Annotated in this window: 52 protein-coding genes (2 of these 52 running past the window's edge); 17 read left to right on the top strand and 35 right to left on the bottom strand. The window is 72.0% G+C overall.

What is annotated here, in order from left to right:
* The 4 genes from ABT171_RS03765 to ABT171_RS03780 all read right to left on the bottom strand — a co-directional run.
* On the bottom strand, window positions 1-406 hold the 5' portion of the coding sequence (locus ABT171_RS03765) for a PIG-L deacetylase family protein (protein ID WP_351239438.1). 395 nt of this gene lie to the left of the window's left edge; 406 of the gene's 801 nt are visible here — the first part of the coding sequence; its start codon is at window positions 404-406; its stop codon lies beyond the left edge, outside the window.
* 80 nt (window positions 407-486) lie between these two features.
* A complete protein-coding gene (locus ABT171_RS03770; RefSeq protein WP_351239440.1) occupies window positions 487-969 on the bottom strand; it encodes a hypothetical protein in 483 nt (160 codons plus the stop codon).
* A 130-nt stretch (window positions 970-1,099) separates the two neighbouring features.
* The gene (locus ABT171_RS03775) at window positions 1,100-1,612 is read right to left on the bottom strand and encodes an EF-hand domain-containing protein (RefSeq protein WP_351239442.1); all 513 of its coding nucleotides are present in this window, start codon (window positions 1,610-1,612) and stop codon (window positions 1,100-1,102) included.
* Window positions 1,613-1,765: 153 nt separating this feature from the next.
* Window positions 1,766-2,146: an STAS domain-containing protein gene (locus ABT171_RS03780; protein ID WP_351239444.1), complete on the bottom strand. Its 381-nt coding sequence runs from the start codon at window positions 2,144-2,146 to the stop codon at window positions 1,766-1,768.
* Between the two features lie 325 nt (window positions 2,147-2,471).
* Between ABT171_RS03780 and ABT171_RS03785 the strand changes: the two genes are divergently transcribed.
* From ABT171_RS03785 to ABT171_RS03795, 3 genes are all read left to right on the top strand, one after another.
* Window positions 2,472-3,041, top strand: a complete 570-nt coding sequence (locus ABT171_RS03785) for a sigma-70 family RNA polymerase sigma factor (RefSeq protein ID WP_351239446.1) — start codon at window positions 2,472-2,474, stop codon at window positions 3,039-3,041.
* Complete coding sequence (locus ABT171_RS03790) at window positions 3,038-4,501, top strand: zf-HC2 domain-containing protein (RefSeq protein WP_351239448.1); 1,464 nt, start codon at window positions 3,038-3,040, stop codon at window positions 4,499-4,501. The genes ABT171_RS03785 and ABT171_RS03790 overlap by 4 nt, the downstream gene beginning before the upstream one ends.
* A 132-nt stretch (window positions 4,502-4,633) precedes the next feature.
* On the top strand, window positions 4,634-5,803 hold the full coding sequence (locus ABT171_RS03795) for a hypothetical protein (protein WP_351239450.1): 1,170 nt from the start codon (window positions 4,634-4,636) through the stop codon (window positions 5,801-5,803).
* A 51-nt stretch (window positions 5,804-5,854) separates the two neighbouring features.
* Here ABT171_RS03795 and purU read toward each other — a convergent pair whose 3' ends face one another.
* On the bottom strand, window positions 5,855-6,736 hold the full coding sequence (gene purU, locus ABT171_RS03800; protein WP_351239452.1) for a formyltetrahydrofolate deformylase: 882 nt from the start codon (window positions 6,734-6,736) through the stop codon (window positions 5,855-5,857).
* A 106-nt stretch (window positions 6,737-6,842) separates the two neighbouring features.
* The gene (locus ABT171_RS03805) at window positions 6,843-7,343 is read right to left on the bottom strand and encodes an SCO4402 family protein (RefSeq protein WP_351239454.1); all 501 of its coding nucleotides are present in this window, start codon (window positions 7,341-7,343) and stop codon (window positions 6,843-6,845) included.
* A 118-nt stretch (window positions 7,344-7,461) separates the two neighbouring features.
* Between ABT171_RS03805 and ABT171_RS03810 the strand changes: the two genes are divergently transcribed.
* Entirely contained in the window at window positions 7,462-8,787 is a 1,326-nt protein-coding gene (locus ABT171_RS03810) for an ABC transporter substrate-binding protein (protein ID WP_351239456.1), read from the top strand.
* Between the two features lie 81 nt (window positions 8,788-8,868).
* On the opposite strand, the gene ABT171_RS03815 is transcribed toward ABT171_RS03810, so the two are convergent.
* Both ABT171_RS03815 and ABT171_RS03820 read right to left on the bottom strand, forming a co-directional pair.
* The gene (locus ABT171_RS03815; protein ID WP_351239458.1) at window positions 8,869-10,503 is read right to left on the bottom strand and encodes a hypothetical protein; all 1,635 of its coding nucleotides are present in this window, start codon (window positions 10,501-10,503) and stop codon (window positions 8,869-8,871) included.
* A gap of 210 nt (window positions 10,504-10,713) precedes the next feature.
* A complete protein-coding gene (locus tag ABT171_RS03820) occupies window positions 10,714-12,099 on the bottom strand; it encodes an NsdA family TPR-like regulatory protein (RefSeq protein ID WP_351239460.1) in 1,386 nt (461 codons plus the stop codon).
* A 264-nt stretch (window positions 12,100-12,363) separates the two neighbouring features.
* Between ABT171_RS03820 and ABT171_RS03825 the strand changes: the two genes are divergently transcribed.
* Genes ABT171_RS03825 through ABT171_RS03835 form a run of 3 tightly spaced genes read left to right on the top strand, consistent with a single transcriptional unit; the run spans window position 12,364 to window position 15,441 of the window.
* Window positions 12,364-13,029, top strand: a complete 666-nt coding sequence (locus ABT171_RS03825; protein ID WP_351239462.1) for a bifunctional DNA primase/polymerase — start codon at window positions 12,364-12,366, stop codon at window positions 13,027-13,029.
* A 52-nt stretch (window positions 13,030-13,081) separates the two neighbouring features.
* On the top strand, window positions 13,082-13,858 hold the full coding sequence (locus tag ABT171_RS03830) for an ABC transporter ATP-binding protein (protein ID WP_351239464.1): 777 nt from the start codon (window positions 13,082-13,084) through the stop codon (window positions 13,856-13,858).
* Window positions 13,855-15,441 (top strand): transporter, encoded by a 1,587-nt coding sequence (locus tag ABT171_RS03835; RefSeq protein ID WP_351239466.1) that lies wholly within the window; start codon window positions 13,855-13,857, stop codon window positions 15,439-15,441. The genes ABT171_RS03830 and ABT171_RS03835 overlap by 4 nt, the downstream gene beginning before the upstream one ends.
* Window positions 15,442-15,581: 140 nt before the next feature.
* Here the strand turns inward: ABT171_RS03835 and ABT171_RS03840 are convergent, their stop codons facing one another.
* Both ABT171_RS03840 and ABT171_RS03845 read right to left on the bottom strand, forming a co-directional pair.
* Window positions 15,582-16,478, bottom strand: coding sequence for an alpha/beta fold hydrolase (locus ABT171_RS03840; RefSeq protein WP_351239468.1), 897 nt, complete (start codon window positions 16,476-16,478; stop codon window positions 15,582-15,584).
* Window positions 16,479-16,792: 314 nt separating this feature from the next.
* Entirely contained in the window at window positions 16,793-17,485 is a 693-nt protein-coding gene (locus ABT171_RS03845) for an iron-dependent transcriptional repressor DtxR (RefSeq protein ID WP_351239470.1), read from the bottom strand.
* Between the two features lie 316 nt (window positions 17,486-17,801).
* Here ABT171_RS03845 and ABT171_RS03850 point away from each other — a divergent pair, with 316 nt between their 5' ends.
* The gene (locus tag ABT171_RS03850) at window positions 17,802-18,557 is read left to right on the top strand and encodes an SIS domain-containing protein (RefSeq protein ID WP_351239472.1); all 756 of its coding nucleotides are present in this window, start codon (window positions 17,802-17,804) and stop codon (window positions 18,555-18,557) included.
* Window positions 18,558-18,948: 391 nt separating this feature from the next.
* Entirely contained in the window at window positions 18,949-20,349 is a 1,401-nt protein-coding gene (locus ABT171_RS03855; protein WP_351239474.1) for a PAS domain-containing protein, read from the top strand.
* 23 nt (window positions 20,350-20,372) lie between these two features.
* On the opposite strand, the gene pdxH is transcribed toward ABT171_RS03855, so the two are convergent.
* A complete protein-coding gene (gene pdxH / locus ABT171_RS03860) occupies window positions 20,373-21,059 on the bottom strand; it encodes a pyridoxamine 5'-phosphate oxidase (RefSeq protein ID WP_351239476.1) in 687 nt (228 codons plus the stop codon).
* Window positions 21,060-21,253: 194 nt separating this feature from the next.
* Between pdxH and ABT171_RS03865 the strand changes: the two genes are divergently transcribed.
* Entirely contained in the window at window positions 21,254-22,354 is a 1,101-nt protein-coding gene (locus ABT171_RS03865) for a citrate synthase 2 (RefSeq protein WP_351239478.1), read from the top strand.
* 97 nt (window positions 22,355-22,451) lie between these two features.
* Here ABT171_RS03865 and ABT171_RS03870 read toward each other — a convergent pair whose 3' ends face one another.
* From ABT171_RS03870 to ABT171_RS03945, 16 genes are all read right to left on the bottom strand, one after another.
* Complete coding sequence (locus tag ABT171_RS03870) at window positions 22,452-23,486, bottom strand: isopenicillin N synthase family dioxygenase (RefSeq protein WP_351239480.1); 1,035 nt, start codon at window positions 23,484-23,486, stop codon at window positions 22,452-22,454.
* A gap of 246 nt (window positions 23,487-23,732) precedes the next feature.
* Entirely contained in the window at window positions 23,733-24,332 is a 600-nt protein-coding gene (locus ABT171_RS03875; protein ID WP_351239484.1) for a TetR/AcrR family transcriptional regulator, read from the bottom strand.
* Between the two features lie 4 nt (window positions 24,333-24,336).
* The gene (locus ABT171_RS03880; protein WP_351239486.1) at window positions 24,337-25,074 is read right to left on the bottom strand and encodes an enoyl-CoA hydratase family protein; all 738 of its coding nucleotides are present in this window, start codon (window positions 25,072-25,074) and stop codon (window positions 24,337-24,339) included.
* On the bottom strand, window positions 25,071-26,639 hold the full coding sequence (locus tag ABT171_RS03885) for a 4-coumarate--CoA ligase family protein (protein ID WP_351239488.1): 1,569 nt from the start codon (window positions 26,637-26,639) through the stop codon (window positions 25,071-25,073). The genes ABT171_RS03880 and ABT171_RS03885 overlap by 4 nt, the downstream gene beginning before the upstream one ends.
* A gap of 23 nt (window positions 26,640-26,662) precedes the next feature.
* Window positions 26,663-27,823: an acyl-CoA dehydrogenase family protein gene (locus tag ABT171_RS03890; RefSeq protein WP_351239490.1), complete on the bottom strand. Its 1,161-nt coding sequence runs from the start codon at window positions 27,821-27,823 to the stop codon at window positions 26,663-26,665.
* A 7-nt stretch (window positions 27,824-27,830) separates the two neighbouring features.
* Window positions 27,831-29,675 (bottom strand): acetyl/propionyl/methylcrotonyl-CoA carboxylase subunit alpha, encoded by a 1,845-nt coding sequence (locus ABT171_RS03895; protein ID WP_351239492.1) that lies wholly within the window; start codon window positions 29,673-29,675, stop codon window positions 27,831-27,833.
* A gap of 8 nt (window positions 29,676-29,683) precedes the next feature.
* Window positions 29,684-31,282 (bottom strand): acyl-CoA carboxylase subunit beta, encoded by a 1,599-nt coding sequence (locus ABT171_RS03900; RefSeq protein ID WP_351239494.1) that lies wholly within the window; start codon window positions 31,280-31,282, stop codon window positions 29,684-29,686.
* On the bottom strand, window positions 31,279-32,955 hold the full coding sequence (locus ABT171_RS03905; protein ID WP_351239496.1) for an acyclic terpene utilization AtuA family protein: 1,677 nt from the start codon (window positions 32,953-32,955) through the stop codon (window positions 31,279-31,281). The genes ABT171_RS03900 and ABT171_RS03905 overlap by 4 nt, the downstream gene beginning before the upstream one ends.
* Window positions 32,952-33,746 (bottom strand): TIGR03084 family metal-binding protein, encoded by a 795-nt coding sequence (locus tag ABT171_RS03910; protein ID WP_351239498.1) that lies wholly within the window; start codon window positions 33,744-33,746, stop codon window positions 32,952-32,954. The genes ABT171_RS03905 and ABT171_RS03910 overlap by 4 nt, the downstream gene beginning before the upstream one ends.
* A gap of 84 nt (window positions 33,747-33,830) precedes the next feature.
* On the bottom strand, window positions 33,831-35,099 hold the full coding sequence (locus ABT171_RS03915; protein WP_503073360.1) for an eCIS core domain-containing protein: 1,269 nt from the start codon (window positions 35,097-35,099) through the stop codon (window positions 33,831-33,833).
* Window positions 35,100-35,429: 330 nt separating this feature from the next.
* Window positions 35,430-35,672 (bottom strand): hypothetical protein, encoded by a 243-nt coding sequence (locus tag ABT171_RS03920; protein ID WP_351239500.1) that lies wholly within the window; start codon window positions 35,670-35,672, stop codon window positions 35,430-35,432.
* A 101-nt stretch (window positions 35,673-35,773) separates the two neighbouring features.
* Window positions 35,774-36,112 carry a hypothetical protein gene (locus ABT171_RS03925; protein ID WP_351239502.1) on the bottom strand — a complete coding sequence of 113 codons (339 nt, stop codon included), beginning with the start codon at window positions 36,110-36,112 and terminating at the stop codon, window positions 35,774-35,776.
* Between the two features lie 37 nt (window positions 36,113-36,149).
* The gene (locus tag ABT171_RS03930) at window positions 36,150-37,082 is read right to left on the bottom strand and encodes an EamA family transporter (RefSeq protein ID WP_351239504.1); all 933 of its coding nucleotides are present in this window, start codon (window positions 37,080-37,082) and stop codon (window positions 36,150-36,152) included.
* Between the two features lie 203 nt (window positions 37,083-37,285).
* A complete protein-coding gene (locus ABT171_RS03935; RefSeq protein ID WP_351239506.1) occupies window positions 37,286-38,068 on the bottom strand; it encodes a metallophosphoesterase family protein in 783 nt (260 codons plus the stop codon).
* Between the two features lie 52 nt (window positions 38,069-38,120).
* Window positions 38,121-38,321, bottom strand: a complete 201-nt coding sequence (locus ABT171_RS03940; protein WP_351239508.1) for an SCO3870 family protein — start codon at window positions 38,319-38,321, stop codon at window positions 38,121-38,123.
* A gap of 70 nt (window positions 38,322-38,391) precedes the next feature.
* On the bottom strand, window positions 38,392-41,475 hold the full coding sequence (locus tag ABT171_RS03945; protein WP_351239510.1) for an FAD-binding and (Fe-S)-binding domain-containing protein: 3,084 nt from the start codon (window positions 41,473-41,475) through the stop codon (window positions 38,392-38,394).
* A gap of 157 nt (window positions 41,476-41,632) precedes the next feature.
* Between ABT171_RS03945 and serC the strand changes: the two genes are divergently transcribed.
* Window positions 41,633-42,751: a phosphoserine transaminase gene (serC, locus tag ABT171_RS03950; protein ID WP_351239512.1), complete on the top strand. Its 1,119-nt coding sequence runs from the start codon at window positions 41,633-41,635 to the stop codon at window positions 42,749-42,751.
* A gap of 71 nt (window positions 42,752-42,822) precedes the next feature.
* Here serC and ABT171_RS03955 read toward each other — a convergent pair whose 3' ends face one another.
* Both ABT171_RS03955 and ABT171_RS03960 read right to left on the bottom strand, forming a co-directional pair.
* Complete coding sequence (locus ABT171_RS03955) at window positions 42,823-43,791, bottom strand: alpha/beta fold hydrolase (RefSeq protein WP_351239514.1); 969 nt, start codon at window positions 43,789-43,791, stop codon at window positions 42,823-42,825.
* Window positions 43,792-43,854: 63 nt separating this feature from the next.
* Window positions 43,855-44,847, bottom strand: coding sequence for a WD40 repeat domain-containing protein (locus tag ABT171_RS03960; RefSeq protein ID WP_351239516.1), 993 nt, complete (start codon window positions 44,845-44,847; stop codon window positions 43,855-43,857).
* A gap of 113 nt (window positions 44,848-44,960) precedes the next feature.
* On the opposite strand from ABT171_RS03960, the gene ABT171_RS03965 reads away from it, so the two are divergent.
* From ABT171_RS03965 to ABT171_RS03975, 3 genes are all read left to right on the top strand, one after another.
* Window positions 44,961-45,644: an SGNH/GDSL hydrolase family protein gene (locus ABT171_RS03965; RefSeq protein ID WP_351239518.1), complete on the top strand. Its 684-nt coding sequence runs from the start codon at window positions 44,961-44,963 to the stop codon at window positions 45,642-45,644.
* Window positions 45,645-45,732: 88 nt separating this feature from the next.
* Entirely contained in the window at window positions 45,733-46,317 is a 585-nt protein-coding gene (locus tag ABT171_RS03970; RefSeq protein ID WP_351239520.1) for a Uma2 family endonuclease, read from the top strand.
* 52 nt (window positions 46,318-46,369) lie between these two features.
* Window positions 46,370-47,374, top strand: a complete 1,005-nt coding sequence (locus ABT171_RS03975; protein WP_351239522.1) for an aldo/keto reductase — start codon at window positions 46,370-46,372, stop codon at window positions 47,372-47,374.
* Between the two features lie 179 nt (window positions 47,375-47,553).
* On the opposite strand, the gene thpR is transcribed toward ABT171_RS03975, so the two are convergent.
* Genes thpR through ABT171_RS03990 form a run of 3 tightly spaced genes read right to left on the bottom strand, consistent with a single transcriptional unit; the run spans window position 47,554 to window position 49,993 of the window.
* Window positions 47,554-48,126 carry an RNA 2',3'-cyclic phosphodiesterase gene (gene thpR / locus ABT171_RS03980; RefSeq protein ID WP_351239524.1) on the bottom strand — a complete coding sequence of 191 codons (573 nt, stop codon included), beginning with the start codon at window positions 48,124-48,126 and terminating at the stop codon, window positions 47,554-47,556.
* A 58-nt stretch (window positions 48,127-48,184) separates the two neighbouring features.
* The gene (locus tag ABT171_RS03985) at window positions 48,185-49,528 is read right to left on the bottom strand and encodes an MFS transporter (RefSeq protein ID WP_503073377.1); all 1,344 of its coding nucleotides are present in this window, start codon (window positions 49,526-49,528) and stop codon (window positions 48,185-48,187) included.
* A gap of 27 nt (window positions 49,529-49,555) precedes the next feature.
* On the bottom strand, window positions 49,556-49,993 hold the full coding sequence (locus tag ABT171_RS03990; RefSeq protein ID WP_076087155.1) for a MarR family winged helix-turn-helix transcriptional regulator: 438 nt from the start codon (window positions 49,991-49,993) through the stop codon (window positions 49,556-49,558).
* A 154-nt stretch (window positions 49,994-50,147) separates the two neighbouring features.
* On the opposite strand from ABT171_RS03990, the gene ABT171_RS03995 reads away from it, so the two are divergent.
* Complete coding sequence (locus tag ABT171_RS03995; protein ID WP_351239526.1) at window positions 50,148-50,330, top strand: ribbon-helix-helix protein, CopG family; 183 nt, start codon at window positions 50,148-50,150, stop codon at window positions 50,328-50,330.
* A 10-nt stretch (window positions 50,331-50,340) separates the two neighbouring features.
* Here the strand turns inward: ABT171_RS03995 and ABT171_RS04000 are convergent, their stop codons facing one another.
* Entirely contained in the window at window positions 50,341-51,792 is a 1,452-nt protein-coding gene (locus ABT171_RS04000) for an NCS2 family permease (protein WP_351239528.1), read from the bottom strand.
* A 170-nt stretch (window positions 51,793-51,962) separates the two neighbouring features.
* Between ABT171_RS04000 and ABT171_RS04005 the strand changes: the two genes are divergently transcribed.
* On the top strand, window positions 51,963-52,229 hold the full coding sequence (locus ABT171_RS04005) for a DUF2530 domain-containing protein (RefSeq protein WP_351239530.1): 267 nt from the start codon (window positions 51,963-51,965) through the stop codon (window positions 52,227-52,229).
* A 46-nt stretch (window positions 52,230-52,275) separates the two neighbouring features.
* Entirely contained in the window at window positions 52,276-54,672 is a 2,397-nt protein-coding gene (locus ABT171_RS04010) for an HAD-IC family P-type ATPase (RefSeq protein ID WP_351239532.1), read from the top strand.
* Window positions 54,673-54,679: 7 nt separating this feature from the next.
* Here the strand turns inward: ABT171_RS04010 and ABT171_RS04015 are convergent, their stop codons facing one another.
* Window positions 54,680-55,510 carry a hypothetical protein gene (locus tag ABT171_RS04015; protein WP_351239534.1) on the bottom strand — a complete coding sequence of 277 codons (831 nt, stop codon included), beginning with the start codon at window positions 55,508-55,510 and terminating at the stop codon, window positions 54,680-54,682.
* Window positions 55,511-55,697: 187 nt separating this feature from the next.
* Window positions 55,698-56,680: the 3' portion of a sacsin N-terminal ATP-binding-like domain-containing protein gene (locus ABT171_RS04020; protein WP_351239536.1), read on the bottom strand. Its footprint extends 2,170 nt past the window's final position; the window shows 983 of its 3,153 coding nt (coding positions 2,171-3,153); its start codon lies beyond the right edge, outside the window; it ends in the stop codon at window positions 55,698-55,700.

Below are 56,680 nucleotides of genomic sequence, written 5' to 3' on the forward strand. Positions count from 1 at the left end.
CCTCATGCACTCTGACGTGATCGCGATGACCGTAGCCCCCGTTGGCGTCGTAGCTCAGAAGCACCTGTGCCCGTTCCTCGCGGAGGATCGCGGCAAGCCGCTCGGCGGCTTCTTGCGGGTCGGCGCGCGCGAACCGCATCCGGTCCGGCGGATCCGCACTGAGCACCTTCCCGTTTCCGCTGTCCGCGTATCCCAGGTGCGCTACGCGAGCCGCCCCCAGCACTGCCGCACTGGCGCGGAGCTCTCTCATGCGGGGCGGTTCGTCCGGTTCGACAGCGTCCGTCGCGCCATCGGTGGCCACAACGATCACCACCCGGTGCCCCTCCGCGGCAGCTCGCGCCAGAGTGCCGCCTGTCATCAGCACCTCGTCGTCGGGGTGGGCGTGAAAGGCCACAACTGTTGCCATGGGTCACATCCTGCACTACCGGCCATGCGTTGGACGGCGTATGCCGGCGCAAGTGTTGGCCGAACGTCATGGCAGGTACGTCATGGCACGTACCAGCCTCCGAGGCGGCCAACCCGGCCAGGCAGTCCCCGCACTCGCATCCTTCCGTCCTGGGTCCCGGTTTCCCAGGTGAGCAGTGCGTCGGGTGCTCCCCACGCCTGCGTGGCCAGCGTGTTGATGCGTGCTTCAAGCGTGCGCAGGTGCCGCCCGATGCGCTGGATCGCCCTGTTGAATCCGCGTAACCACAGCACGGCCAGCAACAGGACGAGAACGGCGATGTACACGGTCGGGGCACTGAAGGCGCGTTTGTTCGACACAGCCAGCAAGGCGGAGATGATGCCGGCGAACCCGATCATCTGCATGCGCGATGCGACGCGTTGTGTGACTTCTTCGCGTAAGGTCCGGTATTCCTCAAACAAGGTGGCTATCTCGTGTTCGATTTGACGCTGAGGCACCTGTGCACCAGGAGGTATCTGGGGGGTAGCGGAACCCTGGGGCTGCATCTGCTCCTCCGAGAGGCTCACGGATATCCCTTGCGGATATACCCGCGGCGCCCCTGTACGACACGGTCAGGGCCCCGGCGCGAAGGGGCACGAGCGCTTCGAGGGCGACTGCGAAGTCGCGGGGAGCGGGCCCCTGGCAAGGGGACGGCGGTTATGCCGGGACGGTGAAGTAGTGCGCGAACGCCGGGACGATCTCCGGCTCGCCCACCAGGCCGTCGCCGTCGGTGTCCAGTGCGGCGGCGACCGTCCGGGCGGTCTCCTCCGGCACGTGGAACACCCGCAGCACGCGTACGGTGTCCGCGGCCGTTACCCGGCCGTCCCCGTCGGTGTCCGCGACGGCCAGGGCCGCGTGCAGGAAGGGGCGGGCGATCTCGGCGAAGCGTTCGGGGTTGTCGCGCAGCCGCTTGACCGCGCCGGTGACGAACTCCTCGCGCGTGATGCGCTGGTCGCCGTCCCGGTCGGCGATCCCGGCCATGCCCTGCCAGAACGCCTCCGCGCCGGCGTACAGCGCCTGCCCCTTGTCGGAGCGGGCGGTGACGGAGAACTCGGCGAGCAGCGCCTTGGCCGCCGAGCTGAAGTCCTCGCGGTCGATCCAGCCGTTGCCGTCCTGGTCGAAGGTGGCGAACCGGGCGGCGATCCTGCGTTCGTACTCGGTGCTGACCATGTCTGTTGGGCCGCCTTACGTCTGCGTGGGGTCGTTCTGCGAGCGAGCGTATGACGCGGAGGTCCGTCGGACGGCGGGAATCCGGCGGTTGTGCCAGGACCGGGGGAGTTCTGCGACAACAGTGTGTCCTTGCCGCGAACACTCCGGTGGCTCTCACGCGGAGAGCGGGTCCGCCTCGTCGGTCGTCGCGGACGCGAGATCGGGGCGTACGTCGAAGAGGCGGCGGACCCCGAGCGCGCCGAGGACCCGGTTGACGTGCGAGCCGTCGTCGGCGCCCCGGTCGGGCAGGATCAGCCTGAGGCGGCCCTGGCAGGAGCGGATGAGCCTGCGGGCGGCGATGAGGACACCGACCCCGCTGGAGTCGCAGAAGAACACGTCGGAGAGGTCGACGACGAGGCTGTGATGCCCCTCGGCCACGACGTCGTGCACCCGTTGGCGCAGAACCGGCGAGGTCATCAGGTCCAGTTCCCCGGTCACCCGGAGCACGGCCCACTCGCCCTGTTCGACGCCGGTCACGTTGAATGCCACGGCCATGCCCCTCCGCTCGCCGGATCCCGGAACCGCCCGGAAACGGAAGCAGTTCCTACGCTTGCTTCCGCGCGGCTGCCCAGCGGCCGTTCCCTGAAACGTCGAGCAGCAAACCAGACATGATCAACAAGGGGCTCGTTTCAGTCACTCCCGATCCTGTTCGATCAGAGGTGCGCACAGCCCGTGTGAAGGTTGTGTGAAAAGGGCACTATCACCAGCGGTGCTTCGAGGGGCGCACATTGACACAAAGGGGCGTGCACTGTCAGAGGTGCCGACTACATTCGGGAAGACGGTGCCGACAGGCTGGACACGGGTGAGGGGAGGGGACCGCATGGCCACGAAGGACGTACCGCCCCGCGGGGACCGCAGGATGCAGCAGCGGCTCGCCCGCGGCGAGGCAGCCGCCCTGGGCGAGATGTACGACCGGTTCGCCTCACTCGTGCACGGCCTCGCCCACCGCGTCCTCGGCGACGAGAAGGCCGCCGACGCCCTCACCCGCGAGGTCTTCGCGCACCTGTGGGAACACCCGGAGACCTACGACCCCAGGAAGGGCCCGCTGCGCACCTGGGTCGCCGGGGTGACCCACCGGCTCGCCGTGCAGCGGCTGCGCGACAGCGAGACCGCGGCGCTGCCGCGGGGCGGCGGCTCCCTGGCGGAGCTGGAGCGCAAGGTGCGCCGCGCCTCGGTCGCCGCCCGCGCCGACTACATCGTCCACTCCATGCCCGCCCCGCTGCGGCGCGCCCTCGACCTGGCCTACTTCCAGCGCCGCGACTACCGCCAGACCGCCGCCGACCTCGGTGTCACCGAGGACGAGGCCCGGCGCCGGCTCCGCCTCGGCCTGCAACTGCTCTCCACCGCCCATGACGCCGGGACACCGCCGGGACACGGAGGTGCGGTGTGAGCGGAGCGGGAGGGTTCGAGGCCCCCGACGAGCACGGCGGACAGGAGCATGGCAGGCAGGAGCGCGGGGGGCAGGAGCACCGCAGACAGGAGCGCGGTGGGCAGGAGCGCGGTGGGCAGGAGCGCGGTGGGCAGGAGGAGGAGAAGCCGCGCGAGGGGTTCGACGGCGCCGGCGGCTCGGGTCATGACCCGGACGGAGCCGGCGCACCCGAGCCGGACCGGCCCGCGCGCATACCGACGCCCCGCGCCTCCGTCGAGGACGGCGGGCTGCCGCTGCCCGAGCTCACCGACCCCGCGCCCGTGCCGCTCGACCTGCCGCACGACATCCTGAAATCGCTGCTCGGCGCCTGGGCGCTGGCCGCCTGTTCGGCGGCGGAGACGGCGGCCGTCGAGGACCACCTCGGCTCGTGCGGCAGCTGCGCCGACGAGGCCCGCCGGCTGCGCGAGGCGGTCGGCCTGCTGCACCAGCCGGAGACCCTCGACCTGGATCCCGGGCTGCGCACCCGCGTCCTGGGGAGCTGCCTGGAGCGCCGGCCTCCGCGCATACCCGTGCCGGAGTGGGCGGCGCCGTACGACGCCGAGACCGCCCGTCTGGACGCCCTGCTGCAGGACTTCGGGGGCGCGGAGTGGCATGCGCCGGTGCGGCTGCGGTGGTTCGCGGCCGACGGCGCGCGGAACCGGCGTACGACCGTGGCCGGGGTGATCGCGCACCTGCTGTCCGTGGACGGGCTGATCGCCGTCGCGCTCGGTCTGGAGGACCCGCTGGCCGAGATCACCGGGGCCGGGATCACCGGGGCCGAGGGCGCCGGGGCGGCGCAGCAGCAGGCGAGAAGCCCGGCCGCGCGCACCGAGGCGTACTGGCGGACCTCCCGCTTCCCGCCCACCGGCTCGGTGCAAGGGCCCTGGCGGGAGCAGAGCCACAGCCTGGTGCGGTCGGTGTCCTTCACCGGCGGCCACGCGGGCGGACTCGCCGTGTCGTACGGCGACTTCGAGCTGCCGCTGCACGACGCGATGCTGGACCGGGCCTTCGAGTGCTGGATCCACGCCGAGGACATCGCGGAGGCGGTGGACTACCCGTACGAGCCGCCCGCGCCGCGTCATCTGAACAGGATGATCGACCTCGCGGCCCGTATGCTGCCCGCCGCCCTGGCGGAACGCCGTCAGCAGGGGCTGGCCTCGCCCACCCGGGGACGCCACCTGGGCCTCGCCGGCGAGCCCGGCCGCAGCCTGCGCCTGGAGATCGAGGGCTCGGGCGGCGGCGAGTGGCTGATTCCGCTGGACTCCCCGGCGGCACGGGGCTCCGCGGACCTGGAGGTGGCGCATGTGGCCCTGGACGGCACGGAGTTCTGCCAGCTGGCCGCGGGCCACATTCCTCCGGAGGAGGCGGCGGCCGGGCAGGCCGGGGACCGGGACGCGATCAGGGACGTACTGTTCGCCGCCGCGTCGTTGAGCCGGATGTAGGGGCTGTCCGCGGTTTCGGCGCGGAGCCGGATTCGCCCCGGATGCAGGGTGCTTGTGGTCGTGAGACCCTGATTGCCTAGGGCTCGGCCGGTCGCCCCACTCCCTCTCCGTCTCCCGAGATGGGTCGCCGTCATGGCCGAATTTGGACTCAACGCGACCAAGACCGGTGAGCAGCACATGCCTGCCGCCACCTCCGTCCTCGGCATCGAATACCTGACGCTGTGGGCGGATGAGCACGACTTCACCGTCAAGGGCCGGTTCGTGGGTGCCGCGGGCACCCCGCTCGACGACGAGTTCCCGGTCAGCACCCAGCCCGCGGGGGGCGTACAGGTCCGCCCGCGGTGGCCGTCCGTCCTGTCGATGGGGGACCAGCAGTTCGCCGTATGGCTGGAGACACCGTTGAGCACGCCCGGCGTGTCATCGGTGAAGCTCCAGCGCCTCTCCGACGGGCACCCGGCCGGACCGGCGGCAGTGGTCACGAACGAGGCCGACTCCGACGGCCAGCCGGTCCTTTCGCCCATGGTCGACGGGGGTGTCCTGGTCACCTGGGCGGGCACCCGGGCGGACCGGCGCATCCGCGCGCGGCACTTCAGCCCGGACGGACAGCCGAACGGGGAGGAGCTGGCCGTCAACACGACCGAGGGCTTCCACCTCAATCCCGCCAGCACGACCCTTCTGAACGGCGACTGGGTGGCCGCCTGGACGACGGACCCCCACGCAATCGGAGGGAACCGGCTCAACCTCCGGTTCTTCGACTTCGAGGGAAACGCGCTGACCGGCGAGATCGCACCGAACGTGAGCGGCTTCCAGGGAGTCAACGCGACAACGCTCCTGGACAGCGGGCAGTTCGTCGCTGCGACCGTCTCCCACCACCCGGACAGCGACCTGGGGAAGCCACAGACCACGGTGAGGGCGAACATCTTCAACACCGACGGCTCCAAGGTGATCGACTTCAGCGCCGGCAACCCCGAGCACTTCACCCGGTCCGCGCCGTCCCTGGCGCACCTTCCGTCCGGACGCTTCCTGTTGACCTGGATCGAGGAGAGCGCCGACACGTTCAGCACGGTGCCCACCGTGATGGCCGTGGTCTGCTCGGAGACCGAGGGCCGGCTCACCGACCCGGTACGGGTCAGCTCGGCGAGCTCCGGGCGCCGGTTCAACACCTGCACCGCCACGGCCTTCGGCGAGCCCGCGGAGACCGCGCTCATCACCTGGGACGACGACGCCGGTCTGGACGGTGACACCGGACTCGGGGTGCGCGCGCGCACCTTCAGCGTGTTCCCGCCCGGAACCCTCGGCTGACGCTCCCCGGCATGTCCCGGTGGACGGCGGCGAACCGGCCGTCCACGCGGGTCAGGCGAACACCACCGTCCGGCGCCCGTTGAGCAGGATCCTCCGCTCCGCGTGCCACTTCACCGCCCGCGCCAGCGCCTGGCACTCCACGTCCCGCCCGATCGCGACCAGCTGGTCCGGTGTGACGTCGTGCCCCACCCGCTCGACCTCCTGCTCGATGATCGGCCCCTCGTCCAGGTCGGCGGTCACATAGTGCGCGGTCGCCCCGATGAGCTTGACACCCCTGGCGTGCGCCTGGTGGTACGGCTTCGCGCCCTTGAAGCTCGGCAGGAAGGAGTGGTGGATGTTGATGATCCGGCCGCTGAGCTGCTTGCACAGGTCGTCCGAGAGGACCTGCATGTAGCGGGCGAGGACGACCAGTTCGACACCCTGCTCGCGCACGATGTCCAGCAGCTTCGCCTCGGCGTCCGCCTTCGTGTCCTTCGTCACCGGAATGTGGTGGAAGGGGATGTTGTACGACCCCACCAGCTCTTCGAAATCGGTGTGGTTGGAGACCACGCCCACGATCTCCACCGGCAGCGCGCCGATCCGGGCCCGGAACAGCAGGTCGTTCAGGCAGTGCCCGAACTTGCTGACCATCAGCAGGATCCGCATCTTCGCGTCGGCCCGGTTGATCTGCCAGTCCATGTGGAAGGAGTCACCGATCGCCGCGAAGCTCGCCCGCAGCTTCTCCACGGTCACCGGCGCCTCCGCCGAGAAGTGGACGCGCATGAAGAACAGACCCGTGTCGCGGTCGCCGAACTGCTGGCTGTCCTCGATGTTGCAGCCGGTCATGAACAGATAGCTCGACACGGCGTGCACGATGCCCTGCTTGTCCGGGCAGGAGAGGGTGAGGACGTACTGGTCGCCCGGTGCGGCGACGGACGCGGACTGCTCGTTCATGCACCACAGGGTCCCATACGGCCACGGCGCGTGGGCAATCGTCCCGCAGGACGGGACGGGTGTGGACGGCCCGCCGGGCGCCGGCCCGGGAAAGCCCGGCCCCCGCCTACGCGGACCTCGTCATGATCCGCAGCACCTCAAGGCTCCGGGGAGGGGTGTCGGGATCGTCCCCGTCGCTCGCCGCGAGGCGCAGGTGCGCGTCCCGCGCCGCCCGCACCGCCTCCGGCCACCCCTGGTGGTCGAGGTACGCGGAGACCGGCGCGTCCGGGCCGACCTGGTGCATGATCCGCAGCACCCGCAGCACGGCGGTGTCGACGAGCGCCGCCTCCTGCGAGTCCCGGAATATCGTGCCGACGTACTTCTCCGCGGACCAGTTGTCCAGCCAGGTGTCCTCCACCAGCCGGTAGACGGCGTCGGTGACGTCGCCGTACCCGTCCACGCCGGCCAGCCAGACGTCGCGCTGGAACACCGGGTCGGAGAGCATGTGCAGCGCCGAGCGCACATTGCTGCGCCAGCGCCACCACGGCATGTCGCTTAGGGCCATGCCGCCCATGGTGGAGGAGCGACGGCCGCGACGGGAAGAGTTCTCCGAACCTTGCACGGTCATCGATCGTACGTTTCCCTGTCACACCGGCCTCACCACCCCCTGTAATTCACCTCGCTGTCACCCTTCGTTGACCGTGGGTCACTTCCCGGTTAGCGGTGTGAGGGAATCGTGCGTGTGCATGACCGGCAGGCGACGCACCGTTAGTCCGTTCCTCCACTCGACCCTCCGCCCCGGCAGAGCCACCGCGCTGTCCGCCGGCGCCGTGGCCCTCTGTGCGTCGCTCACCGCCGGATGCGGGGTCGTCCCCGGCGTCACGGGGGGCGCCGGGGGCGACCCGGTCAAGGTCATGACCTGGGCCCCGCAGGACACCGACGCCACCAACAAGCCCGGCATGCCCGCGATGGCCCTCGCCTACGCCAGGTGGATCAACGCGCACGGTGGCATAAACGGCCACAAGCTCCAGGTCCTGACCTGCAACGACCACAACGACAGCGTGGGCGCCGCCAAGTGCGCCCGGCGCGCCGCCCAGGAGAACGTCGTCGCGGTCGTCGGCTCCTACAGCCAGTTCGGCGACTCCTACCTCGCCCCGCTGGAGGGCGCCGGCATTCCCTACATCGGCGGCTACGGCGTCACCAACGACGAGTTCACCGGCCAGATGTCGTACCCGGTCAACGGCGGCCAGCCCGCGCTGCTCGCCGGTCTCGGCAGGGCGCTCGCCGACACCTGCGGCAACGTCGCCCTGGTGCGTCCGGACAGCATCGCCGGCGACGAGCTGCCCGCGCTGCTCGACTCCGGCCTCAAGGAGGGCAAACACGCGAACGCGGGCGACCACCTCGCCGCCGAGGACGCCACCGAGTACGGCGACCAGGCCGATCAGGCACTGCGGTACGCCACCAAGGGCGGAGTGCGGGAGGGCTGTGTGGTGCCCGCGCTCGGCGACCGCACCGACACCTTCATGGACTCCTTCCGGCGGGCACGCGAGAACTACCCCGGGGTACGGCTCGGGACCGTGCTCGGCAGCGTCGACCAGACCGTGATCAACGCCACGGGCGGCGCGACGGGGCCGTACGAGGGGGCGTACATCGCCGGCTGGTATCCGCCGGCGTCCGACGCCCGGTGGGACCCGATGAAGAAGGTGATCAACGAAGAGGCCTTCGGCGACAACCGCATCGACCCCGCGGACGCCGGAGTGCAGACCACCTGGATCGCCTACACCGTGCTGAAGGCCGTACTGGAGAGGATCGGCGACGGCGAGGTGAGTTCCGACAGCGTGCGGCGCACCCTCAACGACGGCCTGCGGGTCTCCACCGGCGGGCTCACCCCGACCCTGGCCTGGCCCTACGAGGGCAAGCTCGCCCCGGTCGGCTTCCCGCGGCTGGTCAACGCCGACGTCACCCTCCAGGTGGTGCAGGACGGCAGCCTGGTCGCGGCCCGCAGGGGCATCGGCGGCCGGGCCGGGATCACCGACATGACGAAGACGCTGGAGAACGCCGACGTGCGGTGACGCCCGCCGGCGCGTCCCTCAGAGCCGGGGCGCAGCCCTGGTCACAGCCGGGTGGCCCTGGTCACAGCCGGCTGGCCCTGGTCACAGCTGGGTGGGCTGGCGCTGGGTCAGGCCGTACTTCCGCGCGATCGCGTTCCACAGCGCCGCCGCCTTCGCCTTCTGCACGCTGGCGGTGCCGCTCTCCCGGTTGCCGGCCCGGGTCTCGTCCGTGACGCGGGCGTGGCCCTTGCGGCAGACCTTGCGTCCCTTGGCCTGACCGGCCCAGGCCGCGTAGTGGTTGTCGGCCGCGGCGGATGCCTGCCAGGCCTTGGTCAGCGCGGCCGTGAGGTCGCCGCTGGCCGGCAGCTTGTCGACGCTCAGCTTGCCGAGCCGGGTGACAAGGCCGGCCCGCTGACCGGCCGCGGCGCGCAGGTCGGAGGCGGCCTGGTCGAGGTTGTCGCAGTTCCTGACGTCGGCCACCGCCCCGATCACCGAGGCGCGGCTGCTGCCGCTGTCGGCGAGCAGCTTGTCCAGCTCGACCGCCTGCTGGCGGGCCGGGTCGGCGGGCGCGGAGGAGCCCTGGCCGGGGGCCGGGGAGGTGGCCGCGACCGTCTTGCCGTCGTTGCCCTGGTCCTTGCCGCCACCGCCGCTGAGCAGCACGCCGGCGCCCACACCGATGACGACGATGCCGACACCGACGGCGGCGATCAGCGGCACCCGCGAGCGGCCGCGGGGCCGGTCGTCGTCATAGCCGGAGTCGTACGACGGCTGGGGGGCGCCGTACGGGGGCTGCGCCGGGCCGGGGTGGGCGTCCGGCCGCTGGACGCGCGGCAACTGCTGGGTGGACCCGGCCGGGCCGTCACCGTCCGCCGGGCCGCCGCGGAAGAGGTTGTCGAACTCGGCCGGCGGCTGCCGGTCCCCGCCCTGCGCCTGCGCGGCGTACGGCGGGATGTACTGGGTGGCCTCCGAGTCGGACGGCACGGGCGCCGGCGCCTGCCGCGGGACCTGGCCGAGGTACCGCGTCTCCTCGCCGGCGGACTCGGGCGGCAGCGCGCCGGGGGCCACCGGCGGGATGTACTGGGTCGCGCCCTCGTCCGTCGCGGCCGGTACCGGCGGCAGGTACTGGGTGGCGCCCTCGGCGGGGCCCGCCGGTACGGGAGGTATGTACTGCGTCGCGCCCTCGTCGGCGGGGGCGGCCTGGACCGGCGGGATGTACTGGGTGGCGCCGTCGGCCGTCGGGGGCAGCGGGGCACCGGCGGCCGGGTAGGCGTCCGGCACGGCCGGCGGAAGCGGCGCGGCGGCCGGCGGCTGCGGGGGCTGCTGGTCCTGGTGGTGCTGCTGGTACGGCGCGGAGGTGCCGTATCCGGGCTGCTGAGCGGCGCCGTAGCCGCCGCCCTGGGCGCCGGGGTGGTCGTACGACGGCGACTGGCCGCCGTACGACGGAGCCGGGGCGCCCTCCGGGGGCAGCGGGCCGGGGTTCGCGGCCGGGAGCTGCTGGTTCGGGGCGTCCGGTGCCTGCCACTGCTGGGCCGCCGCCGGGGGCCAGCCCTGGCCCTGCTGGGGCGCCTGCTGCCCGGGCCCCCAGGAGCCGCTCCAGGCCTGACCGCCGGCCGGGGCGGCGGGGGCGGGCGCGCCGGTCATGCCGGGCAGCAAGGGCTCGCCGCCGTCGGAGGGCAGCACGATGCCTTCGCGCGCGGGCTGCGCCGAGGGCTCCTCGCCCCGTCCACTCTGCGTCACCGGGACTCCTACTAATGGGGGACCTTGTGAATCGGACTCACGCTACCGGGTCCCCCGAGCCGGGTGCCATGCAGCTCAGGGCGCGATCTCCTTGCCTGTGACAGCGGTAACAAAACCGCCCCGCGATGCGCTGTGTATGGCACGGCATGCGGCACCCGCACACCGCCGGGTGCCGTTCGCCGTGCGTTCACGCGGTCGCGGGGCCGGTGTTCACGCCGCCTGCTGGAGGTCGAGGCGCGCCCCGAACTCCCGCACCACCGCCTCCTCCCGGAAGGGTTCCAGGCGCTGCTGCAGATCCTCCAGATACTCCGCGCCCCGGTTGGAGCGCAGCGACTCCAGCAGCTCCACCGCCTTCAGGCCCGTGCTGCAGGCCTGTTCGATCTCACGCTGCTGCACCTGGGCCGTGGCGAGCAGCACATGGCCGATGGCACGGCGGCGGACCCGGGTCTCGGGGTGTCCGTTCAGCGACTGCTCGGCGCACCGGGCCGCCTGCTCGGCCTGTCCGAGATCGCGGTGGCAGTGCGCCAGCTCGTCGGCCAGATACGCCTCGTCGAAGTGCCGGATCCACACCGGGTCGTCGGCGCCGGAGTCGTCGGCCTGCTCCATCGCGGTCACCGCCCGCCCGATGGACGCCTGCGCCGCGCGGGCGTCACCGAGCAGGGCGTGCCCGCGCGCCTCGGCCGCGTGGAACATCGCCTCCACGCGCGGGGTCACATGTCCCCGCGCCCCCTCCTGCGCCGCCCGCGCCAGCTGGGAGATCTCGCGCGGGTTCCCGAGCTGCGCGGCGAGGTGGCTCATGGACGCGGCCAGGACGTAACCGCCGTACCCCCGGTCCCCGGCGGCCTGCGCGAGCCGCAGCGACTGGATGTAGTACCGCTGGGCCAGCCCCGGCTGCCCGGTGTCCACCGCCATGTAGCCCGCCAGCTCGGTCAGCCGGGACACGGCCGCGAAGAGGTCCCGCCCGACCGTCTCCCGGTACGAGCCCGCGAGCAGCCCGGAGACGACGCTGTTGAGGTAGTGCACGACGACCGGGCGGACATGCCCGCTGCCGTACTGGTGGTCGAGGTCGGTCAGCGCCTGCGTCATGGACCGTACGGCCGCCACGTCGGCCTGCCCCACCCGCGGGCCCGCCTGCCGGGCCACCTGGGAGTCCGGCGCCGAGATCAGCCAGTCGCGGCTGGGCTCGACCAGCGCGGAGGCGGCGACGGAGGAGCCGGACAGGAAGTCCCGGCGTCCCACGTCGCTGCGCCACAGCTCGCAGACCTGCTCGATGGCCCCCAGTACCGTCGGCGAGAACTGGAGACCGACCCCCGAGGCGAGGTTCTTGCCGTTGGCCATGCCGATCTCGTCGATCGTGACCGTACGGCCGAGCTTGCGCCCGAGCGCCTCCGCGATGATCGCCGGGGCCCGGCCCCGCGGCTGCTGACCGCGCAGCCAGCGGGCCACGGACGTCTTGTCGTAGCGCAGGTCGAGGCCGTGCTCGGCGCCGCACATGTTGACCCGCCGGGCCAGCCCGGCGTTCGAGCACCCCGCTTCCTGGATGAGCGCCTGCAGCCGTTCGTTCGGCTGCCTCGCCACGAGAGGCCTTGCGGCCATGTACTACCCCCTGCGTTGCGATCCCCTGGGCGTGACCCGTTCGGGAAAGATCACTGCCCAGCTGACATACCGTCAATGCGCGACATGTGCGGTTTGCCGGGGTAACGACGGCAGCCAACCCCCTCCCTGGCTACCCAGCTCGCGCCGTGCTTCCTCCCGCGCGCCCCCACCCGTGCACCCATGCGCCCCGACTGCGGAATCGATGCTCCACCCCCGCGCGCAGCCCAGCCGTAACTCCAGGTGGGCGCGGGAGTTGAGAGGGGCGTGGAAGAGACGATCGCGGGCGCCCAGAACACTCAGATTGCCGGTCAGATTCCGAAGCAACGCGGGGAATCGCTGCTGGAGGCCGCCGTGCGCTACGCCGAGGAACGACACTGGGACGTGTTCCCGGGCACCTGGCTGGAAGCGGTCGCCGGCCAGCAGCGCTGCTCGTGCAGCGATGCCTCCTGCCCTGCGCCGGGTGCGCACCCCGCGCGCCCCGACTGGGCGACGCAGGCGACCGGCAGCGCGACCGTCGCCCGCCGGATGTGGCAGAAGCAGCCGACGGCGTCGATCCTGCTGCCGACGGGGCGCACGTTCGACGCGCTGTCCGTCCCGGAGAGCGCGGGGTTTCTGGCGCTGGCCCGCATGGAGCGGATGGAGTCGACGCTCGGGCCGGTGACGCTCTCTCCCGACCGGCGGATGAACTTCTTCGTGCTGCCGGGGGCGGCCGCGAAGGTGCCGGAGCTGGTGCGGAAGCTGGGGTGGTCGCTTCCGTCCCTGGATCTGGCCGTCCTGGGCGAGGGGTCGTATGTGGCCGCTCCGCCGACCCGGTTCGGGTCCCGGGGGGCTGTGCAGTGGGCCTGCCGGCCCACGCCGGCGAACCGGTGGCTGCCGGACGCGGAGGAGTTGATCTCGCCGCTCGCGTACGCGTGCGGGCGGGACCGGTAGCCGTCAACCCCGCGCCCCCCTCGGGGCGCTGTCCGCACCGTAGCCTTCCTCCATGACCGATGTCGCGGTGCGCGTGCGAGGGCTCTGGAAGCAGTTCGGGCAGCAAGTTGCCGTCGGTGGGATCGATCTCGACCTGCCCGCCGGGAAGTTCATCGGGCTGGTCGGGCCCAACGGGGCCGGGAAGACCACGACGCTGTCGATGGTGACCGGGCTGCTGCGGCCCGACGCCGGGACCGTCGAGGTCGTCGGTCATGACGTGTGGCGGGATCCCGTGGCCGTCAAGGCGAGGATCGGCGTCCTTCCCGAGGGGCTGCGGCTGTTCGAGCGGCTGTCGGGGCGGGAGTTGCTCGGGTACGCGGGGCGGCTGCGCGGGCTGCCGGGGGCCGAGGTCGACAAGCGGGCCACCCAGCTGCTGGACGTCCTCGACCTGGCCGGGGCCCAGCACAAGCTCGTCGTGGACTACTCGACCGGCATGCGCAAGAAGATCGGACTCGCCGCCGCCCTCCTCCACAATCCCGGCGTGCTCTTCCTCGACGAACCGTTCGAGGGTGTCGACCCGGTGTCCGCGCAGACCATCCGCGGCGTCCTGGAGCGGTACACGGCCTCCGGCGCCACCGTCGTCTTCTCCTCCCACGTCATGGAGCTGGTCGAGTCGCTGTGCGACTGGGTGGCCGTGATGGCGGCCGGACGGATCCGCGCGACCGGCCCGCTGACCGAGGTACGCGGCACGCATCCGACGCTCCAGGGTGCGTTCCTGGAGCTGGTCGGGGCGAGCGGCCGGGACACCGGGTCCGATCTGGACTGGCTGGGCGGCGGGGCCGCCCGATGACGAGCCTCACCTCCACCCTCGTACAGCTGAAACTGTCGCTGCTGCGGAACGGGCTGCGGCAGTCCGCGGGCCGGCGGGCCGCGTTCGTCGCCTCGGCGGTCGTCACGGTCCTGTTCGCGCTGCTGCAACTGCTGGGACTGCTCACGCTGCGCGGCCACGCGCACGCCGACGCCGTCGCCGTACCGGGTACGGCCGTGCTGGCGCTGGGCTGGGCGGTGCTGCCGCTGTTCTTCCCGACGGGTGACGAGACACTGGACCCGACCCGGCTGGTCATGCTTCCGCTACGGCCCCGGCCGCTGGTCCGGGCGCTGCTCGCGGCCTCCCTGGCCGGCACCGGCCCGCTGTTCACCCTGCTGGTCCTCGCGGGCTGCGCGCTGTCCCTGGCGCACGGCGCGGCGGGCTATCCGTGCGCCGTCGTCGCCGTCGTCCTCGCCCTGCTGGTCTGCGTGGCGCTGGCCCGGACCGTCGCCACCGCCAACGTACGGCTGCTGACCAGCCGGAAGGGCCGCGATCTGGCCGTGCTGAGCGGGCTGGTGATCGCGATCGGGGCGCAGCTGGTCAACTTCGGCGCGCGGCAACTGGGTTCGGCCGGGCTGCGGCCCCTGCAGCCGGTCGCGGAGGTGCTGTCCTGGGTGCCGCCCGCGTCGGCGGTGGCGGCGGTGCACGCGGCGAGCGAGGGCTCGTACGGCATCGCGCTCGCCCAGCTCGCCGTGACGGCGGCCGGGTTGGCGGCGCTGATCGCCGGCTGGGCGCGGAGCCTCTCCCGGCTGATGACCGCGCCGGACGCGTCCACACTGCCGCCGGCCGACGCCGGAGCGCGCGGCCGCTCGGCCACCGGACTCGGACGGCTGCTGCCGCGGGGCCGCCCGGGTACGGTCATGGAACGCAGCCTGCGCTACCTCTGGCGGGATCCGAAGACCAAGGCCGCCTGGGTCACCGCGCTGGCCATCGGGCTGATCGTGCCGGTGTTCAACGCGGTGCAGGGCACGGGATCGGTCTACTTCGCGTGCTTCGCGGCCGGGATGCTCGGCATCCAGATGTACAACCAGTTCGGGCAGGACACCTCCGCGTTCTGGATGGTGGCCACCACCATCTCCTCGCCCTGGGACGCCCACGCCGAACTGCGCGGCCGGGCGCTGGCGCTGCTGCTGGTCACCCTGCCGTACGCGGCGCTCGTGACCGTGCTGACCACAGCGCTGCTCGGCGACTGGGCACGGCTGCCGGAGGTCCTGGGCCTGTCCTTCGCGCTGCTCGGGGCGATGCTCGCGACCGGCGCCTGGACCTCGGCCCGCTTCCCGTACTCCATCCCCCAGGAGGGCCACAAGAACGTCGCCCCGGGCCAGGCGGGCCTCGCCTGGATCTCCATCCTCGGCGGCATGATCGCGGCGGCCCTGCTGTGCTCCCCCGTCATCGCCCTCACCCTCTGGCTCCACGTGAGCGCGGACGCAAAGGGGTGGGAGTGGCTGCTCCTGCCGGCGGGGGCGGCGTACGGCACCGGTCTGACTCTCGCGGGCCTGCGCCTGGCGGCTCCGAGAACGGCAGCACGGCTACCGGAGATCCTGACGGCCGTCAGCAAGGGCTAGGGGGGTCCGGGCGCCTGTGAGCGCCGGACCCTGCGGCTTGCCAAGGGGCGCGGGGCCGTATCGATGTGCGGCTCCGCCACGTGGGCGCGAGCAACCACCAACGGACCCGCACCCGCCCACGCACCGAACCCGGCAGACGCTCACGCGCTCACATCCCCGAGCACTCGGTCAAGAAACGGCTGGACAGCCTCCCGCCAGGCCGAGGGCACCTCGTAGTGCGCAAGATGCCCCGCGTCAGAAACCTCCGCGTACTCCCCCGCCGGAAGCACCCGCACCATCTCCTGCGCCTCCGCCCGCCCCAGCTCCCCGTCCACACCCCGCACCACCAGCGCCGGGCACCGCACCTGCGCCAGTTCCTCCCAGTGCGCGTCATGCACCCAGCTCTCCCGGGTCCGCAGCATCTGCTCCGGCTCGAAGACGGGGCGCCAGCCGTCCGCGGACTCGTGCATGACCTCGGCGTAGAAGGCGCCGCGGGCCGGACTCGGCCGCTCCACCCACGGATCGTCGGCACCGAACCACTTGCGTACGTCGGCGAGCGTGGCGAACGGCACGGGCCAGGCCCTGAACCAGTCCGCCCACTCCCGCTGCGAGGCGGCCCCCAGCGCGGAGGCCCGCATGTCGCAGATGATCAGGCCCCGGACCAGTTCGGGTCGCTTCGCGGCGAGCTGCCAGGCGGTCAGCGCGCCCATGGCGTGGCCGATGAGGAGCGCGGGGGCGAGACCGAGCTGTTCGAGGGCGGCCTCGGCGTCCTCGACATAGGCCTCGCGGGTGTAGGCCGCCTGCGGGGGCTTCTCGCTCTGGCCGTGACCGCGCTGGTCGAGAGCGACCGCGCGGTGGCGGGCGGCGAGCCAGCGGGCGGTCGAGGCCCAGTGGGAGGCCCGGCCCATCAGACCGTGCAGTAACAGCACGCCCGGACCACCGGGCCCGGGGGCCGGGCTGCCGTCCGGCCCGTCGGGGCCCGTCTTGGGAGGGTCGGCGAACTCCCAGGCGGCCAGGCGCACACCGCCCGCTCCCGTCACGTCCATGCGCCGCACCATGGGCCTGGCACCCCCCAGCTCCGCCTGCCTCGTACCGGCGTACCGCCGTACTCGAACTCGCTGCTGTCGCTGTCGTACTGCCGCCGCAGACTATCGAATACCCATTCGAAAGATCTGTCTCTGCGGACAACACCCCTCATTCGAGTGACACCCCTCAAGGAATGATCGCCGCCACCCAGGGGATCTTTTCTGGCGGGAGGCGGACCGCTCGGGGAAAAACGGTCCGAGGGGGATGACCCTGAGAGCTCGGGGCTCCGGGTCAGCACAGGGGAGGACAGGCCCCGGCGCCACCAGGCGCCGGGGTCTTCCCCTGCTCAGCGCTTGGCGACGAACACATGCGAGGCGACGTCCGCCTCCAGCTCGGCCGCCTCGCCGCCGCTGCCCACCAGCACACCGCCGGCCGACTCCGTCACGCTCACCACCGAACCGGGCTGCACACCCGCGCGCCGCAGCGTGTACATCAGCTGCGCGTCCGTCTGGATCGGCTCGCCGATACGGCGGACGACGACCGTCTTGCCGTCCGTGCCCGGATCCAGGTCGGCCAGCGAGACCATGCTCTCGTCCAGGAACGCCTCGGCGCCGTCCTTCTCGCCCAGTTCCTCCAGACCCGGGATCGGGTTGCCGTACGGCGACTCGGTCGGGTGCCGCAGCAGCTCCAGCACGCGCCGCTCGACGGCCTCGCTCATCACGTGCTCCCAGCGGCAGGCCTCCGCGTGCACCTGCTCCCACTCCAGGCCGATCACATCGACCAGGAGACACTCGGCCAGCCGGTGCTTGCGCATCACGCGCGTGGCGAGCCTTCTGCCCTCGTCGGTCAGCTCCAGATGCCGGTCGCTGGCCACGGACACCAGGCCGTCGCGCTCCATCCGCGCGACCGTCTGGCTCACCGTCGGCCCGCTCTGGTCGAGCCGCTCCGCGATGCGGGCGCGCATGGGGACGACGCCTTCCTCTTCGAGTTCGAGGATGGTGCGGAGATACATCTCCGTGGTGTCGATCAGTCCGGACATACGTGCCCCTCGATTACCTCTGCCGGCAGCCCGGCGCGTGCGCTGGCCCTGGCACCAATTCTGCCGGATCCCACTGACATCTGGGGGCCGCCGGGGAAACGGGGGCCGCCGCGCGGCTCCTCGCCGTCTCCGGGCGCGGGTCCGCCGCGGCCGGTCGCGCCCACGCGGCGGAGCCGCGTACCAGGCACAGTCCCCCGACCCCTCGCAGAACAGGTCATCACGGCGACACCGGCGCCTGACACAGCGGCCGTGTTGACACCGCGCTGGTCCAGACCGCACGGTGATCCGCGACACAGACGCTGCGAAGGGGCACCGCATGAGCGACGGCACGCCTGCCGACCTGTTCTTCGACGCCGCCATCACCCTGCTGCAACGGGTCCGCGAGGAGGAGGCCGAGTCGATCACGGCGGCCGGCACCCTGCTCGCCGACACCGTCGCCGCCGGCGGCCGCCTGTTCGCCTTCGGCGCCGGCCACTCCTCGCTGGCCGCCCAGGACGTCGTCTACCGCGCGGGCGGCCTCGCCCTGATGAACCTGCTCGCCGTCCCCGGCGTCGTCGGCGTCGACGTCACCCCGGCCACCCTCGGCTCCGCCCTCGAACGCGTCGACGGCCTCGCGAGCGCCGTCCTCGACACCGCACCGATCCGCTCCGGCGACGCGCTGGTGATCATCTCCCTCTCCGGCCGCAACGCCCTGCCCGTGGAGATGGCCGTCAAGGCCCGCGCCCTCGGCGTGCGGGTCATCGGCGTCACCTCGCTGGCCTACGCCACGCAGACCACGTCCCGGCACGCCTCCGGCACCTTCCTCAAGGACCACTGCGACATCGTCCTGGACTCCAAGATCGCGGTCGGCGACGCGGAACTCACCCTCGACACCATCCCCGCGCCCTTCGCCCCCGCCTCCACGGTCGTCACCACCGCCCTGATGCAGGCCGTCGTCGCGACCACCGCCGCCACCCTCGCCGCCCGCGGCATCGAACCCCCGCTCCTGCGCTCCGGCAACGTCGACGGCGGCCCCGAGTGGAACGGCCGCGTGCTGCGGGAGTACGGCGACCGGATCTTCTACCGGCGCTGAGACGCGGACGGCCGCCGAAACGCAGACGACCCGCGAGCTCGGGTCCTCCGCCTCCGGGCGGAGGAGCCGGCCGGACGTACCGGCGAGCTCGCGGGTCGGGTGGACTGCTTGGGATTGGGCCGGCTGCACGCCTTGTCACGTGCTGGCCCGGCACCGCACTGGCTGTGGTGGCGGACTGCTAGCCCGCAGCCACCTCACGCGTCCGGTTGTCATACATCTGCCGAACCACCTCCCTTCTCGTGTACCCCACACCCTAGGAAGCCGGAGGGGAGCGCTCAACCCCTTTTTCCGGTGCGCATTGACTCCCTCAATCTTGCGGGAACAGGATGTGGGCTGGGTCACGTTCCAGTTGAATGAAGGCCGGATGTAACGCAGCCTCCAGGGGGTCCAGGTGAGTGCTTCGCGGCGGAGTGGGACCACCGATGAGCTGGGGCCGGACGAGCCCGGTGAGTCCGGGGGCTCCGATCTGCTCGCCGCGCTGCTCGACGGCATGGACGCGGCGCTGTGCGCCTTCGACGCGGACGGGGTCGTCACGCACTGGAACCGGGAAGCCGAGCGGATCCTCGGCTGGACGGCCGCCGAGGCGGTCGGGCGGCACGGGTTCGCCGGGTGGGCGGTGCGCAGTGCCGACGCCGAGGAGGTGCAGGCCCGGCTGATGTCGGCGATGCACGCGCCCGGGCGCCAGGTGCATGAGTTCGCGCTGGTCACGAAGGGCGGCGGGCGGGTGCTCGTACGGACGCAGTCGGCCGCCGTGCGCGGGCCCGAGGGGAAGCCGGCCGGGGTGTACTGCGCGTTCAGCGAGGTGCACGCCCAGATCGATCTGGAGCGGTCGATCGCGCTGAGCGAGGCGCTGTTCGAGGACGCGGCGTGGGGCGTCGTACTGATCGACGCCGATCTGCGCCCGGCCGTCGTCAACGCGCACGCGGCACGCGCCCTCGGGATCGGGCGTACGTCCGCGCTGGGCAGGCCGCTCGGCGAGCTGCTCGCCCAGGGTGTGGAGGAGCTGGAGGCCGCGCTCACCCATGTGCTGGCCGAGGGTGCGCCGCCCGCGCCCGCCGAGATGTGGGTGGCCGTGCGCACCGCGGAGGGCGAGAAGCGGCGCTGCTGGCGGAACGGGTTCGTGCGGCTGGCCTCACCGCTCGCGGAGGAGCCGGTGCCGCTGGGTGTCGGCTGGCTGTTCCAGGACGTCACCGAGGCCAAGCGGGGCGAGCAGGAGGCGGCGCTGCTGCGGTTCCGTACGAACCAGTTGCACCGGGCCGCCCGGGCCGCCGCCGAGTGCGAGGACCCGGCCGAGGCGGCCGTCGTCCACCTGGACTTCGCCCTCGCGGGCTTCGCCGACCACGCGCTGATCGACCGTACGGCGCCCTCCCCGCGCTCGGAGGGCCCGGGGGGCGACGAGGAGGCGGCCGTACGGCTGGTGCGGCTCGCCGCGACGCCCGCCGGAGCGCCGGGGCCGAGCCTGCTGACGGGAGCGGCCGGGCTGCCCGTGCGGTACGAGGCTGGGCATCCGGCGCTGCAGTGCGTGGAGCGGGCCGGGGCCGTGCGCGCGGACGCCGGGTCGGTTCCGGCGGAACAGGCGCGGGAGTGGGCGCTGGCCCGGCAGTGGCCCGGTGACGCGGTGCACGCCCTGTGCGCGGTGCTGCGCAGCCGAGGGCGGACGCTGGGCGTGGTGACGTTCCTGCGCGGCTCGGGCCGCAGCCGCTTCGAGCGGTCCGACACGGCCTATGCGGAGGATGTGGCGGCCCGGATCGCGGCGGCGCTGGATCTGGCGGAGGCGGTGCGGGACACGTAGGCCTCCGGGTGGCCCGGCGCCGCTCAGGGACTGAGGCGCTCCACGGCCCAGTGGCCGTCGGGCCGGCGGACGTACCGCAGCCGGTCGTGGAGGCGGTTTTCGCGGCCCTGCCAGAACTCGATGGCCTGCGGGATGATGCGGTAGCCGCCCCAGTGCGGGGGGACGGGGACCTGCTCGTCCTCGGGGTAGCGGGCCTCCAGGTCGGCGTAGGCGGTGTCCAGTTCGGTGCGGGAGGCGATCACCGAGGACTGGGCGCTGGCCCAGGCGCCCAGCTGGGAGCCGTGCGGGCGGCTGCGGAAGTAGGCGGCGGTCTCGTCGCGGCCGGTGCGGTGGGCGGTGCCGGTGACGATGACCTGGCGGGCGAGCGGGTGCCAGGGGAAGAGCAGGCAGATGTGCGGGTTCTCGGCGAGGTCGCGGGCCTTGCGGGAGTCGTAGTTGGTGTAGAAGACGAAGCCCTCGGTGTCGAACTGCTTCATCAGGACCGTGCGCGAGCTGGGGCGTCCGGCCGCGTCCGCCGTGGAGACGACCATCGCGTTGGGTTCGTAGACCGTGCCGTGCAGGGCCGCCCGGGCGGCGTCCTCGAACCAGCGGGCGAACTGGTCCATCGGGTGCGTGGCGAGGTCCTGTTCGGCGAGGCCCTCCGCCCGGTACTGCTTGCGCATGGCGGCCGGGTCGAAGAGGGGGTCCAGGAGGGGTTCGCGGTCGGTCACGCGGTCATCTTGCCGTACGTGCGGTGCGTGCCGTCGAGACGGTGCGGAACCGCTCTGGCACTGAGTGTCGTACGGGCTCCCCAAGTGTGACACTGGGGGTTATCGTGCTGGTTCCCTTGCGGTTTGGGTGACCACCGGCCGATCGGGGCATCACCGGGGTGACCGCCGCCGACCACATCACGAGGAGCCGCCTGATGTCCGATTTCGTACCCGGACTTGAGGGAGTCGTCGCGTTCGAGACGGAGATCGCCGAGCCCGACAAGGAGGGCGGCGCCCTGCGCTACCGGGGCGTCGACATCGAGGACCTGGTCGGTCATGTCTCGTTCGGGAACGTGTGGGGGCTGCTGGTCGACGGGGCCTTCAATCCCGGTCTGCCGCCCGCCGAGCCGTTCCCGATCCCGGTGCACTCCGGTGACATCCGCGTGGATGTGCAGTCGGCGCTCGCCATGCTGGCGCCGGTGTGGGGGCTGAAGCCGCTGCTCGACATCGACGAGCGGCAGGCGCGGGAGGACCTGGCGCGGGCCGCGGTGATGGCGCTGTCGTACGTCGCGCAGTCGGCGCGGGGGCAGACCCTGCCGATGGTGCCGCAGCGGGAGATCGACAAGGCGAAGTCGGTCGTGGAGCGGTTCATGATCCGCTGGCGGGGCGAGCCGGATCCGAAGCATGTGGCGGCCGTGGACGCGTACTGGACGTCCGCCGCTGAGCATGGCATGAATGCGTCGACTTTCACGGCCCGGGTGATCGCGTCGACGGGTGCGGATGTCGCTGCCGCGCTGTCCGGGGCGGTCGGGGCGATGTCGGGGCCGCTGCACGGCGGTGCGCCGTCGCGGGTGCTCGGGATGATCGAGGAGATCGAGCGGACGGGGGACGCGGAGGCGTACGTCAGGCAGGCCCTGGACCGGGGTGAGCGGCTGATGGGGTTCGGGCACCGGGTGTACCGGGCGGAGGATCCGCGGGCGCGGGTGCTGCGGCGTACGGCGCGGGAGCTGGGTGCTCCGCGGTTCGAGATCGCCGAGGCGCTGGAGAAGGCGGCGCTGGAGGAACTGCACAACCGCCGGCCGGACCGGGTGCTGGCCACCAACGTGGAGTTCTGGGCGGCGATCATGCTGGACTTCGCCGAAGTTCCGGCGCACATGTTCACGTCGATGTTCACGTGTGCCCGTACGGCCGGGTGGTCGGCGCACATTCTGGAGCAGAAGCGGACGGGACGCCTTGTACGGCCTTCTGCGAGGTATGTGGGGCCTGGGCCGCGCAGGCCGGAGGACATCGAGGGGTACGGAGAGATCGCCCACTGAGAGGGGTGGCTCAGGAGCGCGGGCGAGCGCGGGCCGGTTGTGGCTGGTCGCGCAGTTCCCCGCGCCCCTGAAAGACGGCCCCTTCGGGGCCTGTCTTTCACGCTGCCGCCAGCAACTCCGCGTGGTGCTTCTCCGCCGCCAGCGGGTGTGCCCTCAGCTTGCCCTTGAGTTCGTTGTAGCCGTACTCGGCGTACAGGGGGTTCGAGGGATCGGTGGTGATGCCGGGGGCCTCGGCGGCGTGCGGGAAGGGCAGGGGCTCGACCCTGGCGTCCAGGCGGGGGTTGTAGAAGAACGGGACCGAGAAGCGTTCCGTCGCTCCGGGCGGGCTCACCACGCGGTGGTTGGTGGCCAGAAGGTAGCCGTTGGTGGCGACTTCCAGGAGTTCGCCGAGGTTGACGACGAAGGCGCCGTCGATGGGCGGGACGTCGTGGAAGCGGCCGTCCTCGCGCTGGACCTGGAGGCCGCCGACCGTGTCCTGCAGGAGCAGGGTCAGGAAGCCGTAGTCCTTGTGGGCGCCCACGCCCTGGTCGGTGCCGTCGCCCGCGCTGCCGGGGTAGCGGACGAGCTTGAGGTGCGGGTGGGCGTGGTCGCCGAAGACCGGGTCGTAGAAGTCGGCCGGGGCGCCGATGGCCGTCAGCAGCTCGTGCAGGAGGCGGTGGGCGACTCCGCTGAGCCTGTCGATCCAGGAGAGGGCCGCCGTGCGGAGTTCGGGGAGGGCGGCGGGCCACTGGTTGGGGCCCTGCAGCCACCAGTACGCGGGCTCGCCGGGGGCGGGGACACGGGCGGGGCGTTCGGCGCCTATGTCGAGCTGGTCGCGCCAGTCGCGGGCGCCGGCGGTGCGTTCGTCGCCGGTGCGGGTGTAGCCGCGGAAGTGGGGCGAGTTGATGTTGTCGAGGGCGAGGCGGTCGGCCTCGGGGAGGGTGAAGAAGGCGCGCATGGCGGTGAGCAGCGCGTCGGTCTCGGCCGAGGTCACTCCGTGTCCGACGAGCTGGAAGAAGCCGACGTCGTGCGCGGCGCTGTGCAGTTGGGCGTGGAGCAGTGCGCGGGCCTGGGGGCCGCGGTCGGCGGCAGACAGGTCGATCACGGGGAGCTGGTCGTACGACGAGGTCGTCGTCGCGGTGTGCGTCGTCATGGGTGCGTCCACAGGGGTGTGTGGGCCACGGGCAGGCCGCCGAGGGTAAGGGCGGCGCCCAGGATGCCGTAAAAAGGGGAAGAAAAAGGGGCTGAATCAGGCCGAATGGCGACAGCCCATGCTCGTGACGCGCACGTAGTCCACGTGGCGGCGTCGAACGAGCATCGGAAGCATGCGGCAAGGGTACTGCCACCTGCCGGATCCGGGTGTGTCCCACTTCACTGGCACGGCACCACTGACGACGGCTCAGCCCAGGGACCGGTCCAGCAGGTCGGCCCACTGGGCGACGACCCGTTCCCGGCGGGCGGTGTCGTCGGTGAGGAGGTTGGCGAGGCCGAGGCCGCGGGCCATGTCGAGCAGGCCCTGGACGGTCTCGCGGACGCCGGGACGGGACTCGTCGGCGCCGAGCAGGTCGACGGCGATGCGGTGGGTCTCGCGGCCGACACGGGCCTCCAGTTCGGTCACCCGCGGGCGCAGGTGGTCCTCGTCACTGGCGGCGACCCACAGGTGCAGGGCGGCGCGGAAGAGGGGGCCGGTGTAGAGGTCGACCAGGGCGGAGACCACCGCGCGGCGGTCGGCGGGGCCGGCCGGGAAGAGGGCGCGCAGGGCGGTGGAGCGCTCCTCGGCGACGTACTCGACGGCGGCCGTGAACAGGTCCTCGCGGGTCGGGAAGTGGTGCTGGGCGGCGCCGCGGGAGACGCCGGCGCGTTCGGCGACGACGGCGACGGTGGAGCCCGCCCAGCCGTGTTCGGCCAGGCAGGCCACGGCGGCCTCCAGGAGCCGCTGCCGGGTGGCCCGGCTGCGGTCCTGTTTGGGTACGCGGTCGCGTTCCACCGTCGTGTTCATGTGGTCACACCACCCATGCCGCATCCCGTCTTTCCAGGAAGGCCGTCATCCCCTCCCGGGCCTGGGCGGAGGAGAACAGCCGGGCCGAGAGCGCGGTCAGTTCCGCCGCGTCCCGGTCGAACGTTTCCAGCACCCTAGCCGTGAGCAGCGATTTCGTCTCGGCCAGGCCCTGGGGGGAGGCGCGGCGCAGGCCGTCGAGGACCGGGGCGAGGGCTTCGTCGACGTCGTCGGCGGTGACGGTGACCAGTCCGACGCGTACGGCCTCGCGCGCGTCGAAGCGTTCGCCGGTGAGGTAGTAGCGGGCCAGGGCCCGCGGGTCGGCGCGCGGGATCACCGGGAGGGAGATCACCGCGGGGGCCACGCCGATGCGGACCTCGGTGAAGGCGAAGGTGGCCGTTGTGGCGGCGGCGGCGATGTCGCAGGCGGCCAGGAGGCCGAGGCCGCCCGCGCGGACGTGGCCGTTGACCCGGGCGACGACGGGTTTGCGCAGCTCCAGGATCTGGCGGAGGAGGCCGGCCAGGGCGTCCGGGTGGGGTGGGTCGCGCAGGTCGGCGCCGGCGCAGAAGGTGGTGCCGGTGTGGGTGAGGACGACGGCGCGGACGTCCGGGTCCTTCGCGCAGTCGGTCAGGGCGTCGGTGAGCCCGTCCACGAGGGTGGCGGACAGGGCGTTGCGGGTGTCGGTGGCGTCGAGACCGAGGGTTTCGACGCCACGCGCGCGTGTGCGGGTGATCGGTGCGGTCATGTGCGCTCCCGGAGCTGTCGGCGCAGGATCTTTCCGGAGGCGGCGCGGGGCACGGTGTGGAGGAAGGTGACCCGGCGCACGCGCTTGTACGGGGCGACGCGTTCGGCGACGTAGAGCATGATCTCGTTCTCGGTCAGGTCGTCGGCGGTCTCGGCCCGGACGACGAAGGCGTGCGGGACCTCGTTGCCGTCGTCGTCGCGGGAGCCGATGACGGCGGCGTCGGCGATGCCGGGGTGGGTGAGCAGCAGGGCCTCCAGTTCGGCGGGGGCCACCTGGAAGCCCTTGTACTTGATGAGTTCCTTCACGCGGTCGACGACGAAGAGCCAGCCGTCCTCGTCCACGTGGCCGACGTCTCCGGTGTGCAGCCAGCCGTCGGCGTCGATCAGCGCGGCGGTGGCGTCGGGGCGGCCGAGGTAGCCCTTCATCACCTGGGGGCCGCGGATCAGGATCTCGCCGGCCTCGCCGGTGCCGAGGTCCTTGCCGGGGTCGTCGAGGGAGACGATGCGCATCTCGGTGCCGGCGATGAGCCTGCCGACGGTGCCGGCGGGGGCGTCGCGCAGCCGGTCGAGGGGGACGACGTGGGTGCCGGGGGACAGTTCCGTCATGCCGTAGGCCTGGCCGATCGGGGGCAGGCCGAGCCGTTCGGAGCAGGCGCGGGCGAGGGCGGCGTCCAGTGGGGCGGCGGCGCTGATGACGTACTTCAGGGAGGAGAGGTCGTAGCGGGTGACCGCGGGGTGCTTGGCGAGGGCGAGGACGATCGGCGGGGCGACGTACAGGCCGGTGATGCGGTGCTGCTCGATGGCGGCGAGGAAGGTGTCGAGGTCGAAGCGGGGCAGGACGACGACCGTGGCGCCCTTCCTCAGGGGCGCGTTCATCAGCGCGGTGAGGCCGTAGATGTGGAAGAACGGCAGCACGGCGAGGATGCGCTCGTCCGGTCCGTTCGGTACCGCCGGTTCCAGCTGGGCGAGGTTGGTGGCGATCTGCTGGTGGGTGAGCATGACCCCCTTGGGGATGCCGGTGGTGCCGGAGGAGTACGGCAGTACGGCGATGTCCTCGGCCGGGTCGAGGGTGACGTGCGGTTCGGGGGCGGTGGTGGCGAGCAGGTCGATCAGCGAGCGGTGTCCGGGCGCGCTGTCGCAGACGAAGATCTCCCGTACGCCGCCCACGAGTTCGGCGGCGCGGCGGGCCGTCTCCAGCAGGGGTGAGACGGTGACGATCCAGCCGGCGCGGCTGTCGCCGAGCTGTTTGGCGAACTCCTCGGGCGTAGCGAGCGGGTGCACCGTGGTGACGGAGGCGCCCGCGCGCGTGGCGGCGTAGAAGGCGGTCGGGAAGGCGATGGTGTTGGGGCTGTGCAGGGCGAGGACGTCGCCCTTGCGGACGCCCGCGTCGGCGAGTGCGGCGGCGAGGCGCCGGTGGAACCGGTCGACCTGCTCGTACGTGAGGGTGGTGCCGTCCGTGCCGTCGACGAGGGCGGGGCGTGCGCCGAAGCCGGCGGCGTGTCCCAGGACGGCGTCGTGGATGGGCAGTGCTACGGGCGGAACGTCTGCGTACTCGCTGCGGAACACGGTTCCTCCTCGCACGGGTCCTGTCAGTACGACTTGGGCAGGCCCAGGGTCTGGTGGGAGACGTAGTTGAGAATCATCTCCCGGCTCACCGGGGCAATACGAGCCACGCGTGCGGCCGTTATCAGCGAGGCGAGCCCGAACTCCCGTGTGAGCCCGTTGCCGCCGAGGGTGTGCACGGCCTGGTCGACGGCCTTCACGCAGGCCTCGGCGGACGCGTACTTGGCCATGTTGGCGGCCTCGCCCGCGCCGAGGTCGTCGCCCGTGTCGTAGAGGTGGGCCGCCTTCTGTGTCATCAGCCGGGCCAGTTCCAGGTCGATGTGCGCCTGCGCCAGGGGGTGGGCGATGGCCTGGTGGGCGCCGATGGGTGTCTTCCAGACGGTGCGGTCGCGGGCGTACTCGACGGCTTTGGCGAGCGCGTACCGGCCCATGCCGATCGCGAAGGCGGCCGTCATGATGCGCTCGGGGTTGAGCCCGGCGAACAGCTGCAGCAGGCCGGCGTCCTCGTCGCCCACGAGGGCGTCCGCCGGGAGCCGTACGTCGTCCAGGACCAGCTCGAACTGCTTCTCGGCGGCGTTGAGCTCCATGTCGATGGGGCGCCGGGAGAATCCTTCGGTGTCGCGCGGGACGATGAAGAGGCAGGGTTTGAGGGAGCCGGTGCGGGCGTCGTGGGTGCGGCCGACGATGAGCGTGGCGTCGGCCTGGTCCACGCCCGACACGAACACCTTGCGCCCGGTCAGCAGCCAGTCGGTGCCGTCCCGGCGGGCGGTGGTGGTGATGCGGTGGGAGTTGGAGCCGGCGTCGGGTTCGGTGATGCCGAAGGCCATGAGGCGAGTGCCGTCGGCGATGCCGGGGAGCCAGGCGCGTTTCTGGTCCTCGGTGCCGAACCGGGAGATCACGGTGCCGCAGATGGCCGGGGAGACGACGAGCATCAGCAGGGGGGATCCCGCTGCTCCCAGTTCCTCCAGCACGATGGACAGTTCGGTGACGCCGCCGCCTCCGCCTCCGTACTCCTCGGGGAGGTTGACGCCGAGGTATCCGAGTTTGCCGGCCTCGGACCAGAGTTCGGTGGGGTGGCGGCCCTCGGTGATGGCGCGGGTGAGGTAGTCGCGGCCGTAGCGGTTGCCGAGGGCGGACACGGCGGAGCGGAGGGCTTGGTGCTCTTCGGTTTCGACGACGGGAGACATGCGGCTCCTATGAAGAGGTTTCCTGCACTACGGCGAGCAACGTTCCTGGTTCCACCTGCTGACCGGTCCCCGCGTGCAAAGCGCTCAGCACGCCGGTGACCGGTGACGAGATCTGGTGCTGCATCTTCATCGCCTCCACCCATATGAGGCCCTGACCGGCCTGAACCGTTGCCCCCTCCGTGAGGCCCTCGGCAATGCGGACGACCGTGCCCGGCATCGGCGCGAGCAGGGAGCCGGGGGCGAGCTGGGCGGTGGGGTCGGGGAAGCGGGGCAGGGCGGTGAGCCGGGTGGCGCCCACGTACACCTCTTCGCCGTAGCGGGTGATCGTGAACTTCCGTTCCACTCCGTCCACTTCGAGTACGACCAGGTGCGGCCCGGCCTGCACGACCCGCACCCCGTCGGCCGCGAGGCCCTCCCGGGTGTGCCGGTAGCGGACCTCGTGCTCCTGCCCCGCCATCGCGTACCGCTTGGCCTGCGGCTGGGAGGGAACGTTGCGCCAGCCGCCGAAGCGGGAGCGGCCGTGGGCGTCGGCGAGGGCGGCGGCCAGGGGGGCGTACGGGTCGGGGACGGGCTCGGTGAGTTCGGCGAGGTGGCGGTCGTAGAAGCCGGTGTCCATGCGGCCGCTCGTGAACTCCTCGTGGCGCAGCGAGCGCACCAGCAGGTCCCGGTTGGTGACCGGGCCGTGGATCACCGCGCGCTCCAGTGCGCCCGCGAGTTGGCGGATCGCCTCCGCGCGCGTGGGGGCGTGGGCGACGGCCTTGGCGAGCATGGGGTCGTAGTGGACGCCGATGTCGTCTCCGTCGCCGTAGCCCGTGTCGAGGCGTACGCCGGGGACCGTCAGGCGGTGCAGGGTGCCGGTCTGCGGGGCCCAGCCGTTCGCCGGGTCCTCGGCGTAGAGGCGGGCCTCGACGGCGTGGCCCCGCGCGCGTGGCGGGTCGGCCGCGAGGCGGTGGCCCTCCGCGACGCGGATCTGTTCGGCGACCAGGTCGAGGCCGAACACGGCTTCCGTGACGGGGTGTTCGACCTGGAGGCGGGTGTTCATCTCCAGGAAGTGGGCCTTGCCGTCGGCCACCAGGAACTCCACCGTGCCCGCGCCGACGTACGCGACGGCGCGCGCGGCGCGTACGGCCAGCGTGCGCAACTCCTCCTCCAGCTCTGCCGGGAGACCGGGCGCCGGAGCCTCCTCGACGACCTTCTGGTGGCGGCGCTGGAGGGAGCAGTCGCGGGTGCCCAGCGCCCACACCGTGCCGTGCGCGTCGGCGAGCACTTGTACCTCGATGTGCCGGCCGTTCTCGACGTACGGCTCGACGAACACCTCACCGTCACCGAAGGCGCTCGCGGCCTCGGCGCGCGCGCCCTCCAGTGCGGCGCCCAGCTCCTCCAGGCGGCGCACGACCCGCATCCCGCGCCCCCCGCCGCCGGCGGCCGCCTTCACCAGCACCGGCAGGTCGGACTCACCCACCTCGGCCAGGGGCGCGAGCCCCATCAGCTTCTTCGCCCGCGTCTTGGACGCCATCGCCTCGATCGCCTCGGGGGGCGGGCCGATCCAGGTCAGGCCGGCGTCGAGGACGGCGCGGGCGAAGCCGGGGTTCTCGGAGAGGAAGCCGTAGCCGGGGTGCACGGCGTCCGCGCCGGCGGCCAGGGCCGCCTTCACCACCAGGTCGCCGCGCAGATACGTCTCGGCGGGCGCCGCGCCCGGCAGTCGTACCGCCGTGTCGGCCACGCGCGCGTGGAGCGCGTTCTCGTCGGCGTCCGAGTGCACGGCGACCGTCCGGATTCCCCACGCACGGCAGGTGCGGAAGATCCGGCAGGCGATCTCGCCCCGGTTGGCCACGAGCAGTGTCCTGATCACGTTCTGCCTCACATCCGGAAGACGCCGAAGCCGCCGCGCGCGCCCTCGTAGGGGGCGGTGTGGACGGCGGACAGGCACAGGCCGAGGACGGTGCGGGTGTCGCGCGGGTCGATGACGCCGTCGTCGTACAGCCGCCCGGACAGGAACATCGGCAGCGACTCGGACTCGATCTGCTGCTCCACCAGCGCGCGCAGGGCGGCGTCCGCGTCCTCGTCGTACGGCTGTCCCTTCGCCTCGGCCGACTGGCGGGCGACGATCGACAGCACGCCGGCGAGCTGCTGGGGGCCCATGACGGCGGACTTGGCGCTGGGCCAGGCGAACAGGAAGCGGGGGTCGTAGGCGCGTCCGCACATGCCGTAGTGCCCGGCGCCGTACGACGCCCCCATGATGACGGACAGGTGCGGGACCCTGCTGTTGCTGACCGCGTTGATCATCATCGCGCCGTGCTTGATGATCCCGCCCTGCTCGTACTCCTTGCCGACCATGTAGCCGGTGGTGTTGTGCAGGAAGAGCAGCGGGATGTCGCGCTGGTTGGCGAGCTGGATGAACTGGGCGGCCTTCTGCGACTCGGCGCTGAACAGGACACCCTGCGCGTTGGCGAGGATCCCGACGGGGTAGCCGTGCAGGCTCGCCCAGCCGGTCACCAGGCTGGTCCCGTACAGCGGCTTGAACTCGTCGAAGTCGGAGGCGTCGACGATCCGGGCGATGACCTCGCGCGGGTCGAAGGGGATCTTGAGGTCGCCGGGGACGATGCCGAGGAGTTCCTCCGGGTCGTACCGGGGCGGCTCGGCCGGGCCGGGGTCCGGGTACGCCTTGCGGTGGTTGAGGCGGGCGACCACGCGGCGCGCCTGGCGCAGCGCGTCCGGCTCGTCGACGGCGAAGTGGTCGGCGAGGCCGGACACGCGCGCGTGCATCTCGGCGCCGCCCAGGGACTCGTCGTCGCTCTCCTCGCCGGTGGCCATCTTCACCAGCGGGGGCCCGCCGAGGAAGACCTTCGCCCGCTCCTTGACCATGATCACGTGGTCGGACATGCCGGGGATGTAGGCGCCCCCGGCGGTGGAGTTCCCGAAGACGACCGCGATCGTCGGAATCCCGGCCGCGGACAGCCGGGTGAGGTCCCGGAAGATCGCGCCGCCGGGTATGAAGATCTCCTTCTGCGACGGCAGGTCCGCGCCGCCCGACTCCACCAGGCTGATGCAGGGCAGCCGGTTGGCGAGGGCGATGTCGTTGGCGCGCAGGGCCTTCTTCAGGCTCCACGGGTTGCTCGCGCCGCCGCGCACGGTCGGGTCGTTGGCGGTGATCAGGCACTCCACGCCCTCGACCACGCCGATGCCGGTGACGAGCGAGGCGCCCACGGTGTAGTCGCTCCCCCAGGCGGCCAGCGGGGACAGCTCCAGGAAGGGCGTGTCCGGGTCGAGCAGCAGCTCGATGCGTTCGCGGGCGAGCAGTTTGCCGCGTCCGCGGTGCCGGGCGACGTACTTCTCACCGCCGCCCGCGAGCGCCCTGGCGTGCTCGGTCTCCAGTTCGGCGAGCTTGGCGAGCATGGCCTCGCGGTGGGCCCGGTGGCCGGGGCTGCCCGGGTCCAGAGCCGAGGTCAGGGTGGTCACAGCAGGGCCTCCGGGATGTCCAGGTGACGGGAGCGCAGCCATTCGCCGAGCGCCTTGGCCTGGGGGTCGAAGCGGTGCCGGGCGGCGACGCCCGCGCCGAGGATGCCCTCGACGACGAAGTTGACCGCGCGGAGGTGGGGCAGCACGTGCCGGGTGACGGGCAGCTCCCGGCTCTCGGGGATCAGCTGCCGGAACCTTTCGGCGGTCAGCTCGTGCGCGAGCCACCGCCAGGCGTCCTCGGTACGGGCCCACACGCCGACGTTGGCGTTGCCGCCCTTGTCCCCGCTGCGGGCGCCGGCGACCAGCCCGAGCGGCGCCCGCCGGGTCGGACCGGCCGGCAGCGGCTCGGGCAGGGGCGGGGGCGGTACGTCGTCCAGGGCCCGCGTCTCCTGGGGCGGCGGCACAGCGATACGGCGGCCGTCGTGGAGGACGGCCCTATGGTCCACGGCACCATGGGGGACGTACACATCCTCGAAGACCCCATAAGGGTCGGCCTTTCCGGGTGGGGACAGCACATGGAAGCCCGGGTAGCTGGCGAGCGCCAGCTCCACGGCGGCCCCGCTCAGCGCCCGCCCGACGACCCCTTCGTCCGCGTCCCGCACGACGAGCCGCAGCAGGGCGCTCGCGGTCTCCTCGGTGTCGGCGTCGGCCCGGTCGGTGCGGACCAGTTCCCAACGGACCTCGGCGGGCGACGACTCGGCGAGCGCATCGGTGAGCTGCGCCCGCACCAGCTCGGCCTTGGCCTCGATGTCGAGCCCGGTGAGGACGAAGACGACCTCGTTGCGGAAGCCGCCGAGCCGGTTGAGGCCGACCTTGAGCGTCGGCGGCGGCGCCTCCCCGCGCACGCCCTCGATCCGCACCCGGTCCGGGCCTTCCTGGCTCAGCCGTACGGTGTCCAGCCGGGCGGTGACATCGGGCCCGGCGTACCGGCCGCCGCCGGTCTCGTACAGCAGCTGGGCGGTGACCGTGCCGACGTCGACCAGGCCGCCGGTGCCGGGGTGCTTGGTGACGACACTGCTGCCGTCGGCGTGGATCTCGGCGAGCGGGAAGCCGGGCCGGCGCGTGTCGGCCTCCCGGAAGAACGCGTAGTTCCCGCCGGTGGCCTGCGTCCCGCACTCCAGCACGTGCCCGGCGACCACGGCGCCCGCGAGCCGGTCGTACTCGCCGGGCCGCCAGCCGAAGTGGGCGGCGGCGGGCCCGGTGACGAGGGCCGCGTCGGTCACGCGCCCGGTGACGACGATGTCCGCGCCGGCGCGCAGGCACTCGGCGATGCCGAAGCCGCCGAGGTAGGCGTGGGCGGCGAGGGCACCGGGGTGGCGGGGGGTGAGGTCGTCGCCCTCGACGTGCGCGACGGCGGCCGGGATGCCGAGCCGGTCGGCCAACGTCCTGACGGCGTCGGCGAGTCCGGCCGGGTTGAGTCCGCCGGCGTTGGTGACGATCCGCACGCCGCGTTCCCGGGCGAGGCCGAGACAGTCCTGCAGCTGGCGCAGGAAGGTGCGGGCGTATCCGGCCAAGGGGTCCTTCAGCCGGTCGCGGGCGAGGATCAGCATGGTGAGTTCCGCGAGGTAGTCGCCGGTGAGGACGTCCACCTCGCCGCCGGTGAGCATCTCGCGCAGGGCGCCTGCGCGATCGCCGTAGAAGCCGGAGAAGTTGCCGATGCGCAGCACCGTCACGCCGGGGCCCCCTTCGGTGGGCGGCCGGTGCCGGGCGGGCCCGCGAAGGCCTGCGCGATGTCCAGCCAGCGGTCGGCGTCCGGGCCGACGGCGGTCAGGGCGAGGTCGGCGCGGTGGGCGCGCTGGGTGACGAGGAGGCAGAAGTCGAGGGCGGGGCCGGTGACGCGTTGCGGGGCGCCTTCGGGGCCGTGGGCCCACAACGCGCCGGAGGGCGCTGTGAGCTCCACCCGGAACTCGTCGGCGGGTGGGGTGAGCCCGTGGACGGTGTGGGCGAAGTCGCGCGTCCGCACCCCGAGCCGTGCCACATGCCTGAGCCGATCGGTGGGTGGGCGGACCACACCCAGCGCATCGGCGATGTCCAGCCCATGGGCCCAGGTCTCCATGAGGCGGGCCGTCGCCATGGATGCGGCCGACATGGGCGGGCCGTACCAGGGGAAGCGGGCGCCGGGTGGGGCGGTGCGCAGGGCCCGGTCGAGCGCGTCACGTCCCGCCCGCCACTGCGCCAGCAGCTCGGCGGGCGGGAGACGGGCGCCGTCCTCCGCGCCCTGGTCCACGAACGAGTCGGGGGCGGTGAGCGCCTTCTCGATCAGCGACTGGAAGGCGTCCGCGTCGGTGACGGCCAGCAGCGCCGAGCGGTCGGTCCAGGCCAGATGGGCGATCTGGTGGGCGAGGGTCCAGCCGGGTGCGGGAGTGGGCAGCGCCCACTGTTCGGGGCCCGACTCGGCGGCGAGCCGGTCGAGTTCCTCGCTCTCCGCGCGCAGGTCGTCGATGACGGGCGTGGGGTCGGCCATGAGAGGAGCATGGCAGCGGCCCCAGAAACAATCAAGCACGCTTGCATGAAAATGAGGGAGCGGGGAGAGCCAGGGGTAGGAGGGCTAGGGGTTGAAGAGGCCGTCCCCCTGGTTCCTGGTTCCCGGGCGGCCGGTCTCCACGAAGCGGCAGGCCGCGAAGTGCACGTCGCCCATGTTCTCGTGGAGGATGTCGCTCAGCAGGACATCGCCGTCGAACACGATCGAGTGGCCGGCGAGCCGCTGGTCGGTGAGCGTGGCCACGCGGATGACGGTGGCCGCCGGGGTTCCCGGGTCGAGTTCGACGTCGTAGCCGCCGGCCACGGGAGTGGCCACCACCGGGTTGCCCCTGATGGTGAGCCCGGCGGGGTAGGAGATCCGGTAGTTGGACACGCTCCGGCCGCCCACCACGGTGCGGGCGGCGCCGGCCCGCTGCCCCTGCTCCACGCTGCCGCCCTGGTTGTTGCCCTGCTCCACGTCGCCGCCGAGATCGTCCGGGACGGTCTGCCCGTGCACCGTGTAGAAGTGCACCCTCGTTCCCCTGGGCACCCGGAAGTAGCCGTCCACCCTCTCCCAGCCGCCGTGACCGCTCAGGACGAGGCCGTCGGCGCGGGCCGCGGTGGTGTTGTCGGCGAACCAGTCGTCGTTCGGGTCCTGATGGGTGATCGCGGGACGGTTTCCCGACTCGACCACGCGTTGGACCGCGGGCCGCGCGTGCGACGGCTCCCCGGGGGCGGGCGGCGCGGCACGCTGCACGGACGGGCCGGCGGACATGACCCGGCGGGCGTTGGCCTCCGCCTCGCGTTCGAACCGGTCGGAGGGGTCGGAGACCTTGAGTCCCGCCCCGTTGTCGGTGCCCGCGACGGGGCCCGTGCGCTGCTGGATGACGTGGGTCAGCTCATGGGCGAGCGTGTGCCGGTCCCCGCCACCGGCGCCGATGACCACATGGCTGCCCGAGGTGTAGGCGCGGGCCCCGATCTCGGCGGCGGAGGCTCTCGCCGCGGCGCCGCTGTGGATGCGTACGTCGGAGAAGTCCGTGCCGAGGCGTGCCTCCATGTCGGTGCGGGTGGCGTCGTCGAGCGGCTGCCCCGGCCCGCGCAGAACGTCGTGCACCGCGGACCGCTGCACGGCGGGGCGGTGCTCGCTCTCCCCCTGCTCGTGGTCGGCGGTGTGCTGCTCCCCCTCCTCCTCGGCGAGGTGCCCTGCCGTGCGGAGCCTCTGCACCACGGCCGCATTGCCGATGGTGCCCTGCAGGCCCATGAGCGGGGGCAGCGCCGGCTCTTCGGCGGCCCGGCCTCCCTTGGCCCGCCGCGGTGTGTCGCGCTTCGGCTGCTTGGACGTGTCCCTCGCTCGCACAGACCTACTCCCCACGCCGGTTCCGACTCCACCTGACTACCGGGCGCACCACCGTGGGCGCCAGGTCCGCAGGGGCAGAGTCGAGTGCGCGCGAGGGCAGCGTACGCAGCCGGTCCGGCCGCTTCCGCCGGTGGACACACCTCGTCCCGTCCGGGTGAACGGGCGGGAAGCAGCCGCCTGTTGCCACCGGCAGGCCGTCGGTGTCGGTCGGCAGGGCGGCCAGGGAGAGGGGTTCCCTCTGGTCCTGACCGCCCTGGGGTGGATGGGTGGGTTTACTGCTTCCATGTGCGGTTGTGGGGCTGGCGGTCGGGAACTACCGCCGGTTGTCGGTCAGTTGCAGAAGTTGAGCAGGTCGAGCAGGCCGTTGCCGCACTGGAAGTGCTCCCCGCCTTCCCCGCCGCCGTGGCCGTAGGCTGGGGCGGCCTTCACGGCGACGTGCGTGGCGGGTGTCGCCGCCACGGCGGACGTGGCAGTTGCCACCCCCGCCGCACAGGCGATGCCCACGGCGGCACTCACCGCGAATACTCGCGGAATCCGGGAAACGGCCTTCTTGAGGTGAGGTGTAGTGTTCATGAACTCACCATGCACACCCCCGCAAGCAGTTGCTCGCCGAGCGCATCCGAGCGGGTGAGCCCCCCTCAGAGTCGGGTCCAAGTTCCCTCGGTGAGCCCCTTTCAGCTTGTCACTGGCCGACCTGTCGGATCCGGGCCCTGTTGCGACAGCCGGGAAGTGACCGGTTCGGTTTCACCGCGGGCGGTCAGGAGCAGCAGTCCGACAACGGCGTCCCAGGACGGAAGGATCGCGTCCAGCGGTTCCGGCGACGCGGAATCCACGTTCTGCCAGCGAACGAGCCTGCCCGGGAAGACAGTCAGCGACCAGCCGGACTCATGTTGCAGGGACACGTCCGGGTGTTCCTCGTCGCCGTTGCCCAACTCGGCGAGGATCGCGCGGATTTGCTCCTCGCCGGGTTCGTCGATTTCCTCGCCCGTGGTGTCGTACATGAAGTAGGTCACGGCTTCGGCATGGCGTGGCTCGCGGCGAGGCGGGACGTCAGGCCTCCGGGGCGGTTTCCACGCGGGTCTTGCCCCGGCCCACCTGGGTCCGGACCGCGCCGATGCTCGCTGCGATGACCAGGGCGATGGCGCCCGCCTCCGGCAGGGACAGGGACTGGCCGAGGATGAGGAAGCCCGCCGTCGCCGCGAGAGCCGGTTCGAGGCTCATCAGGATCGCGAAGGTGGAGGCGGGCAGGCGGCGCAGGGCGAGGAGTTCGAGGGTGTAGGGGAGGACCGAGGAGAGCAGGGCCACCGCCGAGCCGAGGGCCACGGTGGTGGGGTCCAGCAGACGGGTGCCTGCCGCGGTCACGCCGACGGGGAGGAAGAGGAGGGCGGCCACCGCCATGGCCAGGGCCAGGCCGTCCGCCTGGGGGAAACGGCGGCCCGTACGGGCGCTGAAGAGTATGTAGACCGCCCACATGGCTCCGGCGCCCAGGGCGAATGCGACACCTACGGGGTCGAGGTTGCTGAAGCCGCCGCCGCCCAGCAGGAAGACGCCGAGCAGGGCCAGTCCCGCCCACAGCGCGTTGATCGCGCGGCGGGAGGCCAGCACCGAGAGGGCCAGGGGGCCGAGGACCTCCAGGGTGACCGCCGGACCCAGCGGGATACGGGCGACCGCCTCGTAGAAGAGGCCGTTCATCGCGCCCATGGCGATACCGAAGGCGGTCACCGTGCCCCAGTCGGCGCGGGAGTGGCCGCGCAGCCGGGGACGGCAGACCAGGAGGAGGACGACGGCCGCCGCGAGCAGCCGCAGGGTGACGACGCCGAGTGCGCCGGCCCGCGGCATCAGCGTCACCGCGAGGGCTCCGCCGAACTGGACGGAGATACCGCCGGACAGGACCAGCCCGACCGGCCCGAGCGAGCCGAAGCGGCGCGGTCCTGGGACGGGGGTGACCGGGGTCTGCGTGGTGGTGCTGGAGGTGACGGTCACGGGCGGTCCTGGTGCTTGATCGAGTTCGTTCATCGCGATGTACTGCCAAGTCCAGGGTAATGGACTTCGACAGGAGCGTGAACCCTTTACGGCACTGTCCCGGATGGTGGGACACCGGCGTGGACCCCTTGGCGTACGCCCACCGGCGGACCGGTGCCGTTACCGGTGCCGGTGCCAGTGCCAGTGCCAGTGCCGGTGGATGGTCATGTCCGCCCGCGCGCGGAGTCCTCCCGTCCGTCCTTGGGCCCCCACTCCGCCAGCACCTCGGTGTCGGTCGCCCGGGCGTGCAGGTGGTAGTCGGCCCACGCGGCGATGTCCGGGTAGGCGCACTCCGCGGTCAGCCGGGCGACGGCCGCCGGTATGTCGTACGGCGTCACCCGCAGGTCGGTGCCGGGGCCGAGGAGGCACCAGTGGGCGCCGGGGCGGCCGTAGGGCATGCCGACGCTGCCGGGGTTGACCACCAGGCGGCCCTGCGCGAGGCGGACGTAGGGCATGTGGGTGTGGCCGCAGACGACCGTGCCGACGTCGGGTGACAGTCCGGTGAAGACCTCCGACCAGCGGGCCGGACGGGAGTCCACCAGGACCAGTTCCTCGTCGTCGCGCGGGGTGGCGTGGCAGAACAGGACCGTGCCGAGACCGCGGACGCGCAGGGTGAGGGTCCTGGGGAGCGCCGCGAGGAAGTCCACCTGGTCCTCGCGCAGGGCCCGGGCCGCGAACGGCCCGATGGGGTCGGGTATCCCGGTGCGCTCCCCGCGCCGGTACTCCACCAGCTCCCGGTCGGCGTTCCCCGCCAGCCACAGCACCCGGTCGCCCTGCTCCCGCAGCAGGTCCAGTACCTCGGCCGGCTGGGGGCCCGCCGTGATGTCGCCGGTGAGGACGATGCGGTCGGCCGCGGCCACCTCCGGTTCCGCCAGGACCGCCTCCAGGGCGGGCAGTACTCCGTGGATGTCGGAGAGGACCGCCAACCTGCCGTAGTACTCCGTCACTTCATTCCCCCGGTTTCCGTTCCAGCGCCCCCGCTCCCGCTCCCGGCTGAGGTCAGTTCGACTGCCGCCGGCCGTCGCGGACCCATGTCACCGCGACGAGAGCCGCGGTGACGTACATCACGATGCTGGCGGTGGCCACGGATTCGACATACGGCTCGTAGCCCCCTGCGCGGAGCTGGAGCGTGAGGAAGGCGAGAGCCGTGCCGAGCGCGGCGATCGCGGCGGTCAGGGAGGCGAACGGGACCTTGTTCATGGGCAGTTCCTCCGATCTGTGAGACGACTGGTCGCTCCCGAGTCTATGTATCTGCCCTCGGCCATCCCCGTCAGCCGTCCCTGCGCGTACCCGGACGCCTCTCTTGTCCTCCCTGTCTCCTCTCCGTTTCCTCCCCTTCCTCCTCCTGCTTCTCCAGCGCCTGCGCCAGCACCTCCGCCAGATGCAGGCCCCGCACCCCGGCCAGCTGTTCCAGCTGGGTGCGGCAGGAGAAGCCGTCGGCCAGGATCACCGTCTGCTCGGCTGCTTCGCGGACGGCGGGGAGGAGTTGTTCCTCCGCACAGGCTCTCGACACCTCGAAGTGGCCTTCTTCGAAGCCGAAGTTGCCCGCGAGGCCGCAGCAGCCGCCGCTCAGCTCGCCGGTGAGGCCCGCGGCCTCGCGCAGCCGGCGGTCGGGGGTGTCGCCGAGCACCGCGTGCTGGTGGCAGTGGGTCTGGCCGGCGACCGGGCGGCCGACGACGGGAGGGCGCCAGTGCGCGGCGTGCCGTTCGAGGGTCTCGGCGAACGTCTCGGCCAGCGAGGCGAGTTCGGCCGCCCGGGGGTCGTCGGACAGCAGCTCGGGCAGGTCGGTGCGCAGGGCGGCCGCGCAGCTCGGTTCCAGGACGACGACCGGGACGCCCGCTCGCAGCACCGGGTCCATGAGGTCGAGCGTGCGCTTGAGGACGCTCCGGGCACGGTCGAGTTGGCCGGTGGAGATGTAGGTGAGGCCGCAGCAGACCCGGGCCCGGCGGGCGGCGAGGAGCGCGGTGGCGGCCCGGGTGCGGCCGTCACCGATCGCTCCCCGACGGGGCCGGAGGGTGGGCGGGAGGGTCACGCGCAGGCCGGCCGCCTCCAGCACCCGGACGGCGGCCCGGCCGACGGACGGGGACAGGTGCTCGGTGAAGGTGTCCGGCCAGAGGACGACCAGGTCACCACCCGGACCGGAGCGGTCGGCCTCCTGCCCCGGACCACTTGCCCCCGGCACCGAACTACCCGACCTCGGCACCGAACCGCCCACCTCACTGACCGAGCTACCCGACCCGGTGACCGAACCACCCGACCCCGACACCAAACCGACCACCCCCCGCCCCGCCTTCCTCCGGCGCCACCAGCCGGTGAACGTCTCCGTCGCCAGCCGGGGGATTTCCCGCTCCGCCGTGATCCCGCACAGCCGCTTCCCCGCGCGGGCCAACGGGGCCACCGAGGCGAGGGCGTTGAGCAGGGAGGCCGTGTGGGTGCGGGCCACCCAGCTCAGCCAGTACGGCAGGCGGCCCATGCCGAGGTGGGCGGCGGGGCGGCGGCGGCCGGCGTAGTGGTGGTGCAGGAACTCCGCCTTGTAGGTGGCCATGTCCACGCCGACCGGGCAGTCGGAGCGGCAGCCCTTGCAGGACAGACACAGGTCGAGGGCGTCGCGGACCTCCGTCGAGCGCCAGCCGTCGGTGACCAGCTCGCCGGCCAGCATCTCGTGCAGCAGCCGGGCGCGGCCGCGGGTGGAGTGCTCCTCCTCGCCGGTCGCCCGGAAGGACGGGCACATCACAGCGGGGCCGGCCGCCGTGGTCGTACGGCACTTGGCGACGCCGACGCAGCGGCGGACGGCCGCACGGAAGTCGCCGCCGTCGGCACGGTAGCCGAAGGCCACGTCGACGGGTCCTCGCGGCAGCACGGAGAAGCGGAGGCCGGTGTCGAGCGGGGCGGGGCGGACCAGCATGCCGGGGTTGAGCAGGTCGTCGGGGTCCCAGACCGCCTTGGCCCGCTCGAAGAGCCGGACCGTCTCGGCGCCGTACATGCGCGGCAGCAGCTCCGCGCGGGCCTGCCCGTCGCCGTGCTCCCCGGACAGCGAGCCGCCATGCTGCACCACCAGGTCGGCCAGTTCCTCGGAGAAGCGGCGGAAGCGGCCGACGCCGGCCTCGGTGAGCAGGTCGAAGTCGATACGGACGTGGATGCAGCCGTCGCCGAAGTGGCCGTACGGCGTGCCGCGCAGGCCGTGCGCCGACAGCAGGGCGCGGAAGTCCCGGAGATAGGCGCCGAGCCGGGCGGGGGGCACCGCGCAGTCCTCCCAGCCGGGCCAGGCCTCACCGCCGTCCGGCATCCGGGTGGCCGTGCCGCTCGCGTCCTCGCGGATGCGCCACAGGGCGCGCTGGGCGGCCGGGTCCGTCACCACCAGGGAGTCGACGACGTCGGCCGCGCGGACGATGTCCTCCGCACGCGCGCGTGCCTCGGCCGGTGACTCCCCGCCGGTCTCCACGAAGAGCCAGGCGCCCCCCTTGGGCAGTCCGGCCGGCGAGCGCACCAGGTCGGCCGCCATGCCCTCCACCGTCAGCGGGCCGAGCGGCAGCAGCCCGGCGGCGGCCTCGGCCGCGGCGCTCTCGTCGGCGTACGCCAGCACGGCCAGGGCGCGTGCGCGGGGGGCGCGCACCAGCTGGACGACGGCTTCGGTGAGGATGCCGAGGGTGCCCTCCGAACCGCAGAAGGAGCGGGCGACATCCGCGCCCTTCTCGGGCAGCAGTGCGTCCAGTGCGTATCCGGAGATGCGGCGGGGCAGGTCCGGGAAGCCGGTGCGCAGGCGGGCCAGTTCGCCGTCCGCCAGCTCGCGCAGTCCTTCCGGCGCGCCCGCCCAGTCCCGTCCGAGCCGCAGCCGGCGTCCCCGCGCGGTCATGACGGACAGCTCGCGCACGCTGTCCGCGGTCGTCCCCCAGGCCACCGAGTGCGAGCCGCAGGAGTTGTTGCCGATCATTCCGCCGAGCGTGCACCGGCTGTGCGTGGCGGGATCCGGGCCGAGGCGCAGGCCGTGCGGTGCGGCGGCCTCCTGGAGCCGGTCGAGGACGAGCCCCGGCTGCACGACGGCCGTACGGGTGCCCGGATCCAGCTCCAGCAGGGCGTTCATGTGCCGGGTGAAGTCCAGCACCACGCCGGTGCCGGTCGCCTGCCCGGCGATCGACGTGCCGCCGCCGCGTGCCACCACGGGCACCCCGCGCGCCCGGCAGACCTCCAGTGCGGCGGCCACGTCGTCGGCGTCTCTCGGGGAGACCACGCCCAGCGGGACACGCCGGTAGTTGGACGCGTCCATGGTGACCAGCGCCCGGGAGGTGGTGTCGAAACCGACATCGCCCCGGACGGCACCGCGCAGCTCCGCTTCGAGACCCGAGTGATCCGTCATGCGTCCAGGATGCATCCGCTCACGGACAGTCACCGAAAGTTTTCCACAGCCCTGCGCATATCGTCGTACTACTTCACAAGTCCACGCTTCGGTGATCTCGTCTCATCCGACGGACGCTGGTGTGCCCGGTTTCGCCCCGCGGGATACCCTCCGACTCGTGGCCGACATCCAGATCCCCGCTGACATCAAGCCCGCCGACGGACGCTTCGGCGCTGGTCCCTCCAAGGTGCGCACCGAGGCGCTGGACGCCCTCGCCGCCACCGGCACGTCCCTCCTGGGCACCTCACACCGCCAGGCCCCCGTCAAGAACCTGGTGGGCCAGGTCCGTGAGGGCATCAGCTCCCTGTTCTCCCTCCCCGAGGGCTACGAGGTGGTCCTGGGCAACGGCGGCTCGACCGCCTTCTGGGACATCGCCACCCACGGTCTGATCGAGAACAAGTCCCAGCACCTCACCTTCGGCGAGTTCTCCTCCAAGTTCGCCAAGGCCGCCAAGCTTGCGCCCTGGCTGGCCGAGCCGACCGTGGTCTCCGCCGACCCCGGCACCCACCCCGAGGCGCGGGCCGAGGCGGGCGTCGACGTCTACGCCTTCACCCACAACGAGACCTCGACCGGCGTCGCCATGCCGATCAAGCGGGTCGAAGGGGCCGACGAGGGCGCGCTCGTCCTCGTGGACGCGACGAGCGGCGCCGGCGGCCTCCCGGTCGACATCGCCGAGACCGACGTCTACTACTTCGCCCCGCAGAAGTCCTTCGCCTCCGACGGCGGCCTGTGGATCGGCGTCTTCTCCCCGGCCGCGATCGAGCGTGCCGAGCGCGTCCACGCGTCCGGCCGGCACGTCCCGGAGTTCTTCTCGCTCCCGACCGCGATCGACAACTCCCGCAAGAACCAGACGTACAACACCCCCGCGCTGGCCACGCTCTTCCTCCTCAACCAGCAGCTGGAGTGGCTCAACGGCCAGGGCGGCCTCGCCTGGTCCACGGCCCGCACCAAGGACTCCTCGACCCGCCTGTACTCCTGGGCCGAGGAGTCCAAGTACGCCACCCCGTTCGTCGCCGACCCGGCCAAGCGCTCGCAGGTCATCGGCACGATCGACTTCGCGGACGAGATCGACGCGGCCGCCGTCGCCAAGGTGCTGCGCGCCAACGGCATCGTGGACACCGAGCCGTACCGCAAGCTCGGCCGCAACCAACTGCGCGTCGCGATGTTCCCGGCGATCGACCCGGCGGACGTCGAGGCGCTGACGAAGTGCGTCGACTACGTGATCGAGAAGCTCTAGCGGCTGGAGCTACGACGGCGAGGGGCGCCCGGTGCACGCCGGGCGCCCCTCGCTCGTGCCACGCGCCGGTCTCAGCCCCGCAGCTCCGTCAGGAACTCGGTCAACGCGGCGTTCACTTCCTCCGGCCGCTCCTGCTGCGTCCAGTGGCCGCAGCCCGGCAGCACGATCGGCTCGCGACGCAGATCGGGCATCAGCTCCGGCAGCCTCGCGATCAGTTCGGGGGTGCCCGGGAAGGCCGGGACCAGGTCGCGGTCGCCGTACATGTACAGCGCGGGCCGGCTGACGACCGCGCCGTGCCAGGCCGCGGTCAGCTCCCAGTTGCGGTCCAGGTTGCGGTACCAGTTCAGGGCGCCGGTGAAGCCCTTGGCGTAGCTGTCGGTGAGTTCGTCCAGGTCCGCCTCGGTGAACCAGTCCGGCAGCGTCTCCGGGTCGGCCATGTCCGCGAGCCAGCCCCGCTCCGGGTCGGTGACCAGGGCCGCGTCGGGGCGGCCGGCGCCGGGGCCGTCACCGGAGGCCGAGTAGAACAGCTTGCGCAGGGCGGTGCGGGCGTCCCTGCCGAACTCGGCGTCGGCGACCCCCGGCCGGTCGAAGTAGTTCCAGTAGAACCGCCCGCCGAACCGCTCCTGCATGGCGGCGAGCGGCGGTCGCTCCCCGCGGAACGGCGGCGGCACGCTCAGCCCCGCGACGCCGCGCACCACGTCGGGCCGCAGCAGCGCGGTGTGCCAGGCCACCGGCGCGCCCCAGTCGTGGCCGACGACGAACGCCTCCTTCTCGCCCAGGGCGTGGATCAGCCCGACCACGTCCCCGACGAGATGGAGGATGCTGTACGCGTCCACATCCTCCGGGTGATCGCTGCGGCCGTATCCGCGCTGGTCCGGGGCGACGACCCGGAACCCGGCGGCGGCCAGTGGCCCGAACTGGTGGCGCCAGGAGTGCCAGGACTCCGGGAAGCCGTGCAGCAGCACGACGAGCGGGCCCTCGCCCTGCTCCGCGATGTGCAGCCGGATACCGTTCACGTCGATCATGCGGTGCTCAACCATGGGGCGAGCCTACGCCTGTACGTTGCATGCAATTGCTGGTCGGCTACGTGTCGCCGGGGCCCCTCAGCCGCGCCGCCGCAGCCTCCGCAGCCCGAAGAGGGCGAGCGCTCCGACCGCGACGACGACGGCACCGACCGTCAGGCCCCCACCGCTCCCGATCCCGAACCCGCCGCCGATCCCGGCCCCGGCCGTGGCCGAACCCCCGCCGCCGGACGGCGACTCGGCGGCGCTCCGGCCCGGCGCGGCCTTCGCCACCACCTCGCTGTCCGCGCCCTCGCTGCTGTACAGCAGCGTGGTCCCGTCGACGGAGTACGTGATGCCCTCTCCCTGCCCCTGAAAGGGCACGTCGAGCTGGCCCGCGCGCTTGATGCGGCCGCCGTTCCAGTCGTAGTGGATCCCGCCCAGGTACCCGCGCACGGCGAGTTGCCGCCCGTCCGGCGAGAAGGCCGCGTCCGTGGCCCAGAGGTCGACCGGGGCGATCGGCTTGAAGATGTTCGCGCCGGAGGCGGAGAGGGTGGCCGGGCCCTCGTACAGGTGCCCGCCGTCCTCCTTCTTGTCGATGATGTAGACCCGCCCGGTCTTCGGGTGGACGATCAGCGACTCGGCGTCCCGCGGCCCGTTCGCGTACTTCACGACGTACTGCGTGGCGGTGACCGTCTGGTCCTTCAGCTCCTTCGGTTCGGGCAGCCGGTAGATCCACACGTACGGCCACCTGCCGCCGAAGTTGTCGCCGATGTCGCCCAGGTAGATCTCGTTGTGCGGCCCGATGGAGACGGCCTCGACGTCCCGCGGCGAGCCGATGCCGCGCAGGGTGATCCGGGCGACGGTCTTCCCGCTCCGGCTGTCCACGGCGTAGAGGTACGGCCCGTCGCCGCTGTCGTTGTGCGTCCAGTAGACGCCGGGGTGCAGGTGCGAGGCGGCGAGCCCGCTGGACTCGGTGATCCGCGGGTCCTTGAGGGTGAACCCCTGGTCGCCGTCCCCGTCGGCGGCGGAGGCGGGCAGCACGCAGGCACCGGCGAGCAGCACCCCGGCGAGAACGGCGAACGATCGACGCATGTCCCAAGCGTGCCATTCCCCCCGCGGGTTCACCGGACGGGTTCCCGCAGGGGGTCGTCGTACGTGGTGGGCCTCACATCCCATCGGTGTGCGTGATCGTCCATCATGAGCGGATGCTCAGGTTCATGCCCGTAGGTGACTCCATGACGATCGGGAGCGCCGGCGAGCACACATGGCGCTACCGGTTGTGGCGTCATCTGCGCGACGCGTACGACGGCCCGTTCACCTTCGTCGGCCCGCGCGAGGAGCTGTACGACAAGGCGGCCGACGCCCCGGCGTCCCTCGCCTACGCCGACCCCGGCTTCCCGCGCCGCCACCTGGCGGGCTGGGGCGAGGGCTGGCTGCACATGGCCCCGCTGATCGGCGACGCCGTGCGGGCCCACCGGGCGGACGTGCTGCTGGTCTCGCTGGGCCTGATCGACCTGGGCTTCTACACCAACGCCGAGCAGACGGCGGAGAACGTACGCGCCTTCATAGCGGGGGCCCGGGAGGCCGAGCCGCGCATCCGCATGGTGCTGCTGCCGGTGATACCGAACATCCGCGCCGAGGTGGACGAGCCGTTCGCCGCGCAGGTGGACCTCTTCAACGACCTGCTGGCGAAGTGCGTGGCCGACCTGGACGAGCCCCGCTCCCCGATCCTGCTGGCCTCGCGGCCGGAGGGGTACGACATCCGCACCGACACCTACGACGGCACCCATCCCAACGCGAGCGGCGAGCACCGGATCGCGGGGGCCTTCGCGGGGGCGATGCGGGAGGCGTGGGGGGTCGGACACGTGTACGCGGCCGGAACGGATTGACCGGATTCCGGCGTCTCCAGGTCACCGTGCGTATCGTTGAAGTGCGCGGCTGCACCTGTGCGTGGGGCAGCCGGGGAGGAGCGCCATGATGACCGTCCTTGAAGACAGGATCGAGATGGCCGAGGAGAGCGGCGAGCTGACTCTGGACGACCTGTTCGAGTCGCTCGAGCGGACCACCCCCGAGGGATACAAGGTCGACATCGTCGAGGGGGCCATCTTCATGTCGCCGCAGCGGGACACCCACTGGGAGATCATCCTGGACATCGTTGAGCAGTTGCGCACCAAGTACCCGCGCAGGCGCGTCAAGTCGGACGTCCGGATCGACTACCCGGGCCACCTCAACGGCTTCTGCTCCGACGTCACGCTCGTGGCCGAGGACGCCGAGAAGACACCCAACGGCCTGTGGCAGTGCAAGGACGTCGAGTTCGTCGCGGAGGTCGTCTCGAAGGGCACGGGACACAACGACTACGGCCCCAAGAAGACGGCCTACGCCACCGCCGAGGTGCCCGTCTACCTCATCGCCGATCCCTACCAGGGCAAGTGCCACCTCTACAGCCAGCCGAAGGACGGCGAGTACGTCAGCGAACTGACGGTCGCCTTCGGAGCGGACGTCGACATGACCACGACCCCCCTCGGCCTCACCCTCAAAACCGACGAGTTCCCCCGCGACTGACCGTCGGTGGGCCCTTGCTTCGAGCGCACTTCAAGCCGTTGGCTGGAGGACCATGGAGTACACGCAGCTTGGACGCACGGGACTCAAGGTCAGTCGGCTCGTCCTCGGGACGATGAACTTCGGGCCGCAGACCGACGAGGCCGACAGTCACGCGATCATGGACGCGGCGCTGGACGCGGGCATCAACTTCTTCGACACCGCCAACGCGTACGGGTGGGGGGAGAACAAGGGGTGGACCGAGCGGATCATCGGCAACTGGTTCGCCAAGGGCGGTGACCGCCGCGACAAGGTCGTCCTCGCCACCAAGGTCTACGCCAACATGGCCCTCGACGCCCAGCCCGGCCGGCCCGCCTGGCCCAACCACGACAAGCTCTCCGCGCTGAACATCCGCCGCGCGGTGGACGCCAGCCTGAAGCGGCTGCAGACCGACCACATCGACCTCTACCAGTTCCACCACATCGACCGGAACACGCCGTTCGAGGAGATCTGGCAGGCCATCGACACCCTGGTCCAGCAGGGCAAGATCCTCTACGTCGGCTCCTCCAACTTCCCCGGCTACAAGATCGCCCAGGCCAACGAGACCGCCGCCCGCCGCGGCGGCACCATGGGGCTGGTCAGCGAGCAGTGCCTGTACAACCTCGCCGAGCGGCGCGCCGAGATGGAGGTCATCCCGGCCGCGCGGGACTACGGCCTCGGGGTCATCCCGTGGTCGCCGCTGCACGGCGGACTGCTCGGCGGGATCCTCAAGAAGGAGGTCGAGGGCGGTCGCCGCGCTTCCGGCCGGGCCGCCGACACCCTCAAGAACCCCACCGCCCGCGCCCAGGTCCAGGCGTACGAGGACCTGGTCGACAAGCACGGCCTGGAGCCCGGCGAGGTGGCCCTGGCCTGGCTGCTGACCCGGCCCGGCGTGACCGGTCCGATCGTGGGCCCGCGCACCGCGGAGCAGCTGGAATCGGCGGTCAGGGCCGTGGAGCTGGAGCTGAGCGAGGAGCTGCTGGCCGGCCTGGACGAGGTGTTCCCCGGTCCGGGTCCCGCCCCGGAGGCCTTCGCCTGGTGAGCGCCCGGTAGGGGCGCGGGGAACCGCGCGACCAGCCACCACGGGCCCGCGGCCGGACAGCCCGTCCGCAGTTCCCCCGCTCCTACCTGACAGCCGCCGAAACAGCCACCACCACGAACATCAGCACCAGCACACCGGCCATGATCCGGTTACGAGTCTTCGGGTCCACGTATCCGAGCCTAACCGGCCCCGCCCAGGGACCAGCGGGCAACCGGCTCGTACCGCGGCTGCTCCCCCGCCACCCCGGACCTCGGCAGGTGGCTGCGGACCAGGACCAGCTCGTCGACGGTCCAGGTACGGCTGCCGAAGGTGCGCAGCGCCTCCACGTACGGCCGTACGTCCACCGAGTCCCGGCTTCGGGCCACCGTCAGGTGGGCCTTGTAGCGCCGGTGCTCCCCCATCGGCACGCCCGCCTTCCGCGCCGCCGACTCCGCCCGGTCGGCCAGCAGCCGCAGTGCCTCCACCTCGCCGGAGGCGCCCGTCCACAGGGCCTTGCCGTGCCCGAACTGTCCGCCGCCGGAGAGCGCCAGGGCGAAGGGGGCCGTGCGGCGGGCCGCCCGGGCCAGGCGGTCCGACAGGTCCGGTACGAGATCGTCGGTGACCTCGCCGTAGAAGGCGAGGGTGAAGTGCCAGCCCGGGCGGTCCGTCCAGCGCAGCCGCTCCGCGCCGGGCAGCCCCTTCAACTCGGCGACCTCGACGGCGAGTTCCTGGACGACGTGCTCCGGGGGGAGCACCGCGGCGAAGAGTCTCATGCCCTCACCTTCGCAGACGCCGATCGGCGAGGAGCGCGGGGAGCCGCACCCCCTGGTGCTACGCCGCCGTCGCCAGCTCCTCCCGGTCCCTCGGGACGAAGCGGAGCCGTGGGTGGCCGCGGTTCCAGCGCAGCGTCACCCGCAGACCGCCGACGCGGGCCAGGACCAGGCCGATCACCGCGGCCGCCGCGGCGGAGACGACGCCGCCGAGGGCGAAGCCCACCCTCGCGCCGTAGGTGTCGGTGATCCAGCCGACGACCGGCGCACCCAGCGGTGTGCCGCCCATGAACACCATCATGAACAGGGCCATCACCCGGCCGCGCATGGCCGGGTCGGTGGCCATCTGGACCGCGGTGTTGGCGGTGACGTTGACGGTGAGGCCGAAGACGCCGATCGGGATCATCAGCAGCGCGAAGAGCCCGTACGACGGCGCCAGCGCGGCCACCACCTCCAGCGTGCCGAAGGCCAGCGCGGCGGCGATCAGGATGCGCAGGCGGGCCGTGCCGCGCCGGGCGGCCAGCAGGGCGCCGCCCAGGGAGCCGACGGCCATCAGGGTGTTGAAGAGGCTGTAGGAGCCGGCGCCGGAGTGGAAGACGTCGTCCGCGTAGGCCGACAGCCACACCGGGAAGTTGAAGCCGAAGGTGCCGATGAAGCCGACCAGGACGATCGGCCAGATCAGCTCCGGCCGTGTGGCCACGTAGCGGAGGCCCTCGCGCAGCTGGCCCTTGCCCCGCGGCGCACGCTCGACCACGTGCAGTTCACGGGCGCGCATCAGCAGCAGGCCGGTGATGGGAGCGGCGAAGGACAGGCCGTTGGCGAGGAACGCCCAGCCGGTGCCCACCCCGGTGATCATGAGGCCGGCGACGGCGGGACCGACCAGGCGGGCGGACTGGAAGTTCGCGGAGTTCAGGCTGACCGCGTTCTGCAGCTGCGCGGGGCCGACCATCTCGGAGACGAAGGACTGCCGGGCCGGGTTGTCGACGACCGTGGCGAGACCGACGGCGAAGGCGGCGACGTAGACGTGCCAGACCTGGACGTGGCCGGAGAGGGTGAGGAACGCGAGCGCGAGACCGGTCACCGCCATCGAGGCCTGGGTGACCAGCAGCGTGGGGCGCTTGGGCAGGCGGTCCACCAGGACACCGCCGTAGAGGCCGAAGAGCAGCATCGGCAGGAACTGCAGGGCCGTCGTGATGCCCACGGCCGCGGAGGAGCCGGTGAGGCTGAGGACGAGCCAGTCCTGGGCGATGCGCTGCATCCAGGTGCCGGTGTTGGAGACGACCTGGCCGATGAAGAAGAGCCGGTAGTTCCTGATCTTCAGCGAGCTGAACATCGAGGACTTGCGGGAGGTGGGGGTAGGAGTGGTCGGTGCGGGGGCGGAATCTTTTCCGGATCCCGTACTCAAAAGGGTTCGCCTCCTTGCGGTATGTCCTTACAGATGGGCGAGCTTCTCCAGCACGGGGGCGGCGGCGCGCAGGGCGGCCCACTCGTCCTCGTCGAGGCCCTCGACCAGGCCGGCCAGGAACGCGTTGCGCTTGCGGCGGCTCTCTTCGAGCATCGCCTCGGCCTGCTCGGTCTGGGTGACGACCTTCTGGCGCCGGTCCTCGGGGTGCGGCTCCAGCCGGACCAGTCCCTTGGCTTCGAGCAGTGCGACGATGCGGGTCATCGACGGCGGCTGGACGTGCTCCTTGCGGGCCAGCTCGCCCGGCGTGGCCGAGCCGCAGCGGAAGAGGGTGCCGAGCACCGACATCTCGGTGGGGCTCAGCGACTCGTCGACCCGCTGGTGCTTGAGCCGACGGGACAGCCGCATCACGGCGGAGCGGAGGGAGTTCACGGCGGCCGCGTCGTCGCCATGGGTGAGGTCCGGCATGTTCTTTAGGGTAACTCATTACCCTCGCTAAAGAACACCGGGACACGCCCGATACCGCGTGATACCCGCCACTGGCTCCGACGATCACCCGTATGAGTGAGTCGGTTCAGGAAAGTGACGCACCGGACGGCCGGATGTGGCGACCCTCGTATCCATGGGGACCAGTGTGCTCAGCCTGCGGATGGACCGGGACCTGCTCGAAAGGCTCCGGCACCATGCGGCGAAAAGAGGAATGAGCGTGCAGGACTATGTGGTCCGCACGCTCATCCGGGACGACTTCGACGAGCGGTTCCAGGCCGCCGTCGAGGAGACGGAGAAGTTCTACGGCGTCACCTGACGCCCACCGGTCACATGAGCCCCAGCGCGGGCATCAGGTAGTAGAAGGCGAACACCGCCGAGACGACGTACATCGCGACCGGGATGTCCCGGAACCGGCCGGCGGCCAGCCGCAGGACGGTGAAGGTGATGAAGCCCATGCCGATGCCGTTGGTGATCGAGTAGGTGAACGGCATCATCAGCATCGTCACGAACGCCGGGATCGCGATGGTGTAGTCGGCCCAGTCGATCTCCTTGACCGAGTTCGACAGGATCAGGAAGCCGACCGCGACCAGCGCCGGGGTGGCCGCCTGGGACGGGACCATCGTGGCGATCGGGGTGAGGAACAGCGCGACGGCGAAGAGGCCGCCGGTGACGACGTTCGCGAGGCCCGTCCGGGCACCCTCGCCGACCCCGGCCGTGGACTCCACGAACGCCGTGGTGGCCGAGGACGAGCTGGCACCGCCCGCCGCGACCGCGAGGCCGTCGATGAAGAGGACCTTGTTGATGCCCGGCATGTAGCCCTCGGCGTCGGTCAGCTTGGCCTCGTCGCTGACGCCCATGATCGTGCCCATCGCGTCGAAGAAGCACGACAGCAGGACCGTGAAGACGAACAGGACGCCGGTCAGCACGCCGACCTTGGAGAAGCCGCCGAACAGGCTGACGTGCCCGACCAGGCCGAAGTCGGGGGTGGAGACCGGGTTGCCCGGCCACTTCGGCACCGTCAGTCCCCAGGACGGGATCGTGGTGACCGCGTTGAGGACCACCGCGAGGACGGTCATGCCGACGATCGAGATCAGGATGGCGCCCGGCGCCTTGCGGACGATCAGCGCGAAGGTGAGCAGCACGCCGAGGACGAAGACCAGCACCGGCCAGCCGTGCAGATGACCGCCCGTGCCGAGCTGGAGCGGGACGGTGGTCTGGGCGGCGTCCGGCATCCGGGTGACGAAGCCCGAGTCGACGAGGCCGATCAGCATGATGAACAGGCCGATACCGATGGAGATCGCCTTGCGCAGGCCGAACGGCACGGCGTTCATCACGCGCTCGCGCAGCCCCGTGGCCACCAGCAGCATGACCACGATGCCCGCGAGGACGACCATGCCCATGGCGTCCGGCCAGGACATGCGGGGTGCGAGCTGGAGGGCGACCACCGAGTTCACGCCGAGGCCGGCGGCGAGCGCGATCGGCACGTTGCCGATGACGCCCATCAGCAGGGTGGTGAACGCGGCCGTGAGCGCGGTCGCCGTCACCAGCTGGCCGTTGTCCAGATGGTGCCCGTACATGTCCTTCGCGCTGCCGAGGATGATCGGGTTCAGCACGATGATGTACGCCATCGCGAAGAAGGTGGCGAAACCACCGCGGATCTCACGGGCGACGGAGCTGCCCCGCTCGGAGATCCTGAAGTAGCGGTCGAGAGCGCCGAAGACGGGCGCGCCGCCCGGCTTCTCGGGGGTGGGCGCCTTGGCAGGTGCCGAGGTGGACATGCGAGACCTCATCTCCGACGAGGTTCCCCCGAGCCCCATTGGAGTTTCATACGAGCGGAAGTGGTCAAAGGCAAACGGTTTCAGTATGAACGTATGACTGCGGAAGCGCTATCTCCGCGCGTAGACACACAGGGGAGGGGCAGCGAAGGGACGGCGCATAAGCTGTGCGCATGGCCAAGTGGACCCCCAAGCACGAGGCGCCGGAGCCCCTGGAGGGGCCCGTGGTCGCCACCATCACCGGCGGCACGATCGTGTGGTTCGTGCTCTTCCTGGTCCAGCTGCCGTTCTACGGCTGGTTGGAGGACCACGGGCACCTGTGGTGGCTGTGGACCTGCCTGGCCGGGGGCGGCCTCGGGCTGATCGGCATCTGGTACGTCCGCAAGCGGGACGCGGCGATCAAGAGGGCGGCCGGCCCGGGGGCGACGCCGGCCCAGTGACCCGCAAAGCGGGCAAGGGGGCACATCCGCACGTACCGTCGATGTCATGAGCCACATAGACGCGGGCGCCGAGCTCGACCCTGTGCATCCCGTGGCCCCGCCGAAGAGACCCTCGGCGGGGCTGACCGGCGCAGAAGTCGCGGACCGCGTCCACCGCGGCCTCGTCAACGACGTTCCGGTGCGCAGCAGCCGGTCGCTGGGCGAGATCGTCCGGGGCAATGTCTTCACCCGGTTCAACGCGATCATCGGCGTGCTCTGGCTGGTCACACTGTGCGTCGCGCCGATCCAGGACGGCCTGTTCGGCTTCGTGATCCTCGCCAACACGGGCATCGGCATCGTCCAGGAGTGGCGGGCCAAGCAGACGCTCGACTCGCTCGCGGTGATCGGGGAGGCCCGGCCGACCGTACGCCGGGACGGCAGGGCCACCGAGGTCGCCACCGACGAGATCGTGCTGGACGACCTGATCGAGATCGGGCCCGGCGACAAGGCCGTGGTCGACGGGGTGTGCGTGGAGGCCGACGGGCTGGAGATCGACGAGTCGCTGCTCACCGGCGAGGCCGACCCCGTCGTCAAACGCCCCGGCGACCCCGTTCTCTCCGGCAGCTTCGTGGTCGCGGGCGGCGGCGCCTTCCAGGCGACCAAGGTGGGCCGCGAGGCGTACGCCGCCCAGCTCGCCGAGGAGGCATCCCGCTTCACCCTGGTCCACTCCGAGCTGCGCACCGGCATCTCCACGATCCTCAAGTACGTCACCTGGATGATGGTCCCGGCGGCGATCGGGCTCGTCGTCACCCAGCTCGTCGTCAAGAGCACCGACGTCAAGGACTCCGTCGCCCGCACGGTCGGCGGCATCGTCCCGATGGTCCCCGAGGGGCTGGTGCTGCTCACCTCGGTCGCCTTCGCGATCGGCGTCATCCGGCTCGGGCGCAAGCGGTGCCTGGTGCAGGAACTGCCGGCGATCGAGGGGCTGGCCCGCGTCGACACCGTCTGCCTGGACAAGACCGGCACCCTCACCGAGGGCGGCATGGACGTCACCGAGCTACGGCCGCTCGACGGGGCCGACGAGGGGTACGTGCGCAAGGTGCTCGGCGCGCTCGGCGAGTCCGACCCGCGCCCCAACGCCTCCCTGCAGGCGATCATCGACGCCTACCCGGACAGCGAGGACTGGCGGTGCGTGGAGTCGCTGCCCTTCTCCTCGGCCCGCAAGTACAGCGGGGCCGCGTTCAGCGAGGCCGACGGCGACACCAGCACCTGGCTGCTCGGCGCGCCGGACGTCCTGCTCGCCGACGGCGACCCGGCGCTGGCCGCCACCGAGCGCCTGAACGAGCAGGGGCTGCGGGTGCTGCTGCTGGCCCGCGCGAGCCGTGACCTGGACGACCCCGAGCCCGCCCATGGCGCCCGCCCCACCGCCCTGGTCGTCCTGGAGCAGCGGCTGCGGCCCGACGCGGCCGACACCCTGCGCTACTTCGCCGACCAGAACGTCCACGCCAAGGTCATCTCCGGGGACAACGCGGTGTCGGTCGGCGCGGTCGCCGCCAAGCTGGGCCTGGCGGGTGCGACGGTGGACGCCCGGCACCTGCCCGCCGACCGGCCCGGCATGGCCGAGGCGCTGGACGGGGGGACCGTCTTCGGGCGGGTCACCCCGCAGCAGAAGCGGGACATGGTGGGCGCGCTCCAGTCGCGCGGGCGCACCGTCGCGATGACCGGTGACGGCGTGAACGACGTGCTCGCGCTGAAGGACGCCGACATCGGGGTCGCCATGGGCTCCGGCTCGGAGGCGACGCGGGCGGTGGCGCAGATCGTGCTGCTCGACAACAGCTTCGCGAGCCTGCCGTCGGTCGTCGGCGAGGGCCGCCGGGTGATCGGCAACATCACCCGGGTGGCGACGCTGTTCCTGGTGAAGACCGTCTACTCGGTGCTGCTGGCGGTGCTGGTGGTGTGCGGGCAGGTGGAGTACCCGTTCCTGCCCCGGCACCTGACCCTGCTCTCCACCCTGACCATCGGCGTCCCGGCGTTCTTCCTGGCCCTGGCCCCCAACAAGGAGCGCGCGAAACCGCACTTCGTACGGCGGGTGATGCGGTACTCGATCCCGGGCGGGGCGGTCGCCGGGGTGGCGACCTTCGTGATGTATCTGGTCGCCCGTGGCTACTACACGGGAAGCGACCGGCTGGGCCCCGAGACCAGCGCGGCGACGTTGACCCTGTTCCTGGTCTCCCTGTGGATCCTGGCGATCATCGCCCGCCCCTACACCTGGTGGCGGCTGAGCCTGGTCGCCGCGATGGGAGTGGCGTTCCTGCTGGTGCTGGCCGTACCGGCGCTGCAGGGCTTCTTCGCGCTGAAGCTGGTGGGCGTCACGATGCCGTGGACCGCCGTGGGCATCGCGGTGGTGGCGGCGGCCGCCCTGGAGTTCCTGTGGAAGTGGGTCGACCGCCGCTTTCCCGACTAGGGGGTGACTACTTCGCGGCCACGTACACACCCGTGGCGCTGACCGCCGGGGTGGTCGTGGTACCGGCGAAACTGTAGCGCCAGTAGCCGCTGTAGCTGACGGTCGCGGACGTCTTCAGGTTGCCGTAGGAGTCGGTGTACACCGTCTTGACCGTGGCGTACGTGCTCGTGCCCGCCTTGCGGAACTGGAGCTTGACCGGCTGGTTGGCGTAGCCGTGGTACAGGTTGTCGTCCCAGTCGGCGCGGGAGAGCTTGCCGGACGCCGTGAAGGTCTTGCCCTTGTAGACGGACGTCGAGCTGACGGTGGTCGTCAGCTTCGAGTAGCGCTGCACCAGGGTGGTGCCCAGGCCGCTCTGGTCCTTGTAGCCGACCTTGCTCATGTCGGGGTTCTGCTGGTCCTGGCCGTTGAAGGCGATGGCCTCGGCGGCCACGTTCCAGGTGCCGGCGTCCGCGATCTTCGGGTCGCCGTCGGTCGGGTAGATGTCGACCGTGCCCGTGCAGGTGGCGGTGGTGGACGAGGTGGGGGTGCACTTCGCCGGGTTGTCGCCGTACAGCTCGGGTTCCGTGTCGCTGTAGGTGCCGTGGTAGAGGAAGGCGTCGGTGACGAAGTCGCTCGCGGCGATGTCCACGTCCGGGCCGTGGGTCAGCGTGTACGAGTACGTCGCACTGACCTCGTTGGTGCTGCCGACCTTGATCGCGTTGGCGATCGTGACGTTCGAGAAGCTGACGTTCAGGGTGTACGGCGTGCCCGAGTCGGTGACGGCCTGCGCGGCCGGGACTGCGAGGGCGGTGAGGGCCAGGGCGCCGGAGACGGCGGCCACGGTGGCACGTATGCGCATGTGCGTTCCCCTGGAGGGAGAAGTGATCGGGGAGTCGGTTGACTCACGCGATCAGATCCGCGACCCCGGGCACTGGTTGTACGGCAAGAGCGCAATCCGGCCAGATTTTATGGCCGGATTGCGCTTCCATGACGGGATGTTTACTACGGCGAATTGGCGCGTGGGGATGCGGCGGGGATTCCGGTGGTCAGTCGAACCAGCGGTCCCTGGCCAGTTCCTCGGTCCGGGACGGGTCCTCCAGCAGGGCCGCCACCTCGAAGCGCCGCGGCCACTGCCCCGCCGCCCAGGCCAGGCCCGCCGCGACGCCCTCCAGCGTGGCCGCGTGCAGCACCCCGTCGCCGGTGAGCCGCCAGTCGATCTCCACGCCGTCCACGACCAGTGCCCCGTGCTCGACGTACGTCCGCGGCGTACGCGCCCCGAGCAGCACGCGCACCGGCTCCGGCACCTCGTGCTCGGTGCCCTCGGAGTGCACCTCGCCGGTGACGGACTCGCTCAGCCGCCGCACCTGGAACAGCTCCGCCAGCTCCGCGGCGCGGGCCGGCCGGACCGGCAGCAGCGGCACCCCGGAGGTGAAGGGCAGCAGGTCCGGCGAGTCGACCACGACGGCCTCGGTGGCGTCCACCACCTCCACGCGCCCGTCGACCACGGCCCGCAGCTCGTCGGGGAGGGTCACCTGCTCCGGATCCAGGTCGGCCAACGCCCCGTAGAGACCGTGCAGTTGGGCCGGTGTGACCGGCCGCTCGGGGTCGGCCAGCCGGTCCAGCAGTTCGGCGGCGCCGCCGGGCTCGTCCAGCAGGGCCGCGACGGACGTGCGCACGCCCAGCGCCCGCAGCACCTGCTCGTCCTCGAACCCGGTGGCGTCGGCCTCGTCGTACAGCCCGCGCAGCAGCGGGTCCCCGCCGGCCGCGAGCAGTCCGGCCGGGCGACGGCCGTCCAGCACGGGGTGCCCGCGCAGCCACCACGCGGTGTAGGGCCGTACGGTCTCGTGCGTGCCGTCGTGCAGCAGGATGCGGACCGGCTGGGTGAGGGCGTCCCGCAGCGGCGGCCGGGCGAGCAGCGCGAGGGCCTCGGGCCAGTGCTCGTCGTCCACCAGGTCCAGATCGCGCACGGCGACCAGCTCGGTGGCGACCGGGGGCACCGGGCTGTCCGGGAAGCGGTCGAGGATGTCCT

The sequence above is a fragment of the Streptomyces sp. NPDC001851 genome (assembly GCF_040297165.1).
In the GTDB taxonomy this organism is placed as follows: domain Bacteria; phylum Actinomycetota; class Actinomycetes; order Streptomycetales; family Streptomycetaceae; genus Streptomyces.

Bases quoted from the DNA above. Each gene is read 5' to 3' on its own strand.
- ABT171_RS03775 (WP_351239442.1), bottom strand. From the start codon at position 1,612: ATGGTCAGCACCGAGTACGAACGCAGGATCGCCGCCCGGTTCGCCACC.
- ABT171_RS03780 (WP_351239444.1), bottom strand. From the start codon at position 2,146: ATGGCCGTGGCATTCAACGTGACCGGCGTCGAACAGGGCGAGTGGGCC.
- ABT171_RS03785 (WP_351239446.1), top strand. From the start codon at position 2,472: ATGGCCACGAAGGACGTACCGCCCCGCGGGGACCGCAGGATGCAGCAG.
- ABT171_RS03795 (WP_351239450.1), top strand. From the start codon at position 4,634: ATGGCCGAATTTGGACTCAACGCGACCAAGACCGGTGAGCAGCACATG.
- purU (WP_351239452.1), bottom strand. From the start codon at position 6,736: ATGAACGAGCAGTCCGCGTCCGTCGCCGCACCGGGCGACCAGTACGTC.
- ABT171_RS03805 (WP_351239454.1), bottom strand. From the start codon at position 7,343: ATGACCGTGCAAGGTTCGGAGAACTCTTCCCGTCGCGGCCGTCGCTCC.
- ABT171_RS03810 (WP_351239456.1), top strand. From the start codon at position 7,462: ATGACCGGCAGGCGACGCACCGTTAGTCCGTTCCTCCACTCGACCCTC.
- ABT171_RS03820 (WP_351239460.1), bottom strand. From the start codon at position 12,099: ATGGCCGCAAGGCCTCTCGTGGCGAGGCAGCCGAACGAACGGCTGCAG.
- ABT171_RS03830 (WP_351239464.1), top strand. From the start codon at position 13,082: ATGACCGATGTCGCGGTGCGCGTGCGAGGGCTCTGGAAGCAGTTCGGG.
- ABT171_RS03835 (WP_351239466.1), top strand. From the start codon at position 13,855: ATGACGAGCCTCACCTCCACCCTCGTACAGCTGAAACTGTCGCTGCTG.
- ABT171_RS03840 (WP_351239468.1), bottom strand. From the start codon at position 16,478: ATGGTGCGGCGCATGGACGTGACGGGAGCGGGCGGTGTGCGCCTGGCC.
- ABT171_RS03845 (WP_351239470.1), bottom strand. From the start codon at position 17,485: ATGTCCGGACTGATCGACACCACGGAGATGTATCTCCGCACCATCCTC.
- ABT171_RS03850 (WP_351239472.1), top strand. From the start codon at position 17,802: ATGAGCGACGGCACGCCTGCCGACCTGTTCTTCGACGCCGCCATCACC.
- ABT171_RS03865 (WP_351239478.1), top strand. From the start codon at position 21,254: ATGTCCGATTTCGTACCCGGACTTGAGGGAGTCGTCGCGTTCGAGACG.
- ABT171_RS03870 (WP_351239480.1), bottom strand. From the start codon at position 23,486: ATGACGACGCACACCGCGACGACGACCTCGTCGTACGACCAGCTCCCC.
- ABT171_RS03875 (WP_351239484.1), bottom strand. From the start codon at position 24,332: ATGAACACGACGGTGGAACGCGACCGCGTACCCAAACAGGACCGCAGC.
- ABT171_RS03880 (WP_351239486.1), bottom strand. From the start codon at position 25,074: ATGACCGCACCGATCACCCGCACACGCGCGCGTGGCGTCGAAACCCTC.
- ABT171_RS03890 (WP_351239490.1), bottom strand. From the start codon at position 27,823: ATGTCTCCCGTCGTCGAAACCGAAGAGCACCAAGCCCTCCGCTCCGCC.
- ABT171_RS03910 (WP_351239498.1), bottom strand. From the start codon at position 33,746: ATGGCCGACCCCACGCCCGTCATCGACGACCTGCGCGCGGAGAGCGAG.
- ABT171_RS03920 (WP_351239500.1), bottom strand. From the start codon at position 35,672: ATGAACACTACACCTCACCTCAAGAAGGCCGTTTCCCGGATTCCGCGA.
- ABT171_RS03940 (WP_351239508.1), bottom strand. From the start codon at position 38,321: ATGAACAAGGTCCCGTTCGCCTCCCTGACCGCCGCGATCGCCGCGCTC.
- ABT171_RS03945 (WP_351239510.1), bottom strand. From the start codon at position 41,475: ATGACGGATCACTCGGGTCTCGAAGCGGAGCTGCGCGGTGCCGTCCGG.
- ABT171_RS03955 (WP_351239514.1), bottom strand. From the start codon at position 43,791: ATGGTTGAGCACCGCATGATCGACGTGAACGGTATCCGGCTGCACATC.
- ABT171_RS03960 (WP_351239516.1), bottom strand. From the start codon at position 44,847: ATGCGTCGATCGTTCGCCGTTCTCGCCGGGGTGCTGCTCGCCGGTGCC.
- ABT171_RS03965 (WP_351239518.1), top strand. From the start codon at position 44,961: ATGCTCAGGTTCATGCCCGTAGGTGACTCCATGACGATCGGGAGCGCC.
- ABT171_RS03970 (WP_351239520.1), top strand. From the start codon at position 45,733: ATGACCGTCCTTGAAGACAGGATCGAGATGGCCGAGGAGAGCGGCGAG.
- ABT171_RS03975 (WP_351239522.1), top strand. From the start codon at position 46,370: ATGGAGTACACGCAGCTTGGACGCACGGGACTCAAGGTCAGTCGGCTC.
- thpR (WP_351239524.1), bottom strand. From the start codon at position 48,126: ATGAGACTCTTCGCCGCGGTGCTCCCCCCGGAGCACGTCGTCCAGGAA.
- ABT171_RS03990 (WP_076087155.1), bottom strand. From the start codon at position 49,993: ATGCCGGACCTCACCCATGGCGACGACGCGGCCGCCGTGAACTCCCTC.
- ABT171_RS03995 (WP_351239526.1), top strand. From the start codon at position 50,148: ATGGGGACCAGTGTGCTCAGCCTGCGGATGGACCGGGACCTGCTCGAA.
- ABT171_RS04000 (WP_351239528.1), bottom strand. From the start codon at position 51,792: ATGTCCACCTCGGCACCTGCCAAGGCGCCCACCCCCGAGAAGCCGGGC.
- ABT171_RS04005 (WP_351239530.1), top strand. From the start codon at position 51,963: ATGGCCAAGTGGACCCCCAAGCACGAGGCGCCGGAGCCCCTGGAGGGG.
- ABT171_RS04010 (WP_351239532.1), top strand. From the start codon at position 52,276: ATGAGCCACATAGACGCGGGCGCCGAGCTCGACCCTGTGCATCCCGTG.
- ABT171_RS04015 (WP_351239534.1), bottom strand. From the start codon at position 55,510: ATGCGCATACGTGCCACCGTGGCCGCCGTCTCCGGCGCCCTGGCCCTC.